Genomic DNA, 57671 nt, shown 5'->3' on the forward strand with positions numbered 1-57671 from the left:
GCCCACGTGGTTGTGCAGCCCCGGCCGCACCCCCTCGGCCACCAGCACCTCGCAGGCCTGCCCGAGGACGTCGATGACCTCGTCCAGCCGCGCCTGGTCGAAGCCGAGGCCGGTCGCCGCACCCACCTCCGTGCGCGGGTGCTTCGGCCCCCACGCCACCTCCGGCGCGATGAAGACGCTGTCCAGGCCGAAGTACGCGGACTCCTCCGCGCGGCGGCGGACGCCGTCGAACCAGTGCACGCGCTCGGCGGAGCCGGGGGCCAGGCGCACGTCGTGGTCGGAGGGGATGCCGATCTGCGCGTACCCCGGCGCCAGCGCGAGGCCCGAGTCGCGCACCATCCGCGCGTAGTCCTGGAGGGTCTGGGTGGCCAGCACCTCCATCATCACCGCGCCAAAGCCGGCTCCGGCGATCTCGGCGAGGACGCCGGGGTAGTCGGCGCGGAAGTCGGGGTCGGCGTAGCGCCACAGGTCAGGGCTGTCCGGGTCGGACGGGTCGGCCTTGACGTTGATCCACTGGATGGCGTTGAGGGCGACGCGGTCGCGGGTCAGGGGGTGGCTCACCGGGCTGCTCACCGCACGACCCTGCCCCGCCCGACCCGGTGATCGGAAGCCCCGTGGCGCTGCAGTCCGTGCGAGGGTGCCGCCGTGCACCAGCTCGCCACCAGCTTCACCCTCGCCCTGCCCGCCTGGGTGGCCGGCGAGCTCGCCGACGTGCCGTCGGTCCTGCCGACCGCGGAGGACCGGATGGCCGTGGTCCACCGGCTCGCCGCGCGCAACCACCGCGAGGGCGGCGGCGGGCCGTTCGCCGCGCTCGTCGTCCGCGCCGACACCGGCGAGGTGGTGAGCGCCGGCGTGAACGTGGTGCTCGGCTCCGGGGTCTCCTCCGGCCACGCCGAGGTGGTGGCCCTCGGGCTCGCGCAGACCGCCGTCGGCACGTGGGACCTGGGCGGACCCGGGCAGCCCGTGCACGAGCTGGTGGTCAACTGGCGGCCCTGCATCCAGTGCTACGGCGCCGCCATGTGGTCGGGCGTGCGCCGGCTGGTGGTCGCGGGGCAGGGGCCGGAGCTGGAGGAGATCACCGGCTTCGACGAGGGACCGCTGGGCGCCGACTGGGCCGAGCAGTTCGAGGCGCGCGGCATCACCGTGGTCACGGACGTGCTGCGCGAGGAGGCGCTGGCGGTCTACCGCGAGTACCGCGCGGAGGCCGACGGCGGGCGGGCGCTGGTCTACAACGCCCGCCAGCCGTCGCCATGAGGGTCAGGGGACGAGCGAGCCCGCGGCGGTGAAGAGGCGGTACCACTCCTGGCGGCTCAGGCGGACGTCGGAGCCGGCCACCGCCTCGCGCACGCGCTCCGGCTTGGTGGTGCCGAGCACCACCTGGATGTCGGCCGGGTGGCGGGTGATCCACGCGGTGGCGATGCCCGTGGGGGTGACGCCGTGGGCCTCGGCCAGCTCCTCGAGCACGTCGTTGAGGTCGGCGTACTGCTCGCGGTCACCGAGGAAGGTGCCCGTGAAGAAGCCGCCCTGAAACGGCGACCACGCCTGCAGCGTCGTCCCGTTGAGGCGGGCGTGCTCGAGCATGCCGCCGTCGCGGTGCACCGACTGCTCCAGCCCCTCCATGTTGGAGGCGACGCCGGTGGAGACCAGCGAGGAGTGGGTGACGCTGAGCTGCACCTGGTTGGCCACGAGCGGCTGGCGCACCACCGTCTTCAGCAGCTCCTGCTGCAGCGGGGTGTGGTTGGAGACGCCGAAGTGGCGGACCTTGCCCGCGGCCTCGAGCTGGTCGAAGGCGGCGGCGACCTCCTCGGGCTCCACCAGGGCGTCGGGCCGGTGCAGCAGCAGGACGTCGAGGTGGTCGGTCTGCAGCGCCGCGAGCGAGGCGTCGACGGCGCTGAGGATGTGCGCGGTGGAGAAGTCGAAGAAGCCGTCGCGGATGCCGCACTTGGACTGGATGACCACCCGCTCGCGCTCGGACGGGGTGAGCTTGACCGCCTCGGCGAAGCGGCGCTCGCAGAGGTGGTCGCCGCCGTAGACGTCGGCGTGGTCGAGCACGGTGACGCCCTCGTCGAGGGCGGTGCGGACGAGGGCGTCGATGGCCGCGTCGTCGAGGGCGTCGATGCGCATGAGGCCGAGCACGATGCTGCTGACCTCGAGGCCGGTGCGGCCGAGCTGCTGGGTCTTCACCCGGCCCATCCTGTCGCCCGCGCAGGCACCGGCCACCGGGGGGCGCCGGCCCCGCCACGAGGTGGCGCGGGGTCGTCGCGGACGGGTGAAGATCGACTCGCCGTCGACCACCCCGGAGAGGACAGTCCTCCTCAGCTGGAGTGATCCAGACATTGTTCAACTGGAGGTGGCGACATGATCGTCCTGGGGCTCATCCTGCTGCTGCTGGGCATCTTCCTGCCGCAGAACCTGCTGCTCACGATCGGCATCGTGCTGATCATTGTGGGCCTCGTGCTCAACCTCGTCCCGATCGGCGGCACGCGCCGAAGGGTCTTCTGAGCCACCCGAGGACGACGACGGCCCCGCCGCCCCCGACAGGGGGAGGCGGGGCCGTCGCCGTGCTGGTGGCCGGGAGCGTCAGAGCGTGCGGGCGGTCGGGTCCCAGTCGGCCGGCAGCGCGGGCGCCACCGCTGTGGTGCTCTCCACCTCCACGGGACTGCGCCGCTGCGACGCCTCGATGGTCGAGACCATCACGTCGAGCACGTGGAAGGCCTGCTCGCCGCTGGCGCGCTCCGGGCGCCCGGCGCGGATGGCGCGGGCCAGCTCCAGCACCCCCTGGCCGCGGCCCGCCGTCGACCCGGTGGGCGCCTCGCTGCGCGGCTCCCCGCCGATCTCGTGCACCACGGTGTCGCCGTCGAACGTGTTGGGGTCGGGCAGCTCCAGCGTGCCGCCGGCGCCGGCCACCTCCAGCTGGGTGCGGCCCACCGCCGAGTCGAAGCTGAACACGGCCGTGGCCGACGCGCCGCCCTCGAACTCGAACAGCGCCGAGACGTGGGTCGGAACCTCCACGTCGAAGACCTGGCCGGCCTTGGGGCCCGAGCCGATGGTGCGCTGGGCCCGGGCCGTCGAGGCCGTCGCCGAGACGCGGCCCACGGGTCCGAGCAGCTGCACGAGCGCGGTCAGGTAGTAGGGGCCGATGTCGAACAGCGGGCCGGCACCCTCGGCGAACAGGAAGGCCGGGTCCGGGTGCCAGCTCTCGGGCCCCGCGCTCTGCAGCAGCACCAGCGCCGTCAGCGGGTCGCCCACGGCACCGGACTCCAGCAGCCGGCGCGCGCTCTGCAGCCCCGCGCCCAGGAAGGTGTCCGGAGCGGTCGCCACGCGGCGGTCGACCTTCGCCGCCGCCTCCAGCAGCGAGGTGCCGCTGGCCCTGTCGAGGGCGAACGGCTTCTCGGTCCAGACGTCCTTGCCGGCGGCCACGGCCGCCGTCGCCACCTCCACGTGGGCGGCGGGGATGGTCAGGTTGACCACCACCTCCACCTCGGGGTCGGACAGGACGTCCTCCACCGCGCCCCAGCGCGGCACGCCGAACGCCTCGGCCTGCGCCCGGGCGCGGTCGACCGCGAGGTCGGCCACCACCCTGACGTCGAGGTCGGGGAAGGACGTGAGGTTGGTCAGGTACTGCGTGCTGATGGTGCCGGCGCCGATCACGCCGACCCCCACGCGGCCGCTGCCGCGCGGTCCGCCCTTCGCCGCGCCCGCCCCGCCCGTCGTCGTCTCGCTCATGCCAGTCCTTCCGCTCGCAGGTGCGCCAGGCCGTCGGCGACGGCGGTGAACCGGTCGCCGCGGGAGTCGTCCAGCTCGATCACCCGCAGCGCTGACGGCGCCGCGGCCACGATCTCGGCCACCGGCAGGGAGCCCCGCCCGAGGGCGACCTGGTCGAGCACGTCCGCGGTGGCCGGGCCGTCCTTGAGGTGCAGGGCCACCACCTGGTCGCCCAGCCGCTGCAGCAGGGCCACCGGGTCCTGCCCGCCGACCGCCACCCAGTAGGTGTCCACCTCGAGGACCACCTCGGGAGCCACCTCCGCGAGGCGCTGGGCGAGCACCTCGAAGGCGGTGGTGGCGTCCAGGACGCTCTGCAGCTCGTGAGCGTGGTTGTGGTACCCGACGCGCACGCCGTGGCGAGCGGCGACGGCGGCGGCGGCGGCCAGCTCGGCGGCCACGGCCTCGACGTCCTCCCGGGTGCCCCAGCGGTCCGGCGGGGTGAACGGGTCGATGACCGTGCGGGTGCCCCGGGCCGCCGCCGCGGCGAACAGCGCGTCCAGCGCGTCGTCGTCGGAGCCGACGAAGCGCTGGTGCATGGTCGGGGCCGCGATGTCGTGCTCGGCCAGCGCGGAGGCCAGCTCGTCGGACAGCGCCAGCGGGCCGAACGGCTCCACCGAGGCGAAGCCCAGCGCGGCCAGGCGCGCCACGGTGCCGGCGACGTCGTCGGCGAGCGCCTCCCGCACGGTGTAGAGCTGGACGGAGACCTGGCTGCTGGCCCGGGAGTCGGCCGTCTGGCCAGCGGGGGTGGGGGTGGTGGACACGCTGCTCCTCGTCGTCGTGGCGGCGTCGCGGCCGTGGTGCGTGCCCCAACTCAACCATCCGGGGAAACTTCCCGACCAGCCGGTCGGGGTCCGACCGGACGCGATCATGGTCGGCCGGGCCCCATCATGGGCGGTCGGACCGCGCTGCCCCGCGAGGGCGGCGCCAGGAGGGAGTGGTCGCGTGAGGATCGTCTACAACAGCTTCGACGGCAGGTACTCCGACAGCCCCCGCGCGCTCTACGAGGCGCTCACCCGCACGGCCGGCGTCCCGCTGGAGCACACCTGGCTCGCGTCGCCGGCGCACCGCGCGGGCTTCCCCGACGGTCCGGCCCTCGTGGAGCCCGACGGCCCCGGGGCCGTGGCCGCGCTCGAGGCGGCCGACGTCGTCGTCTCCAACTACCACCTGCGCCCGGAGTGGGAGAAGGCCGCCGGCTGCCTGTACCTGCAGACCTGGCACGGCACCCCGCTCAAGCGCATCGCCGCGGACGAGCCGCACGTCGGCCCCGACGACCCCGTGCCCGGCTGGCGCGACGTCGACCGGTGGGACCTGCTGCTGTCGGCCGGACCCGAGGCCACCGAGGCGCTGACCACCGCGTTCCGCTGGACCGGCCCGATCGCCGAGACCGGCTGGCCGCGCAACGACGTCCTGCTCTCGCCCCGGCGCGAGGACCTGCGCGCCGCGGTGCGCACCCAGCTGGGCCTCACCCCGGAGAAGACCGCCGTCCTCTACGCGCCCACGTGGCGCGACGACGTGGTGGACGCCGTCGGCCGCCGCGACGTGGACCTGCGCCTCGACCTCGCCGAGTTCAGCCGCCGCTTCGGCGACACCCACGTGCTGCTGCTCCGGCTCCACTACATGCTCTCCGACCGGCTGGCCGACTCCCTCGGCGGCGCCCCGCTGCCGCCCGGGGTCCTGGACGTGTCGAGCCACCCGGACATCGCCGACCTGTACCTGGCGGCCGACGCGATGGTCACGGACTACTCCTCGACGCTGTTCGACTTCGCGGCCACGCGCAAGCCGCTGCTCCTGTTCGCCTACGACCTGGAGCACTACCGCGACGACCTGCGCGGCTTCTACTTCGACCTGTTCGGCTCGCCCCCCGGGCCGGTGCTGCGCACGAGCGAGGAGCTGCTCGACGCCCTCGCCGACCCGGTGGCCGCCACCGCGGCCTGGGAGGAGGCGGCAGACGCGTTCCGCGCGCAGCACTGCCCCCTCGACGACGGCGGCGCCGTCCAGCGGGTGCTCGACCTGGTGCTGCCCGCCCGCGCGGCCCTCGCGGCGGCGCCGGCTCAGCTGCCCGGCCAGCGCGAGGACGCGGACGCGACCTCCCCGGCGCAGGAGGTGTCCCGGTGACGCTGCAGGCGGTCGTGCTGGCCGCGGGCAAGGGCACCCGGCTGGGCCGGCCCCTGCCGAAGCCGCTGACTCAGCTGGCCGACGGGCGCAGCATCCTCGCCCAGCAGGTCGACAACCTGCGGTCCGTGCTCGGCGAGCAGCTGTCCATCACCGCGGTGGTCGGCTACAAGGCCCCCCTGATCATGGAGGCGCTGCCGACCCTCCTGTTCGCCTACAACGAGGACTACGAGGACACCAACACCTCCAAGTCCCTGCTGCGGGCGCTGGAGCTGTCCGCCGACGGCCCGGTCGTCTGGCTCAACGGCGACGTCGTCTTCGAGCCCGCGCTGCTGGAGCTGCTGCTCGGGCCGATCGCCCGCGGCGAGAGCGCGGTCTGCGTCAACACCTCCTCGGTGGCCGAGGAGGAGGTCAAGTACACGGTCGACGACGACGGCTTCATCAAGGAGCTCTCCAAGACCGTGGTCGGCGGCCTCGGGGAGGCGGTCGGCATCAACCTCGTGGGCGCGGCCGACAAGGCGCTGCTCGTCGAGAACCTCCGCGCCTGCGGCGACCAGGACTACTTCGAGCGGGGCATCGAGCTGTCCATCGCCCAGGGCATGAGGGTGCTCCCGGTGGACATCTCCGCGCACGTCGCGGTCGAGGTCGACTTCGAGGAGGACCTCGCCCGCGCCGAGCGCCTCGTCGCCGAGCACCGCGAGGCGCTCGAGCACTGACCCCGTCCGTGATCATGGGAGGTCGGCCGCCCCGGGTGGCCGACCGCCCATGATCACGGAGGTCAGGGGGTGACGACGGCGAGCACCTGGTCGGCGATCTCGGCCTCCTCGTCCGTGGGGACGACGACGACCTTCTCGCCGATCCGCACCGGCTGGGCCGGGCTCCCCGGCGTCTGCGCGGCGCCGTTGAGCCCGGGGTCCACCCCGAAGCCCAGGTGCTCCAGGGGCGCGCACACGGCGGCCCGCACCGCGGCGGCGTTCTCCCCCACCCCGGCGGTGAACACCACCGCCTGCACCCGCGGCACCAGCGCCAGGAACGAGCCCACGGCGGCGCTCAGGCGGTAGCAGTAGACCTCCAGCGCGGCCCGCGCCGCGTCGTCGCCGGCGTCGGCGCGGGCCTGCACGGCGCGCACGTCGGACTCCCCCGCCAGGCCCTTGAGGCCGCTGCGCTTGTTGAGCAGGTCGTCCACCTCGGCCGCGGTCATGCCCGCCTCGCGCACCAGGGTCATGACGATGGCCGGGTCCACGTCGCCGCTGCGGGTGCCCATCGCGGCGCCCGCCAGGGGGGTCAGGCCCATGGTCGTGTCGACGCTGCGCCCGCCCTGCACGGCCGTGACGGAGACGCCGTTGCCGACGTGCGCGACCACGAGGTCGCACCTCTCGACGGGCACCCCGAGGAAGGCCGCGGCCCGCTTGGTGACCACCTGCACGCTCGTGCCGTGGAAGCCGTACTTGCGCAGGCCGTACCGACGGGCCACCTCCGCGTCCACGGCGTAGGTGGCGGCGCGCGCCGGGATGGTCGCGTGGAAGGCGGTGTCGAACACCGCCACCTGCGGCACGTCGGGCAGCGCCCTGCGCAGCGCCCGGATCGCCGCCAGCTGCGGCGGGTTGTGCAGCGGCGCCAGGGCGGAGAGCTCGTCGATGCCGCGCTCGACGTCGTCGTCGACGACGGTCGGGTCGGTGTACCGCGTGCCCCCCTGCACCACCCGGTGGCCGACACCCGCGAGCCCGTCGAGCCCCGGCCCGTCCTGCAGGGCGTCCATGACCCGGGCGAGCGCGGCGGCGTGGTCCGGCACGTCGGAGGAGCCGATGCGCTCCACGGTCCCCTTGGCGAGGACCTCCGCCGAGCCGTCGCCGTGCTCGCGCAGCTGGTACTTCAGGCTCGAGGAGCCCGCGTTGACGACGAGGACCCTGCTCATGCGGGTGCGGTCTCCCTGTTCTGGGCCTTGGCGGTGGTCTGGGACTGCACGGCGGTGATGGCGACGGTCGAGACGACGTCGGCCACGGTGCAGCCGCGGGAGAGGTCGTTGACCGGGCGGCGCAGGCCCTGCAGCACCGGCCCGACGGCCACGGCGTCACCGGTGCGCTGCACCGCCTTGTAGGTGGTGTTGCCGGTGTTCAGGTCGGGGAAGACCAGCACCGTGGCGCGCCCGGCGACCGGGTTCCCCGGCATCTTGGCGGCGCCCGTGGCCGGGTCGACGGCGGCGTCGTACTGGATCGGTCCGGCGAGCGGCAGGTCCGGCGCGCGCTCGGCGACCAGGCGCGTGGCCTCGCGGACCTTGTCGACGTCGACGCCGGCGCCCGAGGTGCCGGTGGAGTAGCTCACCATCGCCACCCGCGGCTCCACCCCGAACGCCCGGGCGGTCTCGGCGCTGGACAGCGCGATGCCGGCCAGCTCCTCGGCGGTCGGGTCGAGGTTGACGGCGCAGTCGGCGAAGACGAGCACCCGGTCGGGCAGGCACATGAGGAAGGCGCCGGAGACGCGCTTGGCGCCGGGGAGCGTCTTGATGACCTCCAGCGCCGGCCGGATGGTCGCGGCGGTGGTGTGGGTGGCCCCCGAGACCATGCCGTCGGCGTGACCGGTCTCCACCATGAGCGTGCCGAAGTACGTCGGGTCGAGGAGCTGCTCGAGGGCCGCCTCGAGGGTCACGCCCTTGTGCTTGCGGCGCTCGGCGTACACGGGCGCCATCTCCTCGCGCAGCGGCGAGGTGGCGGGGTCGACGATCCGCGCGGACCCGAGGTCCACCCCGAGGCGGTCGGCGAGGGCGCGGACCGCGTCCTCGCGGCCCAGCAGCACGAGGTCGGCGACGTCGAGGTGGCTGAGCTCCTCGACGGCGCGCAGCACGCGGCTGTCCTCGCTCTCGGGGAGCACGATGGTGCGCCGGTCCGCGCGGGCCGCCGCCAGCAGCCGGGCGTTGAACATCGCCGGGGTCACGGCCTCGGTGCGGACCAGCCGGATCTGCTCGGACAGCTCCTCGGCGTCCACGCCGGCGCTGAACGCCCCCAGGGCCGCGGTGATCTTCCGCTGGCTCGTGAGCTGGATCGCCCCGCTGGCGCCCTCGAGGCGGTGGATGGTCGTGTACGTGTCGGTGGGCACGCTGATCATGGGCAGTCCGCTGGGGCGCAGCAGCGTCAGCTGCAGGTCGTCGGGGCGGGTGCCGTTGGTGAGGACCAGACCGCCCGGGGTCGGCAGCTCCCGGTGGATGGCGGCGCCGGCGGAGACGAGCATCAGGTCCAGGCGGTCACCGGAGGTCACCAGCAGGGTCCCCTCCCGCAGCAGCCGCAGGACGACGTCGGCGTGCGCCGAGCCGGCCAGGTACCCGCCCACCTCGCGCTCCAGCGCCGAGGCCGAGCCGGTGAGCACCACCCCGCCGAGGACGGAGGCGACCTCCCCCACGGTGAGCGCGCTCAGCAGCGGCACCTCGTCGAGCGCGTAGACCGGGTGGCGGGTGGCGCCGCCGGTGTGGCCGCCGTCCTGGCGCACCGCCGTCAGCACCGCCTCGCGCTGGGCGGGGTCCACGCGGTTGACCACCGTCGCCAGCTTGGTGCCGCCGCGGGCCGCCAGCGCGGAGCCCGCCTCGCGGGCGGCCGCGGCCACGGACCGCACGCCCTCGGCGTCGTCCACCCCCGCGGCGGAGACCACGACGACGACGGGAGCGCCGAGGTTGACGGCGAGCAGCGCGTTGAGGTCGAGCTCGGTGGCTGGCGACGGTCCCGTGAAGTCCGTGCCGACCACCAGCACGAAGTCGGACCGCTCCGACAGCCGCTCCACGCGCTCGACCAGGGTCGCGACCAGGCGGCGGGGGTCCGGTCCGGCGTCCGTGGCGTCCACGAGGGCCGCGGCCTCGCTCCAGGTGAGGCCCACCGCGTCGTCGTCGTCGATGTCGAGGTCGTAGCGGTGGCGCAGCAGCTCGACCAGGGGGTCGGGCTCGTCGCGGCTGGACACGACCGGCCGGAAGACCACCGGGCGGCGCACGGAGCTGGCCAGCAGGTCGAGCAGCCCCAGCGCCACGACGGTCTTGCCCGCCCCGGCGCGGTCCGCTGTCACGTACAGGCGCTGGTTCGCTGACGACACGGGCTCCACCCTGTCGGGCCGGGACGACCGGCGCCACGCCGGGGCGGCGTGGCGCCGATCACCCTCAGGCCTCGCGCAGGTCCAGCCAGGCGACCTGCTCGGCGGTCAGCTCCACGGCGAGGCCCTCCAGGGAGGACCGCAGCTCGGCGAGGGACCGCGGACCGATGAGCGCGAACGTCGGGAAGCGCTGGGCGAGCACGTAGGCCAGGGCCACCGCGGTGGTCGGGACGCCGAGGCGCTCCCCCAGGTGCTGCGCGCGGCGCTTGCGCTCGAGGTTGTCCTCGGAGAGGTAGCAGCGGACCAGCTCGGCGTCGCCGCGCATCTCGGCGTCGTCCCGGGCGAAGAACCCGCGGGCCTGGCTGCTCCACGGCAGCAGCGGCACCTGGCGCTCCTCGAGCCACGCGCGGGAGGCGGGGTCGGTGGCGTGCACGCAGCCCGCCCACGGCACGTCGAGGGCGCGGGCCAGGCCGAAGTGGTTGCTCAGCACCCCGAAGCCGGCCCGGCCGTGGGTCTGCGCGTAGGCGTTGGCCTCGTCGAAGCGCTCCGGCGTCCAGTTGGAGCCGCCGTAGACGCCGATGCGGCCGGCGCGGGCGTGCTCGTCCAGGACGTCGACGAACTCCCCCACCGGCACGGACGGGTCGTCGCGGTGCATGAGGTAGAGGTCGGCGCGCTCCAGGCCCTGCCGCTCGAAGGACTCCAGCAGCTGGCGGGACAGCGACTCCGGGTCGCAGTGGGGCGTGTGGGCGCCCTTGACGATGACGGTGACCTGCTCGCGGATCCCGCGGTTCGCGAGCCAGCGGCCGAAGCGGCGCTCGTAGTCGCCGTCGCGGCCGTAGATCCAGGCGGTGTCGAAGGTGGTGCCGCCGGCCTCGACGAAGGCGTCGAACAGGGCGCTGGCGTGGGACAGGGTGGGCTGGTTGTCGCACCCCATGACCAGGCGCGAGACCGGGCTGGCGAGCCCGGGGACGGTGCCGACGGGGATGCTGGCGGTGCCCGGCTCCGGGACGCGCAGCGGCTGGCGGGACAGCGTCGGGATGCTCGCGGTCTCGGCCTCGAAGGGGTAGAGCAGGCCGGTGCCGGCCCGCCACCTGTCGAGGACGGCCAGGGTGCCCAGGGAGTCCTCGTGGGTCTGCTCCGGGGCCTCGCCGGTCCCGGTGCCGGCGGCCAGGGCGCGGGCGGCGGCGGCGAGGGCCTCGGCCTCCAGCGCGAAGGCCTGCTGCGCGGGGGCCGCGCCGTCCCAGGTCTGCTCCACCGGCTCCTCGCCGACCCGCCGCAGCACGAGGCGGGGTGCGGCCTGCACGGTCCAGGGGTCGTGCAGCTCGAGGGTGCCGAGGCTCCCGCGGACCACCGCGGTCTGCGGCTCCTCCAGGCGGACCCCGGTGCGGACGGTGGCCAGCAGCCCGCCGCCGAAGTCGAGGTGCGCCAGGGCCCACTCGTCCACGCCCGTGGGGCCCAGGTGCCCGACCGCCCGGACGCCCTCGGGGCCGGGCAGCGGGTCGGCGAAGGCCCTCCCCCTGGCGGCGCCGGCCACGGCGCGGGCGAAGGAGACCGGGTAGCAGCCGACGTCGAGGATCCCGCCGCCCGCGGTGGCGGGGTCGAACAGGCGCCCGGGGCCGCGCGGGTCCCCGGCGGGGTTCGGGGACGAGGCGAAGCAGAAGCTGGAGTCGATGTGCGAGACCTCCCCGACGGCGCCTGCGGCGACCAGCTCCAGCAGGCGGCGGGTGGCGGGGTGGAAGCGGTAGGCGAAGGCCTCCAGGAGCGCGACGCCGGCTTGGCGGGCGGCGTCGACGACGCCCGCCGCGGAGCCGCGGTCCGGCGTCAGCGGCTTCTCCACGAGCAGGTGCTTGCCCGCGCGGGCCGCCGCGACGGCCAGCTCGGCGTGGCGGGGGTGGACGACGGCGATGTAGACGCCGTCGACGGACGGGTCCGCGAGGACCTCCTCGTAGGTCCCCGAGGTCACCCGCCCGCCCCGCGCGGCGCCCTGCTCCCCGCCGGCCTCGGCCTCGTCGGCCAGCGCGCGGGCGCGCGCGGGGTCGGAGCTGCCGACGGCGACGAGCACGCCGGTGGGGCTCGCGGGCAGCTCCCGCACGAAGCGGCGGGCGATGGACCCCGGGCCGAGCACGGCCCAGCGGAAGACGTCGGCGTCTGGCACGCCAGCAGGCTAGGCGAGGCCCCCGACGGCGGGTCCGGTCGGGCTGTCAGACCCCTCTGGAAGGGTGCTCGAGCACGACACGCCGAGCCCGGAGGGCGGTTCCGCAGGTGACGCGCCGAACAGTCGATTTCCCCAAATGTGCCCGCTGGCGCGTCGCCCGACACAAGATGTAGCGTCGGAGACACCGGAAGGCGCCCCGACGAGCGACCCGGTCACCCACTTCCCCCGGGACCTGCGGCGATGACGCAGCGTTCCGGTCTCATCACGCGCTCACGCACCACGACGACCCGAGGAGACGCACATGACCCAGGTGGCAGACGAGGTCCTGGAGGTCACCACGGACGGCTCCGCTGGCGGGTCCTCGAACAGCCCGAGCGTGCCGACGGCCGTGCTCAACCGGCGCGGCGAGGTCGTCCCCTTCGACGCCTCCCGCATCACCGTCGCCCTCCAGAAGGCGTTCCTCGCCACCGAGGGCCAGGCCGCCGGCAGCTCCGCCCGCGTGCGCGAGCTCGTCGAGGAGATGACCGCCACCGTCGTCGAGACCCTGGTGCGCCGCTCCCTGGCGGGCACCGGCTCCTCCGGCCGCCCGGTGGCCGTCGAGGAGGTCCAGGACCAGGTCGAGCTGGTGCTCATGCGCTCGGGCGAGCACGCCGTCGCGCGCTCCTACATCCTCTACCGCGAGGAGCACGCCCGGGCCCGCCGCGAGCGCGAGGCCGCCACCCCCAGCGTGGAGAAGGTGCGCCAGCTGTCGGTGCGCACCACCGAGGGCACCCTGGTCCCGCTCGACCGCGACCGCGTGGCCGCCGTCGTCGCCGAGGCCTGCGCCGGCCTGCCCACCGTGGACCCGGACGCCGTGGTCACCGAGGCCATGCGCACCCTGTACGACGGCGTCGGCGAGGTGGAGCTGGCCCAGGCCCTCGTGCTGGCCGCCCGCACCAAGGTCGAGGCCGACCCCGACTACACCTACGTCTCCGCGCGCCTGCTCATGGACATGCTGCGCACCGAGGCCCTCTCCCACGTCCTCGGCGAGCGCACGCAGGCCACCGCGCCGCAGATGGCGCAGCTGTACCCGCGCTACCTCAAGGGCTACGTCGCCAAGGGCATCGCCCTGGGCATGCTCGACCCGCGCCTGGCCGAGTTCGACCTCGACAAGCTGGGCCAGGCCATCGAGGCCGGTCGCGACGGCCAGTTCACCTTCCTCGGTCTGCAGACCCTGTACGACCGCTACTTCCTGCACGAGCACGGCGTGCGCTACGAGCTGCCGCAGGCGTTCTTCCTCCGCGTGGCGATGGGCCTGGCCCTCAACGAGGAGCACAAGGAGGAGCGGGCGATCGAGTTCTACCGCCTGATCTCCAGCTTCGACTTCATGTGCTCCACGCCCACGCTGTTCAACGCGGGCACCACCCGGCCGCAGCTGTCCAGCTGCTTCCTCACCACCGTCTCGGACGACCTGTCCGGCATCTTCCAGTCCATCAAGGACAACGCGATGCTGGCCAAGTACTCCGGCGGCCTGGGCAACGACTGGACCCCGGTGCGCGGCATCGGCGCCCACATCAAGGGCACCAACGGCCAGAGCCAGGGCGTGGTCCCGTTCCTCAAGATCGCCAACGACACCGCCGTCGCGGTGAACCAGGGCGGCAAGCGCAAGGGCGCCGTCTGCGCCTACCTGGAGACCTGGCACATCGACGTCGAGGAGTTCCTCGAGCTCCGCAAGAACACCGGTGACGACCGCCGCCGCACGCACGACATGAACACGGCCAACTGGGTGCCGGACCTGTTCATGCAGCGCGTCGCCGCCGGTGGCACCTGGACGCTGTTCTCCCCCGACGAGACCCCGGACCTCCACGACCTGTACGGCCCGGCCTTCGCCGAGCGCTACGCGGAGTACGAGGCGATGGCAGAGCGCGGCGAGCTGCGCGTGCACCGCACCGTGAACGCCGTCGACCTGTGGCGCAAGATGCTGACGGCGCTGTTCGAGACCGGGCACCCGTGGATCACCTTCAAGGACCCGTGCAACCTGCGCTCCCCGCAGCAGCACGTGGGCGTGGTGCACTCCTCCAACCTGTGCACCGAGATCACGCTGAACACCAACGCCGACGAGGTCGCGGTCTGCAACCTCGGCTCGATCAACCTGGCCGCGCACACCACCGCTGACGGCCTGGACGTCGAGCGCCTGCGCCGCACGGTCCGCACCGCGGTCCGCATGCTCGACAACGTCATCGACCTGAACCTCTACACGATCCCCCAGGCCGAGAACGCCAACCAGCAGCACCGTCCCGTGGGCCTGGGCCTCATGGGCTTCCAGGACGCGCTGTTCGCCCTGCGCCTGCCCTACTCCTCGGAGGAGGCCGTGCAGTTCGCGGACACCTCCATGGAGCAGATCTCCTACGCGGCCATCGAGGCGAGCTCCGACCTCGCGGCCGAGCGCGGCTCGTACAAGAGCTTCGACGGGTCCCTGTGGAGCCGCGGCGTGCTGCCGATCGACTCCCTCGAGCTGCTCCGCGAGGCGCGCGGCGGCGACGTCGAGCTCGACACCTCCGCCACGCTCGACTGGGCGCCGCTGCGCGAGAAGGTGCAGCGCCAGGGCATGCGCAACTCCAACGTCATGGCGATCGCGCCCACCGCGACGATCTCCAACATCGTGGGCGTCGCGCAGTCGATCGAGCCGATGTACCGCAACCTGTTCGTCAAGTCCAACATGTCCGGCGACTTCACCGTGGTGAACGCCTCGCTGGTGCGCGACCTCGCCGACCGCGGCCTGTGGGACGAGGTCATGGTCTCCGACCTCAAGTACTTCGACGGCTCCCTCGGCGCCATCGACAGGGTCCCGGCGGACCTGCAGGCGCTGTACGCCACCGCCTTCGAGGTGGACCCGTCCTGGCTGCTGCGCTCCGCCGCCCGCCGCCAGAAGTGGATCGACCAGGCGCAGTCCCTGAACCTGTACGTGTCCAGCCCGAACGGCCGCAAGCTCGACAACCTCTACCGCACGGCCTGGCAGCTGGGCCTGAAGACGACGTACTACCTGCGCTCGTCCTCGGCCACGCACGTGGAGAAGTCGACCCTGCGCGGCACCGACGGCAGGCTCAACGCCGTCTCCGCCGGCACGCCGGCCGCGGCTCCCGCCGCGGGCGTCCCGGTCCAGGGCGGCGCTGCCGCCGCAGCGGGCGGCGTCGCCGCCGCGGTGGCGGCCAGCCCGGCCGCGGCCGTCGCGTCGAGCCCCTCCCCGGTGGTGTCGCTGCCCGACACCGCCGCCGCGGAGGAGGCCTCGCGCTACAGCGCCGAGTACGCCGCCGCCTGCTCCATCGAGAACGGCGAGGACTGCGAGGCCTGCCAGTGAGCACCACGAGCAGCTCCGTCCCCGCCGCACGCACCGCCACCGACAGCTCTTCCGAGGAGATCTCCGTGACCACCACCGACGACGCCCCCGAGCTGACCGTCGAGAACGTGACGGGCCTCGGCGCCATCCAGTCCGGCGCCGCCCGCGTCGACGTCAGCGAGAAGGCGATGATCAACTCGCGCGCTGACGTCAACCAGCTGCTGCCGCTGAAGTACGGCTGGGCGTGGGATAAGTACCTGGCCGGCTGCAACAACCACTGGATGCCCACCGAGGTGTCCATGCAGGCCGACATCGCCCTGTGGAAGAGCCGCGACGGCCTCACCGAGGACGAGCGCCTCATGCTCAAGCGCAACCTCGGCTTCTTCGCGACGGCCGAGTCGCTGGTCGCCAACAACATCGTGCTCGCGGTCTACCGCCAGCTGACCAACCCGGAGTGCCGGCAGTACCTGCTGCGCCAGGCCTTCGAGGAGGCCGTGCACACGCACACCTTCCAGTACATCTGCACCAGCCTCGGCCTCGACGAGGGAGAGCTGTTCAACATGTACCGCGAGGTCCCCTCCATCACCGCCAAGGACGCGTGGGCGCTCAAGCACACCCGCAACCTCGAGTCGGGCGAGTTCTCCACCGGCACGCCCGAGGCCGACCAGGACTTCCTGCGCGACCTGATCGCCTTCTACGTGGTCTTCGAGGGCATGTGGTTCTACACCGGGTTCGCGCAGATCCTCAGCCTCGGTCGCCGCAACAAGATGGTCGGCATCGCCGAGCAGTACCAGTACATCCTGCGCGACGAGTCGATCCACCTGAACTTCGGCATCGACGTCATCAACCAGATCAAGGCCGAGAACCCGCACCTGTGGTCCGCGGAGTTCCAGGCCGAGGTGCGCGGGATGCTCAAGGAGGCCTGCGAGCTGGAGATCGACTACGGCCGGGAGACGATGCCCCGCGGCATCCTCGGCCTGAACTCCGAGCTCACCTCCGAGTACATGCGCTTCATCACCAACCGCCGCTGCGTCCAGCTGGGCCTGGCCGAGGTGTTCCCCCCGGCGGAGAACCCCTTCCCGTGGATGAGCGAGACGATGGACCTCAAGAAGGAGAAGAACTTCTTCGAGACCCGCGTCATCGAGTACCAGACCGGTGGCGGCCTCTCCTGGGAGTGACCCCTCCCCCACACCCGCGACGGCCCGTCACCTCCCCCGAGGAGGTGGCGGGCCGCCGTCGTCGTCGCGCCCCCTCCCGTCCCGCACTCGCACACCCCAGTGCTCCTTCAACCCTCCTCCAACCCGCACTCGCGTGACCGAGTGCGGGACGGGGAGGACCGATCGGCAGACGCGTCATCCACAGGCGGGCCGGGCGCGCCAGCGCGGTGGGAGCTCGAGCCGCCACAGTGCGCGGGTGCCCGCCCGACGCGCCCCCTGGCCAGACCACCTGCCCGACGTCTTCGTCGGTTCCGAGCTCGTCGCGCAGGGCGCGCTCACCAAGGCCCAGCTGCGCGACCCCCGCGTGCGCCGGCTGTTCGTCGACGTCTACGCCCCCAGGCACCTCGAGCCCGACCACGGCCTGCGCTGCAGGGGAGCCTCACTCGTCGTCCCGCCCTCCGCGCGGCTCACCGGCCGGTCGATGGCGACCGTCCTGGGTGCGCGCCTGCGCTCGGCCGGGGACCCGGTGGAGTTCGTCGTCCCCCACCGGGACCGCCGCCCAGGCCCGGCCGGCACCACCCTGCGCGGAGCTGTGCGCGGCCCCCTCGGGCACGGCTGCTGGAAGGGCGTCGCGCTGGCGAGCCCCGAGCGCATGGCCTTCGACCTCGCGGCGGGGCACCACGAGGAGGACGCGGTCGCCCACCTCGACGCCGCCCTCGGGCTCGAGCTCTTCGAGAAGGCGGCCGTGGGCGCGTGGCTGCTCGGACGGCACGAAGACCACGTCGTCGGAGCGCGCACGGCGGTGGCCCTCGCCGACGGGCGTGCGGGGTCTCCACCGGAGTCACGTCTACGGGTCCGCCTGGTGAGAGCGGAGCTCGGCGTCACCTTCGAGCCGCAGCACGTCGTGACCCACCTCGGTCGCTTCCTCGCGAGGGTCGACCTGGCGATCGTCGACCTCAAGATCGCGATCGAGTACGAGGGTGCCTGGCACGGGCTCCTGGCCGAGCAGCTGGCCAGGGACCGCGAGCGGCTCGACCGCCTGCGGGAGGCCGGGTGGATCGTCGTCCACGTGACCGCGGAGACGATGCGCGACCGCGGCGCAGCGGTCGACGCGGTCCGCCGCGCCATCGCCCAGCGCCGTTCCTGAGGCCAACTCTCCTCGCACTCGCACACCCCAGTGCTGCTTCAGAGCCAGCCGAAGGCGCACTCGGGTGCGCGAGTGCGGGAAAGGCACCCCAGGAAGGCGCACTCGGGTCCGCGAGTGCGGGAAAGGCACCCCTGGAAGCCCCGCCCCGCCCCCCGAAGGGATGACGATCTCGAGGTGCGGAGGTCAGCAGGACGCGGGAGGCTGAGCAGTTCGAGCGAATCTGCCCCTGCCCGCCCCACAGCCCGCGCAGGCCGTTATCGTTCCGTGACATGTGCCGGAACATCCGCACGCTGCACAACCTCGAGCCGGCGACGACGCACGACGAGGTCCACGCGGCTGCGCTGCAGTACGTCCGCAAGGTGGCCGGGACGACGAAGCCCTCGCGCGCCAACGCCGACGCCTTCGACCGGGCGGTCGCCGAGATCGCCCACGCCACCGAGCACCTCCTGGAGGCGCTCACCACCACCGCTCCCCCGCGCGACCGCGAGGTCCTCGCCGCACAGGCCCGCGCCCGCGCCGCCCAGCGCTACGGCTCCACGCCGATCGCCGCGTCCCCCACCGCGGCCGCCGCCGTCCTCGACGAGGTGGCGCCGTAGCCCGCCGCGGTGCCGGCGCCTGGGCGCGCCAGGCCAAGCCCTCCCGTCCCCGCGAGGAGGGCCTGCGCCTGGTGGCCCGCAACAAGCGCGCCGCGCACGACTACCAGCTCACCCACCGCTACGAGGCCGGCGTGGTCCTCGTCGGCACCGAGGTGAAGGCCCTGCGTGAGGGCCGGGCCTCCCTGTCGGAGAGCTGGGTGGAGATCGACGACGCCGGGGAGGCGTGGCTGCACGGCGCGCACATCCCGGAGTACTCCCAGGGCAGCTGGACCAACCACTCCGCACGGCGCCCCCGCAAGCTGCTGCTGCACGCCGCCCAGCTGCGGCGCCTGGCGGAGAGCTCCCGGGAGGGCGGCTGGACCGTGGTCCCCACGAGCCTGTACTTCCTCGGCTCGTGGGTGAAGGTCGAGGTGGCCGTCGCCCGGGGCAAGGCCGAGCACGACAAGCGGCAGGCGCTCCGCGAGCGCCAGGACGCCCGCGAGGCCGAGCGCGCCATGGCCGCCCACCGCCGCACCGCCAGGGGCGCCCGTGCTGCGTCGTGACCCGGGCCGCCTGGGCGGTGGCCGCAGCTGGTCGCGCCGCCTGCAGCTGGCCAGCGCCGGCGTGGCGGCCCTCGTGCTGCTGTGGCCCGTCGTCGACATCACCGTCAACACCGCCTGGTCGCACCGCGGCGTCGACGCCGCGCACCTCGACGCCGTCGTCGTCCTCGGCTCCAGCCTCGACGCGGGGGCGGTGACCCCGCTGCTCGAGAGCCGGGCGCAGCGCGCGGCGGACCTCGTGGCGCAGGCGCGGCGCGACGGAGGGGACCCGTGGGTGGTCACCAGCGGCGGCGTGACCGGGCCGACGGCGTTCGACGCGCAGCCGGTCTCCGAGGCCCAGGCGCTGGGCGACCGGCTGGTGGCCCTGGGCGTGGACCCCGCCCGCCTGCTCCTGGAGGAGCGGGCGCTGACCACGGCTGACAACCTCGCCTACTCCCTGCCGCTGCTCACCAGGACCGACCCCTCGGTGCACCGCGTGGCGGTCGTCACCTCCGACGGCCACGTCGCACGGGTCCGGCTGCTGCTGCGCCAGGCGATCGCCGACGGGCGCGTCGAGGACCGCTACGACGTCACCTTCGTCGGCGCCTGGACACCGCTGGCGGACGTGCGCGCGGCGCTGGTGCGCGAGGTCGGCCTGGTGGCCGGCCAGCGCGCCGACACCGCCGTCACCTCCGCGGTGCGGCAGTCCCGGCGCTGGACCGGCACGGCCGAGCCCGTCTGAGCGGGTGGCGTCGGCGTCTGTGACGCTGTCGGGGTGGAGACGCCCCGCCCCGACGCCCCCGCCACCCCCTTCGCGCCCGGTCGTGGCGGGCGGGTGGACGAGCCCGGGCCCTGGGGCCCGGAGCGCGTCGCGGACGCCGTCGTCGCCGCGGAGGCGTCGATGGACCGGCTCGACGCGGTGCGCGCCCGGGTGGCGGGCGGTGCCGCCAACACCCACGGCGGCGACCCGGGCCTGCACCGCAACCGCAGCACCGTCGTCCGGCACGCCGTGAACTACCTCGTGGCGGTGCGAGCCGCTCAGGCGCTGGCCGCGGGGGTGGACGGTCCCGTCGTCGACGTCGGTGCCGGCACGGGGGCGTTCTCCCCGCTGCTCGCCGAGCGGCTGGGCCGCGAGCTGCACGTCGTCGACACCGACCCCCGCCACACCGCGCTCGCGGCCGCGGCCTTCCCCGGCACCGGGGTGCACACCGACCTGGCCGCGGCCCCGCGCGGTGCGGTCGTCACCGCGATGGAGGTCATCGAGCACCTGGAGCCGGCGGACCAGGTCGGCTTCGTGGCCTCGCTGGCCTCGGCCGTGCTGCCGGGCGGGGCGGTGGTGCTCTCCACGCCGGACGAGTCCGGCTACCCGCGCGGCTGGTCCGGTTACGCCCCGCACGTGGGTCCCCTCGACGCCGCGGGCCTGGCGCGCGCGGTCTCGCGGGGCACCGGGGGCTGGCCGGTCACGGTGCTGCGCGTGGACGGCCCGACGTTCTCGCTCACCCCCGTCGGCGCCCTGGTGCAGGGCACGGCGAACCGCGCCTGGAACCTCGTCTCCGGCGTCGCCGCCGGTCTCGAGCCCCGCGTCACGGGGCTGGTCCACCGGGTCACCAGGGACCGCCCGGCCGCCGCCGTCCCGCCCGAGGGCTCGTGGCGGGTGCGACCGGTGGGCGACGACGACGGCGGGTGGCGCTCCGGCACGGGCCTGCTCGCGCTCGCGACCGCTCCCGCCCAGGCCTGACGGAACCGCAGCCGAGCGCCCGGCTGCGGTTCCGGAGGGGTCGGGAACCGCAGCCGGGCGCTCGGCTGCGAGGCGGCGGGGTCAGAGGGAGAGCAGCTCCGTGGCGGACGCGAGCAGGTGGCGCAGGTGCTCGCGGTTCTGCGCCGACACGCTCAGGCCGTCACCGCCGTAGTGCTCGGTGCAGAAGGGGCCCGTGAAGCCCACGCGCAGCGCCTCCTCCACCGCCCAGCGGTAGTCGATGACGCCCAGGGCCAGCGGCGCCGGCGCGGTGGCGTAGGAGCCGGTGGCCGGGTCGTGGTCGCGGTAGTAGTTCTTCACGTGCCAGAAGTTGGCGTGCGGCAGCACCGCGGCCAGCTGGTCGCGCCACGGCTGCACGGGCCGGTGGAGCCTGATGATGTTGGCGACGTCGGGGTTGAGCCCGACGTTCGGCAGGTCGATCGCCTCCTTGAGGCGCACGGAGCTCTGCGGCGTGCCGAGGTAGGTGTCCTCGTACATCTCCAGGCTCAGCTGCAGCCCCAGCTCCCCCGCGCGCCGGCCGAGCGCCGCGAAGCGCTCCACGGCCAGGTCGAACGCCGCACCGCCGTCGGTCTCGGGGTCGGGGTCGGCCAGGCCCTGCTCCAGCCAGAACCACTCGGCGGCCTTCTGCGCGTCGGTGAGCACCGGCAGCAGGCCGGCGGAGACCACCGTCGTCCCCAGCTCGGCCGCGGCGACCAGCGTCCGCTCCAGGTACTCCTGGTTGGCGGCGGCCTCGCCGGCGTCCGGGGCGATGGGGCTGCGGCGGGCGGTCGTGATGGCGGTGACCCCGAGGCCCTCCTCGGCCAGCAGCCGCTTGAGGACGGCGAGGCGCTCGGGCGAGAGGTCCCCGGGGCGCACCCAGGAGTCGGTGAGGTCGACGTGGTCGAACCCGGCCAGGCGCACGCGGCGCAGCACGCGGCGCCACTCGACCTCGGGGGCCTCCTGCGCGGGGGTGCCGTCGGGCAGCACCGGCGGGGCCTGCAGGAGCGCCGCGCCGATCGGCCAGGTCGTGGGGTCGGGGCGGGTGCTCACGGGCGGGCCTCCTGCTCGGCGACGACGTCGGGGTCCTGGGCGGGCTCCGGCGAGGACGCCGGGGCGTCGGGGTGGGCGTGCGCCAGCTCGGCGAGCAGCTGGCCCTGCCTGGCGTAGGCGAGGTCGCGGTAGGCGATCATCCGCGCCAGCTTCTCGGGGTCGCCGTGGACGGTGAAGCCCTCGCCGTTCTTGGCGCCGTGGGCGCCGGCGTCGACGAGGTCGGTGAGGGCCTTGGGCGGCGAGATCCGCTCGCCGTAGGCCTCCTCCATGATCCGCATGCCGAGCACGTACACGTCGAGCCCCGCCATGTCGGCGATGGCGAACGGGCCGAAGTACGGGTACCGGAAGCCGAACGTCGTCGAGACGATGGTGTCCACGGCCTCCGGCGTCGCGACGCCCTCGGCGACGATGTCGGCGGCCTCCTTGAACAGCACGTACTGCAGGCGGTTGAGCACGAACCCGGGGGTGTCGGCCACCTGGGCCGAGCGCCGCCCGGCCCGCTCGAGCATCTCCTGGACCACCGGCAGGACGGCGGCGTCGGTCGCCTCGCCCACCACCAGCTCCACGCCGGGGATGAAGGGCGCCGGGTTGGACCAGTGCACGGTGAGGAACCGCTCGGGCCGCACCACGGCGGGCGCGAGCACCTTCACGGGGATGGTGGAGGTGTTGGTGCCGATGATGGCGTCGGGGCGGGCCGCGGCGGAGGCGCGGGCCAGCACGTCGTGCTTGACCTCGACCTTCTCGAAGACCACCTCGTGGACGAAGTCGACGTCGGCGACGGCCTCCTCCACGGACGTCGCGGCGCGCAGGTTGGCGGCCACCCGCTCGGCGTCGCCGGGGGCGAAGAGCCCCTGCTCCTCGTAGGTGCGGGCCTCGGCGAGCAGGCGCTCCAGCTGGCGGGCCGCGGCCTCGGCGGACACGTCCGCCAGGACGACGGGCAGCCCGGCGCGGGCCATGGACTGGGCGATCCCCCCGCCCATGTACCCGGCGCCGACCACGGCGGCCGTCTCGATGCGCCGCACCACGGGTGCGCTGGCTGAGTTGTCGTCGGTGACGCTCACGGCCCCAGCCTGCCGGGCCGGCACCCCGACCGCACGGTAGGGGTGGGCTCGCCGGGGCCGGGGTCAGCGCGTGCGGGCGGCCAGCACCGCGACGTCGTCGGACCCGCCGCCGCCCACGAGCTCGGCGATGACGGCGTCGAGCAGGTCCGGCAGGGGCAGGTGGGCCACCTCGGCGAGCGCCTCGGCGAGCCTCTCCACGCCCTCGCCCAGGTCGCTGTCGCGCCGCTCGACGAGCCCGTCGGTGTAGAGCAGCAGCGTGGACCCGGCCGGCAGGTCCACCTCGCTCTCGCTGCGCGGGCTGCCGGGGGCCAGCCCCAGCAGGAGGTCGGCCTCGTGGCCGTCGAGGGCGACGACGCCGGCGCCGGGCACCGCGAGCAGGGCGGGCAGGTGCCCGGCGCTGCTCCAGCGCATGCGCAGGTCGCCCTCGCCCCGGCCGTCGTCGGCGAGGCGGATGGCGAGCACGGTGGCGAGCACGTCCGCGCCCAGCACGTCGAGGGTGCCGTCCAGCCGGGCGAGCAGCTGCGCCGGGGAGTCCTCCGTGGCCACGGCCAGGGTGCGCAGCGCGCTGCGCACCTGCCCCATGGCGGCCGCCGCGCCGATGTCGTGGCCGGTCACGTCACCGATGACCAGCAGCGTGGACCCGTCGGGGTGGCGCAGCGCGTCGTACCAGTCGCCGCCCACCTGGTGGCCGGCGGCCGCGGGGGCGTAGCGGGCGGCGAGCTCGAGGTGGGGCAGGTCGGGCAGCTCGGTGAGCATGGCGCGCTGCAGGGTGCGGGCCGCCTCGCGCTCGGCGCGCAGGGACAGGCAGCGCTGGACGCCGTGGGCGACGGCCTCCGCGAGGGAGACCACCAGCTCCCGCTCGGCGGGCAGCAGCGCCCGGGCAGAGCCCCAGGCGACGGTGAGCACGCCCAGGCACTGGCCGTCGACGAGCAGCGGGGCGTGCACGGCCGCCTGGACGCCTGCCAGCACCGGTGCCGCCGAGGAGGCGGTCGCGGCGGCGGTGGCGGCGTCAGGGGTGAACACCAGGCGCGACTCCCGGGCCGCCAGGAGGGCGCCCTCGGGCACGTCCAGCGGCTCGTGGTCACCCACTCCGCCGTCGTCGTCCTGCTCGGGCGCCGCCGGTGCCCTGTCGAGGGCGACGTACCGCAGCGCCCCCGACCCTCGCTCGTGGAGGGCGACGGCGGACAGCTGCGCCTCCAGTCCCGTGCGCACCCCGGCGACGGCGCTGGCGGCGACGTCCTCCACCTCGCGCGCGCGGGAGGTGGCCTGGCTGAGCTCGAGCAGGAGGCGGCTGCGGGCGGCGGCCACCTCCGCGTCGCGCCGCAGCCCCACGGCGCGCATCTGGGCCGTGGTGGCCTCGTCGCGCGCGCTCTCGGCCGCGGCCCGCACCTCGGCGGCGTCGGACAGGGCGCGCCGCAGCTGCAGCTCGGCGGAGCAGGCGGCGGCGAGGTCCGCGAGCAGCGCCACCTCGCGCCGGGTCCAGTCGCGCGGCTCGGGCGAGAGCGCGGCCAGGGCGCCGATCGCCTCGCCGTCCGAGCCCCGCAGGGGTGCGCCGAGGTAGCCGACCGCGCCGAGCTCGGTGACCACCGCGTCGTCGCGGAGGTCGGGGTCCTCGCGGGCGTCGCGCACGGCGAGCGGCTGGCCGCTGCCGACCACCTGCTGGCAGGAGGAGCGGGTCAGGTCCGCCAGGCGCGTCGTCTGCCACGGCTCCGGCAGCCCGACCGCGCCGGGGAACAGCTGCAGGCGGCGCGAGACCAGGCTCACCACGGCGGCGGGCACGCCGAGCACCGAGCACACCAGGCGGGCGTGCCGGTCGAGGGCGCCGTCGCGGCCCGGGGCCGCGCCGGGCGCGACGGGGACGGCTGCGGCGGCCGCGGCGACGTCCAGCGGCAGCGCCGGCAGGGCTGCGGGCTGGGCGGGGGCGCTGGGCGTCGTCAGCACCTCCACGCGGTCGACCAGGGGCGTCTCGGGCAGCACCAGGGCGCCCTCGGCCGCGCCGAGGGCGTGGTCCTGCTCGCCAGCGGAGGGACCGCGCTGCGGGACCACCGCGGGCGAGGTCCCCCTGCTCGCCCCCACACCGCAAGGATGCCGCACGGGCGCCCGGCGCGAGGGCGTTCTGCGCAGCTCGCCCCGGCCCGTCCGCGCCGCCGCGCGCACCCGTCGGGAGGATCTGGACCGGCGGAGCCGGCCCGGCCGGTCCAGACTGGTGGCGGGGCCGGCGGAGGGCCGCTGGCGGTGCGAGGACCCCGGGGAGCAGCGGTGTGCGAGGTCACGGCGGCGGCGAGCACGAGGCTGCCCTCCGACGCCAGCGCGCCGAGGCTGGCGCGCCTGTTCCTGCGCGGCGCCCGCTGCCCGCAGCACCACTCGACCGTCCTCGACGACGCCGAGCTGCTGACCTCCGAGCTCGTGACCAACGCCGTGGTCCACGGGGCGCCCCCGGTGACGCTCGCGGTGGAGTGCGACACCTCCAGCGGCATGCGGGTGCGCGTCACCGACGGCAGCTCCCGCACGCCGCTGCCCAGGGCGGCGCGACCGGCCGACGTCGACGGGCGGGGGATGGCCCTGGTGGACCTGCTGTCCGCGGCGTGGGGCGCCGAGCCGACCGAGCGCGGCAAGGAGGTGTGGTTCCTGCTGCGCCGCAGCTCCGGCAGCGGCCCGCGGGGCAGGTCGGCCCGCGACGAGGCCGCGCAGCGGTGGGGACCCTGAGCAGCGGCGCGGCCTGCGACGTCCGCCACAGGCGCCGCGGGCGGCGTCGACCGCCGGGGCAGGGGCACGCGATGATGGGCGGTGGTCCGCTCCCGCGGGTCCGAGAGCAACGCCGACGTCGACCGACGTCCTCACCGAGGAGGCAGCGCTGAGCGCTCAGGAGTCCGTGGTCAGCAGCGCCCGTGCGGCCAGCGCCGCACCCGACGTCGTCATGGTCGGCGGCGGCATCATGAGCGCCACCCTCGCCGCGCTGCTCGGGCTCGTGCAGCCGGACTGGTCCGTCGTCGTGCTGGAGTCCGGGCCGTCGGTCGGCCTGGAGAGCTCCGACCCGTGGAACAACGCCGGCACCGGGCACGCGGCCCTGTGCGAGCTCAACTACACGCCCGCGGGCCCCGACGGCACGGTCGACCCGACCAAGGCGGTCGGCATCAACGAGCAGTTCCAGGTGTCCCGGCAGCTGTGGTCCTCCCTGGTCCGCTCCGGGCTCACCGACGACCCGAAGACCTTCATCACCTCGGTGCCCCACGTCAGCTTCGTCACCGGCGAGGACGGGCAGCGCTACATGCGCGCCCGCTACGAGGCGCTGAAGTCCCAGCCGCTGTTCTCCGAGCTGGAGCACACCGCGGACCCGGACGAGCTGGCCGGGTGGGTGCCGCTGGTGATGGCCGGGCGCGACCCCGCGCAGCGGGTGGCCGCCACCCGCTCCCTGGCCGGCACGGACGTGAACTTCGGCGCACTGACCTCACTGCTGCTCGACGCCGCACAGCGCCGCGGGGTGCACGTGGCCACCGGCACGCGCGTCACCGGCCTCAAGCGCACCCCCAGCGGGCGCTGGCAGGTCCTCGTGCAGGACGTCGCGACCGGCCACCGCAGCGCGCTCGTGACGCGCTTCGTCTTCGTCGGCGCCGGGGGCGGGGCCCTGCCGCTGCTGCAGCACTCGGGCATCAAGGAGATCCGCGGCTTCGGGGGCTTCCCCGTGAGCGGGCAGTTCCTGCGCACGCGGCGCAAGGACCTCGTGTCCCAGCACCACGCGAAGGTCTACGGGCAGGCCGAGGTCGGCGCCCCGCCGATGTCGGTGCCCCACCTGGACCTGCGCTCGGTGGGCGGCGAGCAGTCGCTGCTCTTCGGCCCCTACGCCGGGTTCTCCCCCAAGTTCCTCAAGGCGGGCTCGCTGCTCGACCTGCCGCGCTCGGTGAAGGCCAACAACCTCTCCTCGATGCTGGGCGTGGCCCGGTCGGAGCTGGCGCTGACCAAGTACCTGGTGCAGCAGGTGCTGCAGACGCGCGGGCAGCGCATGGAGGCCCTGCGCACCTTCTTCCCCGAGGCCGGGGACGGCGACTGGGAGCTGATCACCGCCGGGCAGCGCGTCCAGGTGATCAAGAAGGACCAGAAGGGCCGCGGCGTGCTCCAGTTCGGCACCGAGCTGGTCACCGGCGCGGACGGCACCATCGCCGGTCTGCTCGGGGCGTCCCCGGGCGCCTCCACCGCGGCCTCGGCGATGCTCACGCTGCTCGAGCGGTGCTTCCCGGACCGGATGGACGCCTGGCGCCCGCTGCTGACCGACGTCATCCCCTCCTACGGACGGAAGCTGTCTGCGGACGCCTCCCTGGCACGCCAGGTGCGCGAGGAGACGGCGCGCACCCTGCAGCTGACTTCTTGACGGCCCCCGAGGACCCCTTCGCAGCTGCCGGCGAGCTGCGCAGCGCCTACGAGGCCGTCGACTGGAGCTCCACGCCCCTGGGCGCTCCCGAGACCTGGTCGACGGCGCTGCGCACGGCGCTCTCGCTCGCGTTCGCCACCAGCTTCCCGGTGACGCTGCTGTGGGGTCCTCGGTTCGTGCTGCTCTACAACGCGGCGTACGCGCGCATGTTCCCGGCCAAGCACCCGTGGGGCCTGGGCCGGCCGTGCGCCGAGGTCTTCCCCGAGGTCTGGGACCAGATCCGCCCCCTCATGGAGGGCGTGCTCTCCAGCGGCGAGGCCGTGCGCATGGTCGACCAGGAGCTCTACATCGACCGCCGCGGCTTCGCGGAGGAGAGCTACTTCGACTACTGCTACTCCCCCGTCGCGGGACCGGACGGACGGGTGGAGGGCGTGCTGGACATCGCCGTCGACACCACCGCGCAGGTGCTCGAGCGGCGGCGCTCGGCGCTGCTGCGCCGCCTGGCCGACCTCCCGCGGGTGCTGCGCACCACCGTGGACCTGGCCCGGGTGGCGCTGCCGGTGCTGCGCACCGACCCCGGGGACCTTCCCCGGGTCGAGCTGCTGGTGCCCGCCGAGGCACCGCGCAAGCGCGAGCCGCACCTGGACGCGGCGCCGCCGCAGCCGGTGGAGGACTCCCCCGTGGTGGGCACCACCGGCGCGGGCCGCACCGCGTGGGTCAGGGTCCCGGGCCTGGGGCCCGCCGAGGAGCGCCCGCTGCTCGTCGTGGCGCTCGCGCGCGGCCTGGCCGAGGACGAGCAGTACCTCGGCTTCCTGCGGCAGGTGGCCGCGGCGCTGGGGAACGCGCTCGCGGTGGCGTCCGCCGCCGAGGCCGCGCAGGCCCGGGTGGACCTGCAGAGCGCCCAGGTGCGGCGACTGCTCGGCCTGGTCCGGGTGCTGCAGGAGCTGCCCGACGCCGCGGACGTGACCCAGCTGGAGCAGGTGGTGGAGCGCGGGGCGGCCAGGCTGCTCGGCGCGGTCGGCGCGCAGCTGTCGATCGGCCACCCCGACGACGACGCCTCGGCCTCCGGCGAGGTCGTCGCGGCGGACCGCGGCGCCGTGCACCTCGACGTCGGCGACCGGCACCTGGGTCTGCTCGAGCTGGCCTGGGCCTCGGGCCAGCGGCAGACCGAGCTGGCCGAGGAGGAGCAGGCCGTGCTGTCGGTGCTGGCCAGCTCCACCGCGCAGGCCCTCGACCGAGCTGCGGCGCGCGAGGCCGAGCGCCGCGCGATGGAGGCGGTGCGCGCCATCGCCGAGGAGCTGCAGCGCAGCCTGCTCACCGAGCCGCCCATGGTCACCGGGCTGGACCTGGCGGTCCGCTACGTGCCGGCCGCCGAGCACGCGCAGGTCGGCGGGGACTGGTACGACGCGTTCACCAGCGCCACCGGAGAGCTGCAGCTGGTGATCGGCGACGTCACGGGCCACGACCAGCGCGCCGCGGCGGCGATGGCCCAGCTGCGCAACCTGCTGCGCGGCATCGCCCACAGCGGCGCCCGGACCCCGGCGCGGGTGCTCACCGAGCTCGACGACGCGCTGCCGCACCTGGGCGTCACCTCGCTGGCCACGGCCGTGCTGGGCTCGCTGTCCCCCGCCGAGCCGGACGGCTCCCGGGAGCTGGTGTGGAGCAGCGCCGGTCACCTGCCGCCGCTGCTGCTGGTGCCCGGTGCCGCGCCGCGCCTCCTCGAGGAGCCGGCCGAGCTGCTGCTGGGGCTGCAGGCCGGCGTGCCCCGCACCGACCACCGCACGCTGCTGCCGCCCGGGGCGACCGTGCTGCTGTACACCGACGGCCTCGTCGAGCGGCGCGGCGTCGACCTGACCAGGGGGCTCGACTGGCTCACGGGCGCCGCTGCCGCCCTGGACGGCGCCAGCCCCGACGAGGTGTGCGACGGGCTGCTGGACCTGGTCGGCGGGCGCGTCGACGACGACATCGCCCTCGTCGCCGTCCGCCTGGTGGGCCGCCAGCTCTGACGGCCCGGAGGGCCCAGCGTGGCCCGCGCCGTCGTCGCCGTGCTCAGGCCAGCAGGACGGGACCGGTGGGGTCGGCCGGCAGGTCGCCACCGGTCACCACCGCCCGCACCTCCATCTCCTTCAGCGCCACCCCGCCGTGCAGCGAGGTGAGGAAGGCCGTGTCGGCGGCGTCGCGGCCGGTGCTGATCCGCCACAGCGACGGCCGCGGCGCCAGGTGCGTGGCGTCGTGCACCTGCCAGCTCCCGGCGCCCGGGGCGTCCTCCACCCGGATCTCGGCGACGGCGTGGAAGTCCATCGGCGACAGCCCGGGCGCGTACACGGCGGTCAGCCGCGCGGGCAGCTCGAGGGCGCGCGCGAGGGTCACCACGAGGTGCGCGTAGTCGCGGCAGACGCCCTGCCCGCGCAGCAGCGTCTGCACCGCCCCGTCGAACGCCGTCGAGGAGCCGGAGGTGTAGACGAGCCGTTCGGCGACCCAGGCGGTGATGCGCTCGGCCAGCTCGGCGTCACCGTGCTGGGCGCGGGTGCCGAACTCCGAGGCGGCGAAGGCCGTCAGCTCGTCGGAGGGGCAGTACCGGCTGGGCCGGTTGGCCTCGAAGCGCTCCAGCAGGTCACGGGACTGCGCGTCGCCGTCGGCCGCCGCTGCGCCGTCCGTCGTCGCCGGGGTGAGACGGCCGGTGTACTCGACCACCACGCTCCCGGCGGGCACGGCGGTGAGGACGTGCATGCGCTCACCGCGCTCACGCGGACCGACCGGCACCTCGACGGGGAGCGCCCCCTCGGGCAGCGGACCGTCGCCGTGGGTGACCACCAGCTGGTCCTCGACGGTCGAGCCGGGGGTCCTCGCCGCGGCCACGAGCAGCGAGAGGTCGGCCGGCGAGGACAGCTCCAGCACCAGCCGGGCTGAGACCTCGCGGGTCAGCGGGGAGGGCGGGACGGGCGGGGCGGCGGTCACGGGCCCCCATTCTGGGGGTCCCGGCCGCCCCCGCGCCCGTCCGGGCCCGAGGTGGGCAGGACTGGTGCGCGCCGTGGTCCGTCAGCCGCGCGGCCGGTGCTCCGAGCCCGGCCGCTCGGCCACCACCGGGTACTCCCCGGTGTAGCCCTCGCGCTCGGCCGCCACCGCCAGCACCCGCCGGCGCACCGCGAACCACCCGACGATGAGCGCCGGGACGATGAGCACCAGCGTGGCGAGGGTGTAGGTGCCGATCGGGTAGTCGAACCCGATGAGCACGAGCACGGCGAGCAGGAACGCCAGCGTCGCGTACCCGGTGTAGGGGGCGCCCATCATCTTGAAGTGGGGGCGCTCGACCAGGCCCTGCTTCGAGAGGCTGAAGAGCTTGAGCTGGCAGATGACGATGGTCCCCCAGGCGGTGACGATGCCCAGGGCCGACATGTTGAGCACGATCTCGAAGGCCTGCCCGGGGACGACGGCGTTGAGACCGACGCCGAGCAGGGTGATGCAGCCGGTGAGCAGGATGCCGCCGAAGGGCACGCCGTTGCGCGTCATCTTCCCGGTGAAGCGCGGCGCGGAGCCGCTGACCGCCATCGAGCGCAGGATGCGCCCGGTGGAGTACAGCCCCGCGTTGAGGCTGCTCAGGGCCGCGGTGAGCACGATGACGTTCATGATGCTGCCGGCGCCGGGCAGGCCGATGCGCGCGAAGAAGGAGACGAAGGGGCTCGTGTCGGCGTCGTAGGCGGTGTACGGCAGCAGCAGCGCCAGCAGCACCAGGGAGCCGACGTAGAACAGCGCGATCCGGAAGATCACGGCGTTGATCGCCTTCGGCATGATCTTCTCGGGGTTCTCGGTCTCCCCCGCAGTGGTGCCCACCAGCTCCACGGCGGCGTAGGCGAAGACCACGCCGGAGACCACCAGCACCAGCGGCACGATGCCGGTGGGGAACAGGCCGCCGTTCGCGGAGATGACCGACGGGCCCGTGGTCTCCCCCGCCACGATGAACCGGCCCAGCAGGAACACCAGGCCGATGACGAGGAACGCGGACAGCGCGACCACCTTGAGCAGCGCCGCCCAGAACTCCAGCTCGCCGAAGAGCTTGACGGAGATGAGGTTCATCGACAGGACGATGACCAGCGCGGCCAGCGCGATCACCCACTGGGGCACCACCTCGGTGGCGCCCCAGTAGTGGACGTACAGCGCGATGGCCGTGACGTCGACGATGGAGGTCATCGCCCAGTTGAGGAAGTACATCCACCCGGCGACGAAGGCGAACCGCTCCCCGAAGAACTCCCGGGCGTAGGAGACGAAGGAGCCCGACGAGGGCCGGTGCAGCACCAGCTCGCCGAGGGCCCGCAGGATGAAGAACACGAAGACGCCGCAGATCGCGTAGACGATGAACAGGCCCGGGCCGGCGTTGGCGAGACGCCCGCCGGCGCCGAGGAACAGGCCGGTGCCGATGGCCCCGCCGATGGCGATCATCTGGATCTGCCGCGGCTTGAGGCCCTTGTGGTAGCCCTCGTCCTCAGCGGTCAGGTCCGCCTGGCTGCGCGTCTGGGAGCTCACGGGCTCCACCTCCTCGTGTCGGGGCGGGCCGACCTTAGGTGCCCCGGCGCACCAGTGCCCGTCGGGGGTGTTTCCGGCAGGTCACGCCTCCGGCGCGCCGCCCGCCGGCGCCAGGGCCGCGCGGAGCTCGTCCACGAGGTCGGTGCAGGTGGCGGGCCTGGCCGAGGGGTCGGCGGCCATTCCCCGGGCGACCACGCGGTCGAGCGCGGCGGGCAGCCACCGGCGCCTGCGGCTCAGCTTCGGGGGGCGCCCGGCCACGTGGGCCCGGGCCACCGCGAAGGTGGTGGAGAACGGGTAGGGCGGCTCCCCCGACAGCAGCTCGACCGCCGTGCAGGCCAGGGAGTACACGTCGGTGGCCGGGGTGACGCGCTGGGCCTGGAGCAGCTCGGGCGCGGCGTACGGCAGGGACCCGGCCACCCGGCCGTGACGGGCCAGCGGACGCGACTCGTCCACGCTGCGCGCCAGCCCGAAGTCGGTGACGGCGGCACGCGCGCTCGGAGGCGCGGCGAGCAGCACGTTGGCGGGCTTGACGTCCCCGTGGACCACGTCGACGGCGTGCACGGCGTCCAGCCCGGCCGCCGCCTGCGCGAGGACGTCGAGGATGCGCGGGACGTCGGGGCGGCTCCGCCCTCGCGGGCGCAGCACGGCCGACGTGCCGCCGTCGAGGAGCTCCACCGCCGCCCACAGCAGCGGCTCGCTCAGGGCGCTGCCCCGCGGCAGCTCCTCCCCGTGGGCGAGGACGGCGACGACGCCGGGGTGGTGCACCTGCGCGGCCACCTCGCACTCGCGGTGGAAGCGGCGGCGCCCGGCGTCGGTGGCGGCGGCGGTCGGCTCGAGGACCTTGAGCGCCTCCTCGCGAGCACCGCGGCCGGCGCCCCGCAGCACGCGGTAGACCTGGGCGCTGCCGCCGCGGCCCAGAGGTGCGAGCACGAGGCGCCCGCCGATGACCTCCCCGGGGGCGAGCAGGTCCCGGCGCTCGGTCCGCAGGGCGAGCAGCTCCGCCTCGCGGTCCCACGGGATCACCCCCGCAGTGTGGTGGGTCCTACGCTGCCGCGGTGGGTGAGCGCGAGCAGCAGCAGGTGTCGGTCCTCGGGACGGGGACGATGGGTGAGGCGGTGCTCGCCGCGGTGCTCGCCGGCGGTCAGCCGGCCGGGAGCACGCTCGCCACGGCGCGACGCCCCCAGCGGGCCGCCGAGCTCGCCGAGCGGCACGGCGTCCGCGTGGTCCCCGTGCGGGAGGCGGCCGCCGCCGACGTCGTCGTCCTCGGGGTGAAGCCGCAGCAGCTCGAGGCCGTGGCCGCCGAGGTGGCGGGAGCGGTGCGCGAGGGAGCGCTGCTGGTGTCGCTGCTCGCCGGGGTCACCACCGCGCGGCTGGCGTCGCTGTTCCCCGGCGCGAAGGTGGTGCGCACCGTGGTGAACACCCCGGCCCTGGTGGGCGCGGGCGTCACGGTGCTGGCGGCCGGAGCCGGAGCCGGCGAGGCCGAGCTGGCCCGCGCCGAGGAGCTCCTCGCGGCCACCGGCACCGTGCTGCGCCTGGCCGAGGGCCAGCTCGACGCGGCCACCGGCGTCTCCGGCTCGGGACCGGCGTTCGTCTTCGCCGTGGCGGACGCCCTCGCCGAGGGCGGCGTGGGCGCCGGCCTGCCCCGCGCGGTGGCCCTGCAGCTGGCCGCCGCGACCGTGCTGGGCGCCGGGCGCCTCATGGTGGAGACCGGCACGCACCCCGCGCTGCTGCGCGAGCAGGTCACCTCCCCCGCCGGCACCACCGCGGCGGGCCTGCGGGAGCTGGACGCGCAGGGGATGAGGGCCGCGCTGGTCTCGGCGGTCATGGCCGCGGCGAAGAGGTCGGCCGAGCTCGCGGGCTGACGGCGCCGTCCTGGCCCGGCTGCCCGCTCGCCGCCGGGCGGGTGGGGCAGAGTGGGTCGGGTGACGACTGCTGGGGGGCCGCCGCGCATCGGACTGGTGCTCCACCCGACCCGCGACGTCTTCTCCGTCTCCGAGCAGGTGGTGCGCTGGGCCGGCGAGCAGGGCGCCCAGGTGGTGGTGGCCGCCGGTGACGGCGGCCGCGTCGCCGGTCCGGTGGTCGAGGTGCCGCCGGAGGACCTGGCCCCGGGGTGCCACGCGCTGGTCTCCCTCGGCGGCGACGGCACCATGCTCGGCGCGCTGCGCGCCTCCGCCGGGACGGGCGTCCCGGTGCTCGGGGTGAACCTCGGGCGCGTGGGCGTGCTCGTGGAGGTCGAGCCGGCGGAGGTGGCGCCGGCGCTGCAGCGCGTCGTGGAGGGCCGCTACTCCGTGGAGGCCCGTCCGGCCCTGCGGGTGACCGGCGTGGAGCTGGAGGACGGCAGCACCTCGGCGGTCGCCTTCAACGACGTGGCGCTGTCGCGGTGCCCGGGTGACGGGATCGCGTCCGCGGCGCTGAGCATCGACGGGCAGGGCTACGGCGTGTACCGCTGCGACGCGGTCATCGTGGCAACCCCCATGGGCTCCACGGCCTACAGCTACGCCGCCGGCGGCCCGGTGGTCTCGCCGACGCTGTCGGCGATGGTCGTGGCGCCGGCCTCCCCGTGGTCGGGCATCTCCCGGCCCGTCGTCCTGTCACCCGAGGACCACCTGGCGCTGGAGCTGCTGCCCGACAGCGGCGTGCTCGCGCTCGAGGTGGACGGGCGGGTGCTGGCGCCGCTGGCGCCCGGTGCGCGCATCGAGGTGGTCGAGGAGCGCGACGCCGGGCACGTGGTGCGCCTCGACAGGGCCCGCCACGACCGCCGCTCGCGCGTGAAGCTCAGCCTGCTCGACCTGCCGCTGCTGCCGGAGGAGCTGCGCGAGCTGCTCCCCCGCGAGCTGGGCCACGCCCCCGACTGATCCGGCGTCTGACCCCGCGCGTGCCGCGACCCGTCGCAACCCCGCCCCGAGGTGTCGGAACCGTGGCCCGGTTCCGACACCTCCCGGCAGGGTTCCGACAGCTCGAAGCCGGTCGGCGCGGGATCAGGACTCGCGGGGTTCCATGACGACGACGGGGATCTCGCGGTCGGTCTTGGTCTGGTACTCGGCGTAGTCCGGCCAGACGGCCACGGCGCGCTCCCACCACTGCGCCCGCTCCTCGCCGTGCACCTCGCGGGCGGTGTAGTCGGCCTTGTGCGGGCCGTCCTGCACCTCGACGTGGGGCTCGGCGAGCAGGTTGCGGTACCAGACGGGGTGCGTCGGGGCCCCGCCCTTGGAGGCCACGGCGGCGTAGGAGCCCTCGTGCTCGACGCGCATCAGCGGCGTCTTGCGGATCTTGCCGCTCTTGGCACCGCGGTTCGTGACGATCATCACGGGAACGCCCCGCAGCGTGGTGCCCTCGGTGCCGCCGGAGGACTCGTACTGCTCGACCTGGTCGCGGACCCACTTCTCGGGGCTGGGCTCGTACTCACCGTGCAAAGGCATGCCTCCAGCCTCTGCCACGCCCCGCGACGATCGCCACCCGGCCCCCCTCGCCGCACTCGCGCGACCGAGTGCGTCATCAGCTCCCCTTGAAGGAGCACTCGCGTGACCGAGTGCGTCATGAGGTCCTCTTGAAGGAGCACTCGCGTGAGCGAGTGCGCTGTCCACAGGGTGGGGACCGGGCCGAGCGGGCGGGGGCGTCCAGCGGGCAGGGTGAGCGCCATGGCCTCCACCCCGACGCGCGGGCTGCGGCACGCCCGCACCGACTCACCGCTCGGACCGCTGGTGGTGGTCGTCGACGACGACGGCGCCCTCGCCGGCCTCTACTACGCCGACGGGCACACGCCCGCCCCGCGGCCGGCGGCGCTCGGCAGCTGCGCCGACCCCGACGACCCGCAGGTCGCTGACGTCACCACCGCCGTCCTCGCCCGCCTGGAGGGCGCGTCCGACGTGCTCGAGGTCCCGCTGAGCTGGGCCGCCGTGCCCGGCGCCACCGACCTGCAGCGCGCGGTGTGGGCGCAGGTCGCCGCGATCCCCCGCGGCGAGACGCGCACCTACGGGGAGGTGGCGGCGGCGATCGGCAGGCCGACCGCCGTGCGCGCCGTCGGGCAGGCGGTCGGGCGCAACCCGCACTCGCTCGTCGTCCCCTGCCACCGGGTGGTCGGGTCCGGCGGGAAGATCACCGGCTACGCCGGCGGCGTGGACGTCAAGCGCCGCCTGCTGGAGCTCGAGGGCGTCGCGCTCGCCGCCGGCACGCCGGTCAGCGACGCGCCGGGGGCGCCGGCTCCAGGTGCACCGCCTTCAGCGCCGTGAGCTCGCCCAGCAGGTCCGGCCCGTAGCCGCGCCCGCGCCCGGAAGAGCGGCGCGGGTCGGCTGAGCCACCCGGTGCGCCGCCCCACACGGCGTTGACCTTGACGGTGCCGACCTCCAGCTCGTCGGCGGCCTGCAGCGCGTGGGCGGTGTCGGGCGTCAGCACGGTGGCGGCGAGCCCGTAGGCGCCGGAGCCCGCCAGGCGCAGCCCCTCCTCCCAGTCGGCCACCACGCGCACCGCCGCGACAGGACCGAAGGTCTCCTCGGCCATGACGTCCATGTCGTCGGTGCACCCGACCAGCACGGTCGGCGGGTACCAGGCACCGGGCCGGTCCAGCCGCGCCCCGCCGGCCAGCGCCGTCGCACCCGCCGCGAGCGCGTCGTCCACGTGCTGCGCGACCACGGCGATCTGCCGCTCGTCGACGAGCGGCCCGAGCTCGCTCGCGGGGTCGGACGGGTCGGCGACGACGACTCCCCGTGCCAGCGCCACCAGCTCCTCCAGCACGGCGTCGGCGACGTCGGCGTGCAGGTACACGCGCTCCACCGACGTGCACAGCTGACCGGTGTTGGTGAAGGCGCCGGCGGCGATCTGGGCCGCGGCCCAGGCCGGGTCGACGCCGGCGTCGACCAGGAGCGGGTCCTTCCCGCCGTTCTCGAGCAGGGCGACCGCACCGCGGCCGCCGGCCACGGCGCCGATGCGCCGCCCCGTGGCGGTGGAGCCGACCTGCGCCACCACGTCGACGCGGTCGTCGGCGACCAGCGCCTCCCCCACCTCGCCGTCACCGGTCACCACCTGGAGCACCCCCGGCGGCAGTGAGGCGGCGATGAGCGCGGCCATCGCCGCGCCGGGCGCGCTGGAGCGCTCCGACGGCTTGTGCACCACGGTGTTCCCGGCCACCAGCGCCGCGGCGAGCAGGCCCGCGGCGGCGGGGAACGGGTCGTTCCAGGGCGTGATGACGGCGACCGTGCCGCGCGGCTCGCGGCGCACCACGTCGATGGCGCCCGACGCCCCGGCCAGCGATCGGCCGGCGTCCAGCACCCCGGTCGTGGCGGCCTCCTCGAGCAGCTCGGCGGCCACCACCGCGGAGCCGCGGGCCTGCCCCACCAGGCGGCCGGTGGTGGCGACGAGCAGGTCGCCGAGGGCGTCGGCGTGCTCCCGCACGGACGCGGCGGCGGCCCGCAGGGCCGAGGCGCGCTCCCCCGCCGCCGTCGCCCTCCAGCCGCGGCGGGCGGAGCGAGCCCCCGCGAGCGCGGCCTCCACCTGCTCGGCGGTGGCGCACCGGACCCGTCCGGACGGCTCGCCGGTGGAGGGGTCGACCAGCGGGAGGGACCGGCCCGCGGCGTCGACGGGGGCTCCGTCCAGCCAGCAGCCGGTGGTCAGGGCGGTGCTCTCGGTGCTCAGCGTCACGCGGCCTGTCTACCGGCTGGTCCGCGGTCCCGCCGCCGCGGCCCGTGTCGCCCGGGTGACCGCCGGGCACCGGGCGGGCGACGCCCACCCGTCGCACACGTGATCGACTTTGCAGATCGTCGGCGCTGCCCTACACACGTCCCCATGAAGGTGCTGGGCGTCAACGCCGTCTTCCACGACTCCTCCGCCGCGCTCGTGGTGGACGGCGTCGTGGTGGCCGCCGCCGAGGAGGAGCGCTTCTCCCGGCGCAAGCACGGCAAGCGGCCGGTGCCGTTCTCGGCGTGGGAGCTGCCCGAGCTGGCGATGCGCTGGTGCCTGGAGCACGCGGGCCTGACCGTCGACGACCTCGACGCCGTCGCCTACGGCTACGACCCGTCGATGGCGCTGAGCGAGGAGGAGGGCCACGAGCGCGGCCTGCGCGACCCGTGGGACCACCTGCGCACCACCTACGCCTCCCGGGCCGCCGGCTTCCTCGCCACCGCGCTGCCGGGGCTGGACAAGAGCAAGGTCGTCTTCGTCCCCCACCACGTCGCGCACGCGGCGAGCTCAGGCCTGGCGGGGCCGTCCACCACGGGGAGCGTGCTCGTGCTCGACGGCCGCGGCGAGCGCGGCAGCCACCTGTCGGGCCGCTACGTCGACGGCAAGCTCGAGGTGCTGGCCACCACCGAGCTGCCGCACTCCCTCGGCCTGGTCTACGAGTCGCTCACCGACCACCTGGGCTTCCTGCGGTCCTCCGACGAGTTCAAGGTCATGGCGATGGCCTCCTACGGCACACCGCGCCACCTGGAGGCGCTGCGCGAGCACGTGCACGCCACCGGCGACGGCCGCTTCGTGGCGACCGAGCCCGACTGGGCCCGGTTCGCCCCGCGCCGCACCCCCGCCGAGGCCGCGGCCACCAGCGCGGAGGCCCTCCCGCCCGAGCACGCCGACCTCGCCGCGTCCGTGCAGGCGCTCACCGAGGAGGTCCTCGTCGACCTCGCGACCTGGCTGCACGAGCAGACCGGCGACACCCTGCTGACGATGGCCGGCGGCACCGCGCTGAACTGCGTGGCCAACACGAAGATCTGGCAGCGCACCCCCTTCGAGCAGGTGTGGGTGCAGCCCGCCGCCGGTGACTCCGGCACGGCCCTGGGCGCCGCGCTGCAGGTGGCCGCCGAGCACGGTGACCGCATCCGCCCGATGGGCACCGCCGCGCTGGGCCGGGAGTGGACGGACGAGCAGCTGGCCGACTGGCTGCGCACCGCCAAGGTCCCCTTCACCACCCCCGGCAGCCGCGAGGCGCTCGCCGAGGAGGTCGCCGACGTGCTCGCCGCCGACGGCGTGGTCGCCTGGTTCGACGGGCGCAGCGAGTTCGGGCCCCGCGCCCTGGGCCGCCGCTCCCTCATCGCCCACCCCGGCCACGCGCACAACGTGGAGCGGATGAACGACGTCAAGGGCCGCGAGCAGTTCCGCCCCATCGCCCCCATGGTGCTGGCCGAGCGCGCGCAGGACGTCTTCGAGAACGGTCCGTTCCCGAGCCCGTACATGCTCTTCGTGCACGACGTGAAGGCGGAGTGGCGCGAGAGGATCCCCGCTGTGACGCACGTCGACGGCACCGCCCGCATCCAGACCGTCAGCGACGGCGGAGCCGGGGTCTCCGGTGAGGTCGACGAGAGCGCCAACCCCGGCGTCCACGCCCTCATCACCGCCTTCGAGCGGCGCACCGGCCTGCCCGTGGTGGTGAACACCAGCCTCAACACCGCCGGCCGCCCCATGGTCGACGACCCCCGCGACGCGCTCGAGCTGTTCGGGTCCGCCCCCGTCGACGTGCTGGTCCTCGGCCCGCACCTCGTGCGCCGGCAGAGCTTCTTCGCCTCGTGAGGCCCGCTCGCTGGGCCGTCGTCGTCCCCTCGGTCGGCCGGCCCAGCCTGCAGGTGCTGCTCGACTCCCTCGCCTCCCAGGACGCGGCCCAGGACGCGGCCCAGGACGGCGGCGCGCGGCCGGCGCTGGTCGTCGTCGTCGACGACCGGCGGCTGACCGACGAGGGATCCGGACCGCCGGCGCTGGTGCCGGCGCTCGCCCTCGACGGCGTCGAGCTGGTCGTGGTGCGCTCCGGCGGCCGCGGCCCCGCCGCGGCGCGCAACCTCGGGTGGCGCACCGCCGCCGCGCGCGTGCCGGACCTGGAGTGGGTCGCGTTCGTCGACGACGACGTCGAGCTGCCCCCGGCGTGGTCCCGCGAGCTGCTCGCCGACCTCGCCGCGGTCGAGCGGGCGGTCCCGCGCGTCGGCGGCTCGCAGGGCCGGCTGCACGTGCCGCTGCCCACCGGCCGGCGCCCCACCGACTGGGAGCGCGGCACCGCGGGGCTGGCCGACGCGGCGTGGGCGACCGCCGACATGGCCTACCGCCTGGACGCCCTCGTGGCCGTGGGCGGCTTCGACGAGCGGTTCCCGCGGGCCTACCGGGAGGACGCCGACCTCGCGCTGCGCGTCGAGCGCGCCGGCTGGTCGCTGGTGCGCGGGCGGCGCACCGCCGTGCACCCCGTGCGCCCCGCCGACGACTGGGTGAGCGTGCGGGTGCAGCGCGGGAACGCCGACGACGTGCTCATGGCCGCCCTGCACGGCCCGACGTGGCGCCGCGACGCGCAGGCGCCGCCGGGTCGGCTGCGCTGGCACGTCGCCACCGCGGCGGCGCTCGCGGTGGCCGGCCTCGGGGCCGTCAGCGGTCAGCGGCGGGCCGCGGCGCTGGGGGCGGTGGCGTGGGCGGGCCTGACCGCGGACTTCGCCCGGCGGCGCCTCGCGCCGGGACCTCGTGACGCCGCCGAGGTGCGGCGGATGGCGCTCACGTCCGCAGCGATCCCGGTCGCGGCCGTCTGGCACCGCCTGCGGGGGCTGCAGCGCTGGCGGTCGGCGCCCCCCGCGCCCTGGCCGGCCGCGCAGCGCGACGAGCCGCTGGCCGCTGTGCTCTTCGACCGGGACGGCACCCTCGTCCACGACGTCCCCTACAACGGCGACCCGGCCCAGGTGCGCCTGGTCGACGGCGCCCTCGAGGCGCTCGCCCGCGTGCGGGGCGCCGGGCTGCGCACCGGCCTGGTGACCAACCAGTCCGGGGTGGCCCGGGGGATCATCACCCGCGACGAGGCCGACGCCGTCACGGCCGAGGTGGTCCGGCAGGTCGGCGGCCTCGACGTCGTCATGACCTGCCCGCACGGCCCGGAGAGTGGTGACGGGGCCTGCGCGTGCCGCAAGCCCGGCCCCGGCATGGTCCTCGAGGCCGCACGCCGGCTCGGGGTCCCCGCGTCGCGCGTCGCCGTGGTGGGCGACATCGCCGCCGACGTGGGCGCCGCGGTGGCCGCCGGCGCCCGGGGCGTCATGGTCCCCACGTCCGTGACACGCTCCGAGGAGATCGCCGCCGCACGTGCTGCGGCAGCGGCTGGCGGCCCCGTGCTCGGCGTCGCCCCTGACCTGGCCGGCGCCGTCGACCTGCTGCTCGGCGCCGGTGACCGTCACCCGACCCCCGGAGGCACCCCGTGACCACCCCGCAGCAGGACCCCCTCCCCGATCCGCAGCCGGACCCGCGGAGGGTGCTCGCCGTCCGCCTCGACAGCGACGGCGACGTCCTCATGACCGGCCCCGCCGTCGCCGCGCTGCGCCGCGGACCGGGCGGCACCGAGGTCGAGCGCCTCGACCTGCTCGCCTCCCCCGGTGGTGCCGGCGCCGCGCGGCTGCTGCCCGGCGTCGACGAGGTGCTCGTGGCCGACGTCCCGTGGTCCGGCTACCGGCCGCCGGCACCCGACGCCGACGCGCTCACCGCGCTGGTCGAGCTGCTGCGCGAGCGCGAGTACGACGAGGTGGTCGTCTTCACCTCCTACCACCAGAGCCCCCTGCCGATGGCGCTCATCGCACGCCTGGCGGGCGTGCCCCGCGTCATCGCCGCCAGCGACGACTACCCGGGCTCCCTGCTGGACCTGCGCCACAAGCGCCCCGGGAACCCCGACGGCACCGGCGGCGAGCACGAGGTCGTGGCCAGCCTCGGGCTCGTGGCCGCGAGCGGCCGCCGGATCCCCGACGCCCCCCGGACGGCGCTGCGCCGCCCGCTGCCCGACGTGCCCGCGTGGCTGCTCGAGCGGGCCGGGTCGGCCGCGGGTGGTCGGGGGGCGCTCGTCGTGGTCCACCCCGGCGCCTCCGTGCCGGCCCGCGCCGCGCACCCGGACGTCGTCGCCCGCGCCGTCCGCGCTCTCGTCGAGGCGGGGCACCACGTGGTGGTCACCGGCGGTCCGGGCGAGGTGGAGCTCACAGGCCGCGTCGCCGCAGCCGCTCCCGGCGCCGTCGACGCCGGCGGGCGCACGTCGCTCGGCGAGCTCGCCGCGCTGCTGGACGCGGCGGACGTCGTCGTCGTCGGCAACACCGGCCCGGCCCACCTCGCGGCCGCCGTCGGCACGCCCGTGGCCAGCCTCTTCTCCGCGGTGATGCCCGTGGAGCGCTGGGCGCCGTTCGGCGTGCCCGTGGTGGTGCTGGGAGACCTCACCGCGCCGTGCCGCCTCACGCGCGTGCAGGTGTGCCCGGTGGCGGGCCACCCGTGCCTGGACGTCTCCCCCGGGGCCGTCGTGGCCGCCGTCGCCGACCTCGCCGCCGGTCGCGTGCCCGTGCCCCCGCCCGCGCGGCCGGTGCCCGTCGAGACCGGCCAGGCCCTGTGAGCGACGGGTCCCGCCGCCTGAGGGTGCTCCTCTGGCACGTCCACGGCTCGTGGACCACGGCCTTCGTGCAGGGCCGGCACGACTACCTCGTGCCCGTGCTGCCCGACCGGGGCCCCGACGGGCGCGGACGCGCCCGCACCTGGGACTGGCCGGCGTCCGTGCGCGAGGTCACGCCCGAGCAGCTCGCGGCAGGCGGCGAGGCGCGGCCGGGCGTCGTCGTCCTCCAGCGGCCCCACGAGGCCGCGCTGCTGCGGGAGTGGACCGGGCTGCGCGCCGGGGTCGACGTGCCCGCGGTGTACGTCGAGCACGACTCCCCCCGAGAGCACGCCGCCCGCTCCCGCCACCCACTGCTCGACCTGGACGGGCAGCTGGGCGCCCGGCTGCCCGTGGTGCACGTGACGCACTTCAACGCGCTCATGTGGGACTGCGGCGACCTGCCCACCCGCGTGGTGGAGCACGGCGTCGTCGACCCGGGGCACCTGGCCACCGGGGAGCGCGCGTCGCTGGCCGTGGTGGTCAACGAGCCGGTGCGCCGCTGGCGCGTGGCCGGCACCGACCTCGTGGTCGACCTCGCCCGGCGGGTGCCGCTGGACGTCTACGGCATGGGGATGGACGCGCTGCAGCGATGCGCGCCCCACCTCGCCGGCCACCTCCACGAGGACCTGCCGCAGGCGCGGATGCACGCCGAGGTGGCCCGCCACCGCGCCTACCTCCACCCCTACCGGTGGACCAGCCTGGGCCTGGCGCTCGTGGAGGCCATGACCATGGGCCTGCCGGTGCTGGCCCTGGCCACCACGGCGGCGCCCGAGTCGGTGCCACCGGAGGCGGGGTTCCTGTCCACGGACCCCGCCGCGCTGGAGCGGACGGCGCAGCGCTGGCTGGACGACCCGGCCGAGGCGCGAGAGCGTGGCCTCGCCGCCCGCGAGCACGCCCTGCGCCGCTTCGGGCTGGCGCGCTTCCTCGCCGACTGGGACGACGTCCTGGGAGGCGCCGGGGTCCAGCAGTAGGCCCCCGGGGTCGAGCCCACGGCCCCTCCTGGCTCCACCAGGGGAGACATCGGATGAGGATCGCGATGGTCTCCGAGCACGCCAGCCCGCTGGCCGTCCTCGGAGGTGTCGACGCCGGCGGGCAGAACGTGCACGTCGCAGCGCTGGCGCAGGCGCTGGCCGCCCGCGGGCACCAGGTGGAGGTGTACACGCGGCGCGACGACGCGGTGCTCCCCCGGCGCGTGCGCATGGCGCCCGGTGTGGACGTGGTCCACGTCGACGCCGGCCCCGCCCGGCCGGTGCCCAAGGACGAGCTGCTGCCGTGGATGCCGGCGTTCGCGGCCTGGCTGCAGCGCGCCTGGGCGCCCCGCGAGACCCGCCCCGAGGTGGTGCACGCCCACTTCTGGATGTCCGGCCTGGCGGCGCTCGAGGCCGGGCGCGCGCTGGGCGTGCCCGTGGTGCAGACCTTCCACGCGCTCGGGTCCGTCAAGCGCCGCCACCAGGGCGACCACGACACCTCCCCCGCCCGGCGAATCGCCCTGGAGGCCGGCCTGGTCCGCGACGTCGACCTCGTGGTGGCCACCTGCCGCGACGAGGTGGCGGAGCTCGACGCGCTCGCGACGCCGCGCCGCCGCCCGGCGGTGGTGCCGTGCGGGGTGGACGTGGAGCACTTCGAGCCGGAGGGCCCCGCCGAGCCGCGCGCCGCGGGCAGCCCCAGGTTCCGCCTGGTGAGCGTGGGCCGGCTCGTGGAGCGCAAGGGCGTCGAGACGGCCGTGCGCGCCCTGGCGGTGCTCCCCGACGTCGAGCTGGTGGTGGCCGGCGGGCCCCCGCCGCACGAGCTGCACCTCGACCCGGAGGCCGTCCGGCTGCGCAGCGTCGCGCGCTCCCTCGGCGTGGCCGACCGCCTGCTGCTCGTGGGGCAGGTGGAGCAGCCCGACGTCCCGCGGCTGCTGCGCTCGGCGGACGTGTCGGTGAACGTGCCCTGGTACGAGCCGTTCGGCATCGCCCCGCTGGAGGCGATGGCGTGCGGCCTGCCCGTGGTCGGCACCGCCGTGGGCGGCCTCCTCGACACCGTCGTGGAGGGCTCCACCGGGGCCCTCGTCGAGCCCCGGGACGCCGCGGCGCTGGCCGCGGCGGTGCGCGGGCTCCTCGACGACCCCGCCCGTCGCCGCCGCTGGGGACGGGCGGGGCGCCGCCGCGCGCTGGCCCACTACGGCTGGGACCGCGTGGCGGCATCGACGGAGGACGCCTACGGTCGGGCCGTGAGGGGTGCCTCCCGCAGGGCGGTGGCTCCCGCGACGACGGTGGAGACGCGCCCTGACCAGCGCGCGGCCCTCCTCGCGCACTTCGACGAGCAGGAGGCTGTGTGAGCACGACGGGCGCTCCCCGCGACCCCAGCGGCCGGTCCCACCCGGGCAGCACCCCCGCGGCCGACTGGCTGGCGCAGCACCGCGGCGAGGTCGACGCGACGGTGGCCGGCCTGCAGGACGCCGCCGAGCTGCTCGACGCCTGGGGCCGCCACCTCGCCGAGGTGCTCGGGGGCGGCGGGCGGCTGCTCGCGGCCGGCAACGGCGGCAGCGCCGCCGAGGCGCAGCACCTCACGGCCGAGCTGGTGGGCCGGTTCGTGGCCGAGCGGCGGCCCCTGTCGGCCATCGCGCTGCACGCCGAGACCTCCTCCACCACCGCCATCGGCAACGACTACGGCGCCGCCGAGGTCTTCGCCCGCCAGGTGCAGGCCCACGGCCGCCCCGGTGACGTGCTGCTGCTGCTGTCGACGTCCGGGCGCAGCGAGAACGTCGTCCGCGCGGCGCAGGCGGGCCGCCGCGCCGGCCTGCGGGTGTGGGCGCTGACCGGTCCCGCCCACAGCCCGCTGGCGGAGGCCAGCGACGAGGTGCTGCGCGTCGGCGAGCCGGGCTCGTCCACCTCCGCGGTGCAGGAGGGCCACCTCGTGGTGGTCCACGCGCTGTGCGCCGCCGTCGACGCCCACCTCCTGGGGACGACGACGAGCGCGGCGGCGCCCGCCCCCGCTGCCGCGGCGGCCGTCTCGTCCGCGCCCCTCGACGTCCGTCCGTCCGCGGCGCGCGCGCCGCGCGCGGCGGGGGTGCGCCGCCCGCGCGTCGTCGTCGTGGGTGACGCGGTGCTCGACAGGGACCTGCTGGGGCGCAGCGACCGGGTGGCGCCCGACGCGCCCGTGCCCGTCGTCGACCTCACCGGCCTGGACGAGAGCCCCGGCGGCGCCGGGCTCACCGCCCTGCTCGTGGCGGGGCGCGCGCAGACGTCGCTCGTCGCCCCGGTCGCCGACGACGACGCGGGCCGCCGCCTGCGCGAGGGTCTCGAGGGTGCGGCGGAGCCCGTCGAGGTCGTGGCGCTGGGCCACGCCGGCGGCACCCGCACCAAGACCCGCGTCCGCGTGGCCGGGCAGTCGCTCGTGCGCCTGGACGAGGGCGGCCCGGCCACCCCGGTCGACGTCGAGGCGTCCGTGCTCGCCGAGGCCCTGGCCGACGCCGACGTCGTGCTCGTCAGCGACTACGGCGCGGGCACCACACGCGACCCGGTGGTCCGCGAGGCGCTGGCCGCGGCTGCGCGCCGCGTGCCGGTGGTGTGGGACCCGCACCCCCGCGGCGGCGCCCCGGTGCCGGGCTGCGCGCTGGTGACGCCCAACCTCTCCGAGGCCCGTGCCGCCGCGTCCCAGGCGGTCGCCGGCGCCTCCCCCGACGTCCTCGCCGAGCACCTCGCCTCCACCTGGGGCGTGCGCGGCGTCTGCGTGACCACCGGTGCCCAGGGCGCCTGGCTCGCCTCTCCCGGCACCGACGCGGTCTTCGCGCCGGCGGCCGTGGTGGCCGGCGGAGACCCGTGCGGTGCCGGCGACAGCTTCGCGGCGTCCGCCGCCGTGTCGCTCGCCACCGGCCGGGTGCTCTCGGAGGCCGTGGTCGCCGCCGTGGCCGACGCCTCGGCGTGGGTCGCCGGGGGCGGCGCCTCCGGGTGGCGCGCCGCCCAGCGCGAGGCGGCCTCGCTGGGCGCCGCTGCCGCCAGCACGGCCGAGCGGAGCGCCCCGAGCAGCGCCGCCGACGTCGTCGCCCGCGTGCGCGCCACCGGCGGCACCGTGGTGGCCACGGGCGGCTGCTTCGACGTGCTGCACGCCGGCCACGTCGCCACCCTCGAGGCCGCGCGCCGGCTGGGCGACGCGCTCGTCGTGCTGCTCAACGCCGACTCCTCGGTGCGCCGGCTCAAGGGCCCCACCCGGCCCGTCAACGACGAAGTGGACCGCGCCCGGGTGCTCGCCGCGCTCGACTGCGTGGACGCCGTCGTCGTCTTCTCCGAGGACGACCCCCGCACCGCCCTGGCCGACCTGCGTCCCGACGTGTGGGCCAAGGGCGGCGACTACGGCGGGGCCGAGCTGCCCGAGGCGCCGCTGGTGCGCGGCTGGGGCGGCCGGGTCGTGCTGCTGCCCTACCTCGACGGGCGCTCCACCACCTCCATCCTCGCCCGCGGCGCCGTGCCCTCGGTGACGCCGGCCACCTCGAAGCACCAGGAGACGACCTCTTGACCAGCACCACCCCGTCCACCGCCCCGTCCACCCCGCTGCTGGACGGGATGGAGCTCGAGCGCCCGCTCGGCACCGTCTACGTGACCGGCGGCTCCAGCGGCCTCGGCGCCGCCGTGGTCGAGGTGGTGACGGCCCTCGGCGGCACCGCCGCCGTCATCGACAGGGCCGCGCCGCCGGAGGGATCGCCCGCAGCGGCGCACGCCCTCGCCGACGTCTCCGACGCCGCCGCCGTCGAGCGCGCCGTGGCGTCCCTCGTGGAGCAGGTGGGCCCGCCCACCGCGCTGTTCACCGCCGCCGGCACCGACGCGGTGGGCCGGCTCGAGGACGTCCCCGCCGACCGGTGGGAGAAGGTCATCGGGGTGAACCTCATCGGCACGGCCGCAGCCGTGCGGGCGTGCCTGCCGCACCTCGTGGCCGCGCGCGGCACCGTGGTGACGGTGGCCAGCTCCCTCGGGCTGCGCGCCGCCAGCGACGCCACCGCCTACTGCGCCAGCAAGTTCGGCATCGTCGGGTTCACGCGCTCGCTGCAGCTGGAGCTGGCCGGGCAGGTGGGCGTGACGATGCTCGTGCCCGCCGGGATGCGCACCGCCTTCTTCGACGGGCGCACCGAGCAGTACCGGCCCGGCCCGGACGCCGCGCTCATGGACCCGCGCCAGGTGGCGCTGTCGGTGGTGCACGCGCTGCGGCAGCCGGTCGGCACCGAGGTGCGCGAGATCGTGGTCACCGTCTCCACGGAGCCGTCCTGGCCCTGAGGCCCCGCTCGTGACGACGGTGCTCGCGCTGCGGGCGCTGGGGCTCGGCGACGCCCTCACCGGCGTCCCCGCCCTGCGGGGCCTGCGGCGGGCCCGCCCGGACGCGAGGCTGGTGCTCGCCGGGCCGCCCGAGACGGGCGCGCTGCTCGTGGCCGAGGGCGTGGTCGACGCGGTGCTGCCCGTGCGCGGGCTGGCGCCGCTGGAGCCCGACGCGCTGCTGCGTGCCGCCGCCGACCACCCCGACGTGCTGGGCGGCGGCGGCCGGTCGACGGTCGACCTGGCGGTCAACCTGCACGGCCGCGGGCCGCAGAGCACGCAGGCGCTGGCCGCGCTGCGTCCCGCCCGGCTCGTGGCGTACGACGCCCCAAGCCAGGCCGCCTGGGACGGCGAGGCGCACGAGGTGGAGCGCTGGTGCGCCCTCGTGCGCGGTCTCGGCGGGGCGTGCGGCCCGGAGGACCTCGTGCTGCGCGACGTGCCCCTCGAGGCGCGCGCGGGCCCGGTGGTGGTGCACCCCGGCGCCGCCTCGCCGTCGCGGCGCTGGCCGGCGCAGCGCTGGGCGCAGGTCGTGGCCGCGCTGCGGGACGCCGGCCGCGTCGTCGTCGTGACCGGGGGGCCGGACGAGGCGCCGGTGTGCGCGCAGGTGGCGGCCGCCGGTGCCGACGACCTGTGCGGGCGGCTGTCGCTGGCCCAGCTGCTGGACCTGGTGGCCTCCAGCCCGCTGCTGCTGTCCGGCGACACCGGCGCCGCGCACGTGGCCACGGCCACCCGCACGCCGTCGGTGCTGCTCTTCGGGCCCACGTCGCCGGCGCGGTGGGGTCCGGCGGTGGACGCCGACCGCCACCGGGTGCTCTGGCGTCCCCGCGCGGGGGACGCGCAGGGTGACCCGCACGGGTCGTCCCCCGACCCCGTCCTCCTCCGGACCACGGTGCACGACGTGCTCACGGGTACGGTGGACTGATGCAACCCACCGAGCAGGCGTCTCAGGAGGCCGCGGCGCCGGGCGGGGACTTCGAGGTCCGCGAGATGCTGTGCCTCGCCCTGCACCGCGCCTCGCGGGCCATCACGTCGCAGTACCGGCCGCTGCTCGCGCCCCACGGGCTGACCTACCCGCAGTACCTCGTCATCACGCTGCTGCGCATCAGCGGCACCACCACGGTGGGCGGGGTCGGCGAGGAGCTGGGCCTGGAGTCGAGCACGCTGTCCCCGCTGCTGACGCGCCTGGCCGAGCGCGGGCTGGTCACCCGGACCCGCTCCACCGACGACGAGCGGCGCGTGGAGGTCTCGCTGACGCCCCAGGGCAGGGCGCTCGGCGAGGAGCTCGCCGACGTGCCCTGGGCCGTGTGCCGCGCCACGGGGCTGAGCGTCCCGGAGATGAAGGGCGTGGTGGCGCAGCTGACCGAGATGGTCGACCGGCTGGAGAGGCCTCCGGCCGCCTGACGGACCTTCAGGTCGCGCACGACACGACCCTGCGGGACGGTGGAGGAGCAGCCAGCACGGCTGCGGACCCCCACCGAAGGGAAGATCGATGCCCCGCCTCGTCGTCGGACAGAGCACCACGGGTTCCACGCCCGAGGTCGACCTGTACTACGAAGACCACGGCACGGGTGCCCCCGTGGTGCTCATCCACGGGTGGCCGCTGTCCGGCCGCTCCTGGGAGGCCCAGGTCCCCGCGCTCGTGGAGGCCGGCCACCGCGTCATCACCTACGACCGCCGCGGCTTCGGCGACAGCTCCCAGCCGTGGGACGGCTACGACTACGACACCTTCGCCGCCGACCTCGACGCGCTGCTCACGCACCTCGACGTCACCGGCGCCACCCTCGTCGGCTTCTCCATGGGCGGCGGTGAGGTGGTGCGGTACGTCTCCCGCTACGGCACCTCGCGGGTCGCCAAGGCCGTGCTGGCCGCCGCCGTGCCGCCCTACCTGTACAAGTCGGCCGACAACCCCGACGGCGGGCTGGACGACGACACCATCGCCCAGTTCCAGCAGGGCGTGAAGACCGACCGGATCGACTTCCTGGAGGAGTTCACCACCAACTTCTTCAGCGCCGGCAAGGGCCTGACCGGCCCCAAGGTCAAGGTCAGCGAGCCGCAGCGGCAGTACGCCCGCCACATCGCGGAGTTCGCCTCGCCCAAGGGCACCCTGGACTGCATCACCGCGTTCGGGCGCACCGACTTCCGCGGTGACGTGGAGGCGGTGGCCGCCGCTGGCATCCCGGTGCTCGTCATCCACGGCGACAGCGACGCGATCGTCCCGTTCGAGGTGTCCGGCAAGCGCAGCCACGAGGCCATCCCCGGCTCGCAGCTGCACGTCGTGGAGGACGGCCCGCACGGCATCAACGCCTCGCACGCCGAGGAGTTCAACCGGGTGCTGCTCGGCTTCCTCGCCAGCTGACCCAGCCCCACCCCTCTGCGACGGTCGAGGCCGGCGCGCGCCCCGCGCCCGCGCCGGCCCCGGTCGTCGCCAGGTCCGGGGGTCAGGGGGCGGTGAGCACGACGGGGCCGTCGTCGGTGACGGCCACCGTGTGCTCGAAGTGCGCCGCGCGGCGGCGGTCGCGGGTCACCACCGACCAGCCGTCGCGCGCGGTCCGGTACTCCGGCGAGCCCAGCAGCAGCATCGGCTCGATGGCGATCGTGTGACCGGCCTCCAGGCGGACGTCGCGGGCGCCCGCGAGCGGCTGGTTGGGCACGAACGGCGCCTCGTGCATGGCGCGGCCGATGCCGTGACCGCCGTGGTCGGGCAGGTGGGCGAACCCGTGCCGCCTCGCCACCGCGTCGACGGCGGTGGCGACGTCGAGCAGGGTGGCCCCAGGCACCGCGGCGGTGACGCCGGCCGCGAGCGCCTCCTCGGTGGCCGCGACGAGCCGGCGGTCCTCCTCGGTGGAGGTGCCGGCGATGACGGTGATCGCGGCGTCGCCGTGCCAGCCGTCCACGGCGGCGCCGAAGTCGATGCTCAGCACGTCGCCGTCGGCGAGCCTGCGCCCCGTCGGCGGGCCGTGGACGACCACCTCGTTGGGCGACAGGCACAGCACGCCCTTGTACGGGGTGGGGGCCCAGGCCGGGGCGTAGCCGAAGAAGCTGCTCTCCGCCCCCGCCTCGTGCAGGGCGGTGCGGGCGATGTCGTCGAGGTCGCGCAGCTTCACGCCGGGCACCGCGGCGGCCTTCACGGCCTGCAGCGCCAGCGCGACCACGCGACCGGACTCGCGCATGGTCTCCAGCTCCGCGGCGGACCTGACGGGATGCTCTGCCGTGGACGTGCTGGCCATCGCCCCAGGCTACGACCCCACCCCCACCCCCTCCGTGATCATGGGCGTCCGGACCACCTCCCGCCCGTGACCACGGACCTCCCGAACACCGCGCAGCACCCGCCCACCAGGCTGGTCGTCGTGGACCTGCCCTTCACGCCGCCGCTGCACGCCGCGCAGCTCTTCGGCCACCTCGCGGCGACGGCCGTTCCGGGCGTCGAGGAGTGGCTGCCCGCCACCACCATGTATCGCGGGGCGCTGCGGCGCAGCCTGCGCCTGCCCGGCGGGCCCGGCGTCGTCGTCGTCCACGTCCCGCGGCCGGACGCGACGTCCGTGCGAGCCGACGTCACCACCACCGACCCCGCCGACGAGCCGCTCGCGGTGCAGCTCTGCCGGCGGCTGCTCGACCTGGACCTCGACCCGTCGCTGCCCGACACCGCGCTCTCGCAGGACCCGGTGCTCGCGCCGCTCGTCGCCGCGGTGCCGGGGCGCCGCACGCCCGGCTCGCCGAGCGCGGAGGAGGTGGCGCTGCGCGCCGTGCTCGGCCAGCAGGTGTCCACGGCGGCCGCCCGCACGCACGCCGCACGGCTCGCGGCGGCCCTCGGCGAGCCCGCCGGGTCCAGCGGGTTGCGGCTGTTCCCCAGCGCTGCGTCCGTGGCCGCTCTCGACGACGACGAGGCGACGCGCCTGCTCGCGCTGCCCGTCCGGCGCCGCGAGACGCTGCGGAACCTGGCCCGGGTGCTCGCTGCCGGCACCCTCGACCTGCGCCACGTCGACGACGGCGGTGACCCCGAGCGGGCGCGCGCGCAGCTGCTGGCACTGCCCGGCATCGGTCCGTGGACGGCGCAGACGGTGACGATGAGGGCCCTCGGTGACACCGACGCGTTCCTCGCCAGCGACCTGGGGGTGCTCGCGGCGGCGCGCGAGCTGGGGCTGCCGGGGGACGCCCGCCCGCTGGACCGCCGGGCCGCGGCGTGGGCGCCGTGGCGGTCCTGCGCCGTGCAGCACCTGTGGGGGGTGCTGCCGCACGCCATCAACGCCCTGCCGGGATGACAGTGCTCGGGAGGTCCGTGATCACGGGGACAGCGGCAGGGTCCGCACGGGCTCCCAGGGGCCGCCGTCGTAGCGCCACAGCTCCAGCGCCGCCGCGCGGGCGTGCCACGGGGCCACCTCCACCTCGAGGCGGTCCGCGAGCGCCCGGGCGCGGGCCGGGTCGACCTTGTTCTGCACGGTGACGTGCGCGCGCAGGCGGTGGCGGTCCTGGGCCGTGAGGGCGTCGTCGCCGAGCTCGGAGCGCAGGCGCGACAGCAGCTGCGCGTGCAGTGCGTCGAGCTCCCGGGAGACCACCTTCAGGGCGGTCCCGCGCCCCAGCCGCATGACCTCGCCGACCCTCGCGCCGAAGGCCGGGGTGGCGGCCGCCCGCTCGGCGAGCACCTCCTGCACGCGCTGGGCCTCGGCTCCCGGCAGCGCGTGGAAGAAGGTCACGTGGGCGGGCAGGTGGTTGCGGTCCGCGGGGAAGTGCGCGCGGCGCAGGCCGTCGAGGCGCTGCTGGCTCTGCTCGTCCAGGGCCAGGGTCACCACGAGCGGCCGTGCGTCCGCGCGGTCCGTCACGCGGCCTGCCGCAGCCCCGTGAAGAAGTCCACGGTGCTGGCCAGGCCCTGCTCCCACGGCACGGCAGGCTCCCAGCCCAGCAGCGTGCGCGCCAGCGTCGTGTCGGGACGGCGCACCTGCGGGTCGTCCACGGGACGCTCCACGAACCGCACCTGCGAGCGCGAGCCGGTGGCTGCCACGACGTCCTCGGCGATCTGCCGGACGGTCATCTCGTGCGGGTTGCCCACGTTCACCGGACCCGGGTGCCCGCTGCCGGCCAGCGCGAGGATGCCGCGCACCAGGTCGTCGACGTAGCAGACCGACCGCGTCTGCATCCCGTCACCGGCCACGGTGATCGGCTCCCCCGCGAGCGCCTGGCGGATGAAGGTGGGGATGGCGCGCCCGTCGTGCGGGCGCATCCTCGGGCCGTAGGTGTTGAAGATCCGCACGATGGCGGTGTCGACGTCGTGGGTGGTCCGGTAGGCCGTGGTCATCGCCTCGGCGTAGCGCTTGGCCTCGTCGTAGACCCCGCGCGGGCCGACGGGGTTGACGTGGCCCCAGTAGTCCTCCGGCTGGGGGTGCACCTGCGGGTCCCCGTAGACCTCGCTGGTGGAGGCCAGCAGGAACCGCGCGCCCTTCTCCTTGGCCAGGCCGAGCGCGTGCAGCGTGCCGATCGCGCCGACCTTGAGGGTCTCGATGGGCAGCTGCAGGTAGTCGATCGGGGACGCCGGCGAGGCGAAGTGCAGCACCAGGTCGACCTCGCCCGGGACGTGCACGAAGTCGGTGATGTCGCAGCGCACCATCCGGAACTGCGAGGACGGGTACCGCTCGGCCAGGTGGGCCACGTTGCCCGGCCCGCCGGTGAGGAAGGAGTCCAGGCACACCACCTGGGTGCCGCGGGCGAGCAGCTCCTCGCACAGGTGGCTGCCGAGGAACCCGGCGCCACCGGTCACCACCGCGCGGCGGAACCCGCGCTGGGGCAGCACGGTCGACGGGGTCGGGTCGGGCTGGGTGGGGCTGGGCTGGGCCACGGCAGGACTCCCGGTTCACGGCGCAGCCGGGCCGCTGTGCTCGACCTCGCTGGCGCTGTCCGGGGACAGTGGACCCCACCGGCGCTGGGCGCGCGAACCGAGCGGGCCCGGTGCAGGATCGGCCGCGATGCCCAGCACCGAGCCCGCCGACGACAGCCTCGACCCGCGCCTGGGCGTGGTGGTCATCACCTGGCAGCGCCGTGACGAGGCCCTCGCGGCCGTCGCGCGCCTGGTGGAGCTGCCCGAGCGGCCGCGCGTCGTCGTCGTCGACAACGGCTCCACCGACGGCACGGCCGGCGCGCTGCGCCGAGCCTTCCCCGCGGCGGTGGCCTCCGGGCAGCTGGAGGTGGTGGCGCTGGCGCACAACGCCGGCGCCGTGGGGCGCAACACCGGGGTGGCGCGCCTGGCGGAGCTGGGGCTGCGCTACGCCGCCTTCTGCGACGACGACACCTGGTGGGAGCCGGGCAGCCTCGCCCGCGCCGCCGACGTGCTGGACGCCCACCCCGACGTCGCCGTCCTCACCGCGCGGATCGTGGTGGAGCCCAGCGGGCGGGAGGACCCGATCGTCGCGGAGCTGCGCGACTCCCCCGTGGTGGGGTCTCGTCCGGACCTGCCGGGCCCGGCGCTGGGCAGCTTCCTCGCGGGGGCCTCCGTGGTGCGCGTCGACGCCTTCCAGCAGGTGGGCGGCTTCTCCCCGCGGCTGTGGCTGGGCGGTGAGGAGGAGATGTGCGCGGCCGACCTCGCCGCCGCCGGCTGGGAGCTGTGCTACCTGCCCGACCTCACCGTGCACCACCTGGCCTCGACGCTGCGCGACTCCTCCCTGCGGCGCCGCCACGGCATCCGGAACACCGTCTGGTTCACGCTGCTGCGCCGCCCCTGGCCCGCGGCGCTGCGGCGGCTGCGCGTGCTCGCCCGGCAGGTGCCCAAGGACCGGACGACGGCGCTGGCCGTCGCGGACGCCGTGCGCGGCCTGCCGTGGGTGCTGCGCGAGCGGCGCCCGCTGCCACCGCACGCCGAGGCGCGCTTCCTGGCCCTGGAGGACGCCCAGACCCGCTCGACGGCGAGGAGCTACGTCGGATGAGCGCGCTCGAGGACGCCGTGACCGTGGTCGTGGCGAGCATGGACCGCCGCGAGGAGCTGCTGGCGTCGCTGCCGCGCCACCTCGAGCAGGGGCTGGGCGTGCTGCTGGTCGACAACGGCAGCCGCGACGGGACCGTCGACGCCGTGCGCGCCGCGCTGCCGCAGGTGGAGGTGGTGCCGCTGCCGGCCAACCGCGGGGCCGCGGCGCGCACCCTCGGCGTCCAGCGGGCGTCCACCCGCTACGTGGCCTTCGCCGACGACGACTCCTGGTGGGCGCCCGGCTCGCTGGAGCGCGCCGTGGAGCTGCTCGACGCGCACCCGCGGGCGGGTCTGCTCACGGCCCGGATCCTCGTGGGCGAGGCGGAGCGGCCCGACCCCTTCAACGACGTGCTGGCCGCCGCGCCGCTGGGCACCGAGCCCGACCTGCCCGGGCCGTCCACGCTGGGGTTCATCGCGTGCGCCGCCGTGGTCCGCCGGTCGGCGTTCCTGGCCGTCGGCGGCTTCGACGACGTGGTGGTCTTCCCCGGCGAGGAGGAGCGCGTGGCGCTCGACCTCGCCCGCGACGGCTGGGGCAGCGCCTACGTGCCCGAGCTCGTCGTGCACCACCACCCGAAGCGGTCGGCCTCGCGCGACACCGACGTGCGCCGCCGCACCCGCATCACCCGTTCGGCCCTGCTGACCGCCCTCATGCGACGGCCCTGGCCGGTGGTGGCGGCGCGGGCCGCGCGCGCGTGGCGCGCCGGCGGGCCCGAGCGCGCAGCGCTCCTGCCGGCGCTGCGGGACGCCCCGCGCGCCCTGCGGGCGCGCCGCGTGGTGCCGGCGCCGCTGGAGGCCGTGGCGCGGTCCCTGGGCCAGTGACCGCGCGGGAGGAGCTGCTGGCCCGCTACCGCGCGCTGGTGCTGCGCGAGCTGCCGGAGCGGGCCGCCCGCGAGCGGTGGGTGGTGCACGCCGACCACTGCCTGGGCCGGGTGGTGCTCGACCACGCGGTCGGCGGGCGCTGGTACGACGCCCTCGGCCGGGGCCGGGGCGCCGCCTTCGAGCGGCTCTCCGACGAGCAGCTGGCGCGGGCGGTGTCGCTCGCGGAGTCCATCGCCGACGGCGGCGACGAGGTGCTGCGCCCCCTGGACGCGCAGTCCCTGGCCTGGCGCGGGAAGGCCCCTCGCCGGCGCGCGGCTCCCGCGCGAGGATGAGCCGGTGAGCACGAGCGACGAGGTGCGCCTGGTCAGCGAGGGCGTCGTGGACGGCGTGGAGCTGTTCACCTGGTACGACGGCGAGGGCCGCGTCATCGCCGAGCACGCCCCGCTCGACCCGACCCTGAAGAGCTGCGGCTGCTGACCGCTCACCCGACCGCGCCGCGCGGACCCCGGTGGTCCGTCAGAAGGCGGAGGAGGGGACCTCGCGCTCGTCGTCGACGAGGGCCTTCACGAGGCGGGCGGCGACCTCCTCGGGGTCCTTGCCCTGCGGGAGCTTGGGCGCGGTGCCCGTGAGCGGGCGGTCGGCCAGGCCGGTCTCGGTGTGCGGCGGGCGCGCGTCCACCACGCGGACGCCGCTGCGGCGCAGCTCCTTGGCAGCTGCGCCGACGTAGCTGGACAGCGCCGCCTTCGCCGCGCCGTAGGCGGCCATGCCCGCGACGGGTCCCTCGGCGAGCACCGCGGTCACCACGAGCGCGGTCCCTTTCGCCTCCCGCAGCGCCGGCAGGGCGGCGCGCAGCAGGCGCACCGGGGCCAGGTAGTCGACGAGGAGCAGCTCGTCGAGGGCGTCGTCGTCCTCGGTGCCCACCGCGGCGAAGCCCGACGCACCCGCCAGGTGGACGACGGCGTCGAGGCCGCCGAGGTGCTCCACGGCCGCGTCGACGACGGCCTGCGGCTGGTCGGGCAGCGTGAGGTCGGCGGCCACGGTCAGCGGCCGGTCGCCCCCCAGCGAGCCGGCCACCTCCTCCAGGCGGCCCTCGTCGCGGCCGGTGAGCGCCAGGCGCGCCCCCGCGGCCGCGAGGCGGGTCGACACCGGTCGCCCCAGCCCTCCGGTCGCACCCGTCACCAGCACCCGAGCGTCCTGCAGGTCCACCGGGGAAGCCTCTCCTGATCACCGCGCGCCCGCACGTCAGCCGTAGAAGACGCGCTCCACCACGGCGCGGGCGCGGCGCGCCGAGCGGCGCAGGTCGTCCTCGACCTTCGTGGCCGACCCGGCCGGGTACCCCAGCAGCCGGGCCGCGGCGTCGAGGTCGCGCGCCTCCCGGGGCAGCACGTCGGTGGGGCGGCCGCTGTGCAGCACCAGCGCGTCGCGCAGCCGGGAGGCGAACTCCCAGGCCTCGACGAGCACCTCGACGTCGCGCTCGGCCACCAGGCCGGCCTCCGCGGCGGCGCGCAGCGCCCCCGTGGTCGACGGCGTGCGCAGGGCCGGGAGGTCGCCGCTGTGGCGCAGCTGCAGCAGCTGGGCGGTCCACTCGACGTCCGCCAGCCCGCCGGGCCCGAGCTTGAGGTGGCGGCGGGGGTCGATGCCGCGCGGCAGCCGCTCGCCCTCCACGCGCGCCTTGACGCGGCGCACCTCGCGCAGCACCGCCTCGTCGGCGCCGTCGTCGGGGTGGCGCAGCGGGTCGACCAGGGAGCAGAACGCGCGGCCCACCGAGAGGTCGCCGGCCGTCGGCACCGCGCGCAGCAGCGCCTGCGCCTCCCACGGCTCCGACCAGCGCCGGTAGTACTCCCGGCAGGAGCCCAGCGAGCGCGCCAGGGGCCCGTTGCGGCCCTCGGGACGCAGCCGTGCGTCCACCTCCAGGGCGGGCTCGGGTCCGGGCGCGGTGAGGATCCGCGTCAGCTCCGAGGCCAGCAGCAGGGCCTGGTCCTGCGCGTCGGCGCCGCGCACGCCGGGCAGCGGGTCGTGGACGAAGACGACGTCGGCGTCGGAGCCGTACCCCATCTCCGCACCGCCCAGGCGGCCCATCCCGACGACGGCGAAGCGCGTCAGCCGCTCCCCGCCGCCCGCGGCCAGCACCGCCGGGGCCCGCCAGGCCACGTCGACGGCGGCGTCCAGCACGGCGCCGGTGGAGGTGCTGAGGGCCTCGCGCACGGCGGCTGCGTCCACCAGGCCGAGCACGTCGGCCAGGGCCGTGCGGAGCATCTCCCGGCCGCGCAGCCGCCGGACGACCCCCGCGGCGGCGGCGAGGTCCTCCTGGCGGGCGGTGGCGCGGTCCACCTCCGCCCGCAGCGCGGAGCGCGAGCGGGGGGCCAGCTCGGCGTCGTCGCCCAGCCAGCGCACGGCCTCCCCGTCGCGCTCGAGCCCGTCGGCCACCAGCCGCGACGACGACGTCGCCACCGCCACCCGCTGCGCCGCCGCCCCCTCGTCGCGGAGCATCTTCAGGTACCAGTGCGAGCCGCCGAGCTTCTCGCTGATGCGCCGGAAGCTCAGCAGCCCCTCGTCGGGCCCGGCACCGTCGGCGAACCACCCGAGCATCACCGGCAGCAGCTGGCGCTGGATGGCGGCCCGCCGGCTCACCCCCGAGCTCAGCGCGGCGATGTGCCGCAGCGCCCCGGCCGGGTCGCGGTAGCCCAGCGCCCCCAGCCGCGCCTGCGCCGC

Annotated in this window: 51 protein-coding genes and 3 pseudogenes (2 of these 54 cut by a window edge); 34 read left to right on the forward strand and 20 right to left on the reverse strand. The window is 75.9% G+C overall.

Annotation, left to right across the window (positions count from 1 at the left end; all coding sequences use genetic code 11):
• Positions 1-573 carry the 5' portion of a sugar phosphate isomerase/epimerase gene (locus tag FHN55_RS11305; RefSeq protein WP_139712417.1) on the reverse strand. Its footprint begins 405 nt before the window's first position, so the window shows 573 of its 978 coding nt (coding positions 1-573); it begins with the start codon at positions 571-573; the stop codon falls past the left edge of the window.
• 72 nt (positions 574-645) lie between these two features.
• Between FHN55_RS11305 and FHN55_RS11310 the strand changes: the two genes are divergently transcribed.
• On the forward strand, positions 646-1254 hold the full coding sequence (locus tag FHN55_RS11310) for a nucleoside deaminase (protein ID WP_139712418.1): 609 nt from the start codon (positions 646-648) through the stop codon (positions 1252-1254).
• A gap of 3 nt (positions 1255-1257) precedes the next feature.
• On the opposite strand, the gene FHN55_RS11315 is transcribed toward FHN55_RS11310, so the two are convergent.
• Entirely contained in the window at positions 1258-2184 is a 927-nt protein-coding gene (locus FHN55_RS11315) for an aldo/keto reductase family oxidoreductase (RefSeq protein WP_218974580.1), read from the reverse strand.
• 174 nt (positions 2185-2358) lie between these two features.
• Here FHN55_RS11315 and FHN55_RS22690 point away from each other — a divergent pair, with 174 nt between their 5' ends.
• Positions 2359-2502 (forward strand): hypothetical protein, encoded by a 144-nt coding sequence (locus FHN55_RS22690; protein WP_180357784.1) that lies wholly within the window; start codon positions 2359-2361, stop codon positions 2500-2502.
• 78 nt (positions 2503-2580) lie between these two features.
• Here FHN55_RS22690 and FHN55_RS11320 read toward each other — a convergent pair whose 3' ends face one another.
• Positions 2581-3726 (reverse strand): Gfo/Idh/MocA family protein, encoded by a 1146-nt coding sequence (locus FHN55_RS11320; protein WP_139712419.1) that lies wholly within the window; start codon positions 3724-3726, stop codon positions 2581-2583.
• A complete protein-coding gene (locus FHN55_RS11325) occupies positions 3723-4526 on the reverse strand; it encodes a sugar phosphate isomerase/epimerase (protein ID WP_257570883.1) in 804 nt (267 codons plus the stop codon). The genes FHN55_RS11320 and FHN55_RS11325 overlap by 4 nt, the downstream gene beginning before the upstream one ends.
• A 181-nt stretch (positions 4527-4707) precedes the next feature.
• Between FHN55_RS11325 and FHN55_RS11330 the strand changes: the two genes are divergently transcribed.
• Both FHN55_RS11330 and FHN55_RS11335 read left to right on the forward strand, forming a co-directional pair.
• Positions 4708-5880: a CDP-glycerol glycerophosphotransferase family protein gene (locus tag FHN55_RS11330; protein WP_139712421.1), complete on the forward strand. Its 1173-nt coding sequence runs from the start codon at positions 4708-4710 to the stop codon at positions 5878-5880.
• Entirely contained in the window at positions 5877-6593 is a 717-nt protein-coding gene (locus tag FHN55_RS11335; protein WP_139712422.1) for an NTP transferase domain-containing protein, read from the forward strand. The genes FHN55_RS11330 and FHN55_RS11335 overlap by 4 nt, the downstream gene beginning before the upstream one ends.
• A 62-nt stretch (positions 6594-6655) precedes the next feature.
• Here the strand turns inward: FHN55_RS11335 and FHN55_RS11340 are convergent, their stop codons facing one another.
• The 3 genes from FHN55_RS11340 to FHN55_RS11350 all read right to left on the reverse strand — a co-directional run bounded on the left by FHN55_RS11340 (position 6656) and on the right by FHN55_RS11350 (position 12100).
• Positions 6656-7792 (reverse strand): acetate/propionate family kinase, encoded by a 1137-nt coding sequence (locus FHN55_RS11340; protein ID WP_139712423.1) that lies wholly within the window; start codon positions 7790-7792, stop codon positions 6656-6658.
• Positions 7789-9948, reverse strand: a complete 2160-nt coding sequence (pta, locus tag FHN55_RS11345) for a phosphate acetyltransferase (RefSeq protein WP_218974581.1) — start codon at positions 9946-9948, stop codon at positions 7789-7791. The genes FHN55_RS11340 and pta overlap by 4 nt, the downstream gene beginning before the upstream one ends.
• Before the next feature lie 64 nt (positions 9949-10012).
• The gene (locus FHN55_RS11350) at positions 10013-12100 is read right to left on the reverse strand and encodes an aldo/keto reductase (protein WP_139712424.1); all 2088 of its coding nucleotides are present in this window, start codon (positions 12098-12100) and stop codon (positions 10013-10015) included.
• 301 nt (positions 12101-12401) lie between these two features.
• Between FHN55_RS11350 and FHN55_RS11355 the strand changes: the two genes are divergently transcribed.
• From FHN55_RS11355 to FHN55_RS11385, 7 genes and pseudogenes are all read left to right on the forward strand, one after another.
• Positions 12402-15437, forward strand: a complete 3036-nt coding sequence (locus FHN55_RS11355) for a ribonucleoside-diphosphate reductase subunit alpha (RefSeq protein ID WP_139712425.1) — start codon at positions 12402-12404, stop codon at positions 15435-15437.
• A gap of 5 nt (positions 15438-15442) precedes the next feature.
• Positions 15443-16594: pseudogene (locus FHN55_RS11360) on the forward strand (ribonucleotide-diphosphate reductase subunit beta); the annotation flags it as partial.
• Positions 16595-16829: 235 nt separating this feature from the next.
• Positions 16830-17720 carry an endonuclease domain-containing protein gene (locus FHN55_RS11365; RefSeq protein WP_139712427.1) on the forward strand — a complete coding sequence of 297 codons (891 nt, stop codon included), beginning with the start codon at positions 16830-16832 and terminating at the stop codon, positions 17718-17720.
• Between the two features lie 269 nt (positions 17721-17989).
• Positions 17990-18316, forward strand: a complete 327-nt coding sequence (locus FHN55_RS24135; RefSeq protein WP_139712428.1) for a DUF2277 domain-containing protein — start codon at positions 17990-17992, stop codon at positions 18314-18316.
• Positions 18317-18378: 62 nt separating this feature from the next.
• Positions 18379-18858: an SsrA-binding protein SmpB gene (gene smpB / locus FHN55_RS11375; RefSeq protein WP_139712514.1), complete on the forward strand. Its 480-nt coding sequence runs from the start codon at positions 18379-18381 to the stop codon at positions 18856-18858.
• On the forward strand, positions 18845-19576 hold the full coding sequence (locus FHN55_RS11380; protein ID WP_139712429.1) for a YdcF family protein: 732 nt from the start codon (positions 18845-18847) through the stop codon (positions 19574-19576). Before smpB ends, FHN55_RS11380 begins: the two co-directional genes overlap by 14 nt.
• A gap of 33 nt (positions 19577-19609) precedes the next feature.
• Positions 19610-20572: a methyltransferase domain-containing protein gene (locus tag FHN55_RS11385; RefSeq protein WP_139712430.1), complete on the forward strand. Its 963-nt coding sequence runs from the start codon at positions 19610-19612 to the stop codon at positions 20570-20572.
• A gap of 81 nt (positions 20573-20653) precedes the next feature.
• On the opposite strand, the gene FHN55_RS11390 is transcribed toward FHN55_RS11385, so the two are convergent.
• From FHN55_RS11390 to FHN55_RS11400, 3 genes are all read right to left on the reverse strand, one after another.
• Entirely contained in the window at positions 20654-21619 is a 966-nt protein-coding gene (locus FHN55_RS11390) for a sugar phosphate isomerase/epimerase (protein ID WP_139712431.1), read from the reverse strand.
• Positions 21616-22680, reverse strand: a complete 1065-nt coding sequence (locus FHN55_RS11395; protein ID WP_218974582.1) for a 3-hydroxyacyl-CoA dehydrogenase family protein — start codon at positions 22678-22680, stop codon at positions 21616-21618. The genes FHN55_RS11390 and FHN55_RS11395 overlap by 4 nt, the downstream gene beginning before the upstream one ends.
• A gap of 63 nt (positions 22681-22743) precedes the next feature.
• On the reverse strand, positions 22744-24756 hold the full coding sequence (locus FHN55_RS11400; RefSeq protein WP_180357785.1) for a SpoIIE family protein phosphatase: 2013 nt from the start codon (positions 24754-24756) through the stop codon (positions 22744-22746).
• 183 nt (positions 24757-24939) lie between these two features.
• On the opposite strand from FHN55_RS11400, the gene FHN55_RS11405 reads away from it, so the two are divergent.
• From FHN55_RS11405 to FHN55_RS11415, 3 genes are all read left to right on the forward strand, one after another.
• Positions 24940-25386: an ATP-binding protein gene (locus FHN55_RS11405; protein ID WP_180357786.1), complete on the forward strand. Its 447-nt coding sequence runs from the start codon at positions 24940-24942 to the stop codon at positions 25384-25386.
• A 166-nt stretch (positions 25387-25552) separates the two neighbouring features.
• Entirely contained in the window at positions 25553-27046 is a 1494-nt protein-coding gene (locus FHN55_RS11410) for a malate:quinone oxidoreductase (RefSeq protein ID WP_257570884.1), read from the forward strand.
• Positions 27043-29052 (forward strand): SpoIIE family protein phosphatase, encoded by a 2010-nt coding sequence (locus FHN55_RS11415; RefSeq protein WP_139712433.1) that lies wholly within the window; start codon positions 27043-27045, stop codon positions 29050-29052. Before FHN55_RS11410 ends, FHN55_RS11415 begins: the two co-directional genes overlap by 4 nt.
• Before the next feature lie 43 nt (positions 29053-29095).
• On the opposite strand, the gene FHN55_RS11420 is transcribed toward FHN55_RS11415, so the two are convergent.
• From FHN55_RS11420 to FHN55_RS11430, 3 genes are all read right to left on the reverse strand, one after another.
• Positions 29096-30004, reverse strand: a complete 909-nt coding sequence (locus FHN55_RS11420) for a transglutaminase family protein (RefSeq protein WP_218974583.1) — start codon at positions 30002-30004, stop codon at positions 29096-29098.
• An 81-nt stretch (positions 30005-30085) separates the two neighbouring features.
• On the reverse strand, positions 30086-31567 hold the full coding sequence (locus FHN55_RS11425; RefSeq protein WP_257570886.1) for an amino acid permease: 1482 nt from the start codon (positions 31565-31567) through the stop codon (positions 30086-30088).
• Positions 31568-31648: 81 nt separating this feature from the next.
• Positions 31649-32590 carry a serine/threonine-protein kinase gene (locus FHN55_RS11430; RefSeq protein WP_139712434.1) on the reverse strand — a complete coding sequence of 314 codons (942 nt, stop codon included), beginning with the start codon at positions 32588-32590 and terminating at the stop codon, positions 31649-31651.
• A gap of 32 nt (positions 32591-32622) precedes the next feature.
• Here FHN55_RS11430 and proC point away from each other — a divergent pair, with 32 nt between their 5' ends.
• Positions 32623-33429, forward strand: coding sequence for a pyrroline-5-carboxylate reductase (proC, locus tag FHN55_RS11435; RefSeq protein WP_218974584.1), 807 nt, complete (start codon positions 32623-32625; stop codon positions 33427-33429).
• A 60-nt stretch (positions 33430-33489) separates the two neighbouring features.
• A complete protein-coding gene (locus FHN55_RS11440; protein ID WP_139712435.1) occupies positions 33490-34422 on the forward strand; it encodes an NAD(+)/NADH kinase in 933 nt (310 codons plus the stop codon).
• Positions 34423-34545: 123 nt separating this feature from the next.
• Here the strand turns inward: FHN55_RS11440 and FHN55_RS11445 are convergent, their stop codons facing one another.
• A complete protein-coding gene (locus tag FHN55_RS11445) occupies positions 34546-34986 on the reverse strand; it encodes a nitroreductase family deazaflavin-dependent oxidoreductase (RefSeq protein ID WP_139712436.1) in 441 nt (146 codons plus the stop codon).
• A gap of 219 nt (positions 34987-35205) precedes the next feature.
• Between FHN55_RS11445 and FHN55_RS24140 the strand changes: the two genes are divergently transcribed.
• A complete protein-coding gene (locus FHN55_RS24140) occupies positions 35206-35796 on the forward strand; it encodes a methylated-DNA--[protein]-cysteine S-methyltransferase (protein WP_139712437.1) in 591 nt (196 codons plus the stop codon).
• Here the strand turns inward: FHN55_RS24140 and FHN55_RS11455 are convergent.
• Positions 35744-37201, reverse strand: a complete 1458-nt coding sequence (locus FHN55_RS11455; protein WP_218974585.1) for an aldehyde dehydrogenase — start codon at positions 37199-37201, stop codon at positions 35744-35746. The two genes, FHN55_RS24140 and FHN55_RS11455, sit on opposite strands and share 53 nt — an antisense overlap.
• 144 nt (positions 37202-37345) lie before the next feature.
• Here FHN55_RS11455 and FHN55_RS11460 point away from each other — a divergent pair, with 144 nt between their 5' ends.
• The 12 genes and pseudogenes from FHN55_RS11460 to FHN55_RS11505 all read left to right on the forward strand — a co-directional run bounded on the left by FHN55_RS11460 (position 37346) and on the right by FHN55_RS11505 (position 49550).
• Positions 37346-39061: a carbamoyltransferase C-terminal domain-containing protein gene (locus tag FHN55_RS11460; protein ID WP_139712438.1), complete on the forward strand. Its 1716-nt coding sequence runs from the start codon at positions 37346-37348 to the stop codon at positions 39059-39061.
• Positions 39058-40710, forward strand: coding sequence for an HAD-IIIA family hydrolase (locus FHN55_RS24145; RefSeq protein WP_139712439.1), 1653 nt, complete (start codon positions 39058-39060; stop codon positions 40708-40710). The genes FHN55_RS11460 and FHN55_RS24145 overlap by 4 nt, the downstream gene beginning before the upstream one ends.
• On the forward strand, positions 40707-41873 hold the full coding sequence (locus FHN55_RS11470; protein WP_257570887.1) for a glycosyltransferase family 9 protein: 1167 nt from the start codon (positions 40707-40709) through the stop codon (positions 41871-41873). The genes FHN55_RS24145 and FHN55_RS11470 overlap by 4 nt, the downstream gene beginning before the upstream one ends.
• A gap of 17 nt (positions 41874-41890) precedes the next feature.
• On the forward strand, positions 41891-42880 hold the full coding sequence (locus tag FHN55_RS11475; RefSeq protein ID WP_139712522.1) for a glycosyltransferase: 990 nt from the start codon (positions 41891-41893) through the stop codon (positions 42878-42880).
• A 53-nt stretch (positions 42881-42933) separates the two neighbouring features.
• Positions 42934-44229, forward strand: coding sequence for a glycosyltransferase (locus tag FHN55_RS11480; protein WP_139712440.1), 1296 nt, complete (start codon positions 42934-42936; stop codon positions 44227-44229).
• Between the two features lie 101 nt (positions 44230-44330).
• Positions 44331-44903, forward strand: a pseudogene (locus FHN55_RS23285) (SIS domain-containing protein); the annotation flags it as partial.
• Between the two features lie 81 nt (positions 44904-44984).
• Positions 44985-45824: pseudogene (locus tag FHN55_RS24275) on the forward strand (bifunctional heptose 7-phosphate kinase/heptose 1-phosphate adenyltransferase); the annotation flags it as partial.
• 141 nt (positions 45825-45965) lie between these two features.
• Positions 45966-46406 (forward strand): adenylyltransferase/cytidyltransferase family protein, encoded by a 441-nt coding sequence (locus FHN55_RS24280; RefSeq protein ID WP_373995729.1) that lies wholly within the window; start codon positions 45966-45968, stop codon positions 46404-46406.
• Positions 46403-47158, forward strand: a complete 756-nt coding sequence (locus FHN55_RS11490; RefSeq protein WP_257570888.1) for an SDR family oxidoreductase — start codon at positions 46403-46405, stop codon at positions 47156-47158. Before FHN55_RS24280 ends, FHN55_RS11490 begins: the two co-directional genes overlap by 4 nt.
• A gap of 10 nt (positions 47159-47168) precedes the next feature.
• Positions 47169-48116 carry a glycosyltransferase family 9 protein gene (locus FHN55_RS11495; protein WP_139712441.1) on the forward strand — a complete coding sequence of 316 codons (948 nt, stop codon included), beginning with the start codon at positions 47169-47171 and terminating at the stop codon, positions 48114-48116.
• Positions 48116-48595, forward strand: coding sequence for a MarR family winged helix-turn-helix transcriptional regulator (locus FHN55_RS11500; protein ID WP_139712442.1), 480 nt, complete (start codon positions 48116-48118; stop codon positions 48593-48595). Before FHN55_RS11495 ends, FHN55_RS11500 begins: the two co-directional genes overlap by 1 nt.
• Before the next feature lie 88 nt (positions 48596-48683).
• On the forward strand, positions 48684-49550 hold the full coding sequence (locus FHN55_RS11505; protein ID WP_139712443.1) for an alpha/beta fold hydrolase: 867 nt from the start codon (positions 48684-48686) through the stop codon (positions 49548-49550).
• Positions 49551-49632: 82 nt separating this feature from the next.
• Here the strand turns inward: FHN55_RS11505 and map are convergent, their stop codons facing one another.
• Positions 49633-50421, reverse strand: a complete 789-nt coding sequence (gene map, locus FHN55_RS11510) for a type I methionyl aminopeptidase (RefSeq protein ID WP_139712444.1) — start codon at positions 50419-50421, stop codon at positions 49633-49635.
• 66 nt (positions 50422-50487) lie between these two features.
• Here map and FHN55_RS11515 point away from each other — a divergent pair, with 66 nt between their 5' ends.
• Positions 50488-51453, forward strand: a complete 966-nt coding sequence (locus FHN55_RS11515) for an AlkA N-terminal domain-containing protein (RefSeq protein ID WP_257570891.1) — start codon at positions 50488-50490, stop codon at positions 51451-51453.
• A 21-nt stretch (positions 51454-51474) separates the two neighbouring features.
• Here FHN55_RS11515 and FHN55_RS11520 read toward each other — a convergent pair whose 3' ends face one another.
• Both FHN55_RS11520 and FHN55_RS11525 read right to left on the reverse strand, forming a co-directional pair.
• Positions 51475-52011 carry a 2'-5' RNA ligase family protein gene (locus tag FHN55_RS11520; protein ID WP_139712446.1) on the reverse strand — a complete coding sequence of 179 codons (537 nt, stop codon included), beginning with the start codon at positions 52009-52011 and terminating at the stop codon, positions 51475-51477.
• Positions 52008-53021 (reverse strand): NAD-dependent epimerase/dehydratase family protein, encoded by a 1014-nt coding sequence (locus tag FHN55_RS11525; protein WP_373995726.1) that lies wholly within the window; start codon positions 53019-53021, stop codon positions 52008-52010. The genes FHN55_RS11520 and FHN55_RS11525 overlap by 4 nt, the downstream gene beginning before the upstream one ends.
• Before the next feature lie 127 nt (positions 53022-53148).
• Here FHN55_RS11525 and FHN55_RS11530 point away from each other — a divergent pair, with 127 nt between their 5' ends.
• From FHN55_RS11530 to FHN55_RS22695, 4 genes are read left to right on the forward strand one after another with little or no spacing between them, the layout of a single operon-like run.
• Entirely contained in the window at positions 53149-54102 is a 954-nt protein-coding gene (locus tag FHN55_RS11530; protein WP_139712447.1) for a glycosyltransferase family 2 protein, read from the forward strand.
• On the forward strand, positions 54099-54959 hold the full coding sequence (locus tag FHN55_RS11535; protein ID WP_139712448.1) for a glycosyltransferase family 2 protein: 861 nt from the start codon (positions 54099-54101) through the stop codon (positions 54957-54959). Before FHN55_RS11530 ends, FHN55_RS11535 begins: the two co-directional genes overlap by 4 nt.
• Complete coding sequence (locus FHN55_RS11540; protein WP_139712449.1) at positions 54956-55291, forward strand: hypothetical protein; 336 nt, start codon at positions 54956-54958, stop codon at positions 55289-55291. Before FHN55_RS11535 ends, FHN55_RS11540 begins: the two co-directional genes overlap by 4 nt.
• Positions 55292-55295: 4 nt before the next feature.
• Positions 55296-55436 (forward strand): hypothetical protein, encoded by a 141-nt coding sequence (locus FHN55_RS22695; RefSeq protein ID WP_180357787.1) that lies wholly within the window; start codon positions 55296-55298, stop codon positions 55434-55436.
• Between the two features lie 39 nt (positions 55437-55475).
• On the opposite strand, the gene FHN55_RS11545 is transcribed toward FHN55_RS22695, so the two are convergent.
• Both FHN55_RS11545 and FHN55_RS11550 read right to left on the reverse strand, forming a co-directional pair.
• Entirely contained in the window at positions 55476-56165 is a 690-nt protein-coding gene (locus tag FHN55_RS11545) for an SDR family oxidoreductase (protein WP_218974586.1), read from the reverse strand.
• 36 nt (positions 56166-56201) lie between these two features.
• Positions 56202-57671: the end of a bifunctional [glutamine synthetase] adenylyltransferase/[glutamine synthetase]-adenylyl-L-tyrosine phosphorylase gene (locus FHN55_RS11550; protein ID WP_373995727.1), read on the reverse strand. The gene runs 1653 nt beyond the window's last position; the window shows 1470 of its 3123 coding nt (coding positions 1654-3123); its start codon lies beyond the right edge, outside the window; its stop codon occupies positions 56202-56204.

The sequence above is a fragment of the Streptomyces sp. NP160 genome (genome assembly GCF_006335115.1).
Taxonomy (GTDB): domain Bacteria; phylum Actinomycetota; class Actinomycetes; order Actinomycetales; family Quadrisphaeraceae; genus Quadrisphaera.

Coding starts and splice junctions, on each gene's coding strand:
- FHN55_RS24135 (WP_139712428.1), top strand. CDS start 17,990: ATGTGCCGGAACATCCGCACGCTGCACAACCTCGAGCCGGCGACGACG.
- FHN55_RS22690 (WP_180357784.1), top strand. CDS start 2,359: ATGATCGTCCTGGGGCTCATCCTGCTGCTGCTGGGCATCTTCCTGCCG.
- FHN55_RS11500 (WP_139712442.1), top strand. CDS start 48,116: ATGCAACCCACCGAGCAGGCGTCTCAGGAGGCCGCGGCGCCGGGCGGG.
- map (WP_139712444.1), bottom strand. CDS start 50,421: ATGGCCAGCACGTCCACGGCAGAGCATCCCGTCAGGTCCGCCGCGGAG.
- FHN55_RS11535 (WP_139712448.1), top strand. CDS start 54,099: ATGAGCGCGCTCGAGGACGCCGTGACCGTGGTCGTGGCGAGCATGGAC.
- FHN55_RS24140 (WP_139712437.1), top strand. CDS start 35,206: ATGGCCTCCACCCCGACGCGCGGGCTGCGGCACGCCCGCACCGACTCA.
- FHN55_RS11340 (WP_139712423.1), bottom strand. CDS start 7,792: ATGAGCAGGGTCCTCGTCGTCAACGCGGGCTCCTCGAGCCTGAAGTAC.
- FHN55_RS11460 (WP_139712438.1), top strand. CDS start 37,346: ATGAAGGTGCTGGGCGTCAACGCCGTCTTCCACGACTCCTCCGCCGCG.
- FHN55_RS11355 (WP_139712425.1), top strand. CDS start 12,402: ATGACCCAGGTGGCAGACGAGGTCCTGGAGGTCACCACGGACGGCTCC.
- FHN55_RS11530 (WP_139712447.1), top strand. CDS start 53,149: ATGCCCAGCACCGAGCCCGCCGACGACAGCCTCGACCCGCGCCTGGGC.
- FHN55_RS11320 (WP_139712419.1), bottom strand. CDS start 3,726: ATGAGCGAGACGACGACGGGCGGGGCGGGCGCGGCGAAGGGCGGACCG.
- FHN55_RS11505 (WP_139712443.1), top strand. CDS start 48,684: ATGCCCCGCCTCGTCGTCGGACAGAGCACCACGGGTTCCACGCCCGAG.
- FHN55_RS11480 (WP_139712440.1), top strand. CDS start 42,934: ATGAGGATCGCGATGGTCTCCGAGCACGCCAGCCCGCTGGCCGTCCTC.
- FHN55_RS11445 (WP_139712436.1), bottom strand. CDS start 34,986: ATGCCTTTGCACGGTGAGTACGAGCCCAGCCCCGAGAAGTGGGTCCGC.